Annotated in this window: 51 protein-coding genes (2 of these 51 cut by a window edge); 15 read left to right on the top strand and 36 right to left on the bottom strand. The window is 71.0% G+C overall.

Features of this window, described 5'->3' with window-relative positions:
- A protein-coding gene (locus SALPAC3_RS0116355; protein WP_018222288.1) for a putative quinol monooxygenase crosses the window boundary here: on the top strand, window positions 1-158 show its 3' portion. It extends 133 nt beyond the left edge of the window; the window shows 158 of its 291 coding nt (coding positions 134-291); the start codon falls outside the window, past its left edge; its stop codon occupies window positions 156-158.
- 199 nt (window positions 159-357) lie between these two features.
- Here the strand turns inward: SALPAC3_RS0116355 and glnII are convergent, their stop codons facing one another.
- Entirely contained in the window at window positions 358-1377 is a 1020-nt protein-coding gene (gene glnII, locus SALPAC3_RS0116350; protein ID WP_018222287.1) for a glutamine synthetase, read from the bottom strand.
- Window positions 1378-1473: 96 nt separating this feature from the next.
- Window positions 1474-3114, bottom strand: coding sequence for a glutaminase A (gene glsA, locus SALPAC3_RS0116345; RefSeq protein WP_018222286.1), 1641 nt, complete (start codon window positions 3112-3114; stop codon window positions 1474-1476).
- A gap of 181 nt (window positions 3115-3295) precedes the next feature.
- On the opposite strand from glsA, the gene SALPAC3_RS0116340 reads away from it, so the two are divergent.
- Entirely contained in the window at window positions 3296-3916 is a 621-nt protein-coding gene (locus SALPAC3_RS0116340; RefSeq protein ID WP_196233435.1) for a TetR/AcrR family transcriptional regulator, read from the top strand.
- 453 nt (window positions 3917-4369) lie between these two features.
- Here the strand turns inward: SALPAC3_RS0116340 and SALPAC3_RS0116335 are convergent, their stop codons facing one another.
- The 6 genes from SALPAC3_RS0116335 to SALPAC3_RS0116310 all read right to left on the bottom strand — a co-directional run bounded on the left by SALPAC3_RS0116335 (window position 4370) and on the right by SALPAC3_RS0116310 (window position 15210).
- Window positions 4370-5737: a CAP domain-containing protein gene (locus SALPAC3_RS0116335; RefSeq protein WP_026185635.1), complete on the bottom strand. Its 1368-nt coding sequence runs from the start codon at window positions 5735-5737 to the stop codon at window positions 4370-4372.
- Between the two features lie 553 nt (window positions 5738-6290).
- Entirely contained in the window at window positions 6291-7691 is a 1401-nt protein-coding gene (locus SALPAC3_RS0116330; protein WP_018222282.1) for a class II fumarate hydratase, read from the bottom strand.
- 53 nt (window positions 7692-7744) lie between these two features.
- The gene (locus tag SALPAC3_RS0116325) at window positions 7745-10717 is read right to left on the bottom strand and encodes an AfsR/SARP family transcriptional regulator (protein WP_018222281.1); all 2973 of its coding nucleotides are present in this window, start codon (window positions 10715-10717) and stop codon (window positions 7745-7747) included.
- 189 nt (window positions 10718-10906) lie between these two features.
- Window positions 10907-12574, bottom strand: a complete 1668-nt coding sequence (locus SALPAC3_RS0116320) for a fumarate hydratase (RefSeq protein WP_018222280.1) — start codon at window positions 12572-12574, stop codon at window positions 10907-10909.
- Window positions 12575-12641: 67 nt separating this feature from the next.
- Complete coding sequence (locus tag SALPAC3_RS0116315; RefSeq protein WP_033775028.1) at window positions 12642-14015, bottom strand: PQQ-binding-like beta-propeller repeat protein; 1374 nt, start codon at window positions 14013-14015, stop codon at window positions 12642-12644.
- Window positions 13939-15210 carry an MFS transporter gene (locus tag SALPAC3_RS0116310; RefSeq protein ID WP_018222278.1) on the bottom strand — a complete coding sequence of 424 codons (1272 nt, stop codon included), beginning with the start codon at window positions 15208-15210 and terminating at the stop codon, window positions 13939-13941. Before SALPAC3_RS0116310 ends, SALPAC3_RS0116315 begins: the two co-directional genes overlap by 77 nt.
- Before the next feature lie 64 nt (window positions 15211-15274).
- Between SALPAC3_RS0116310 and SALPAC3_RS0116305 the strand changes: the two genes are divergently transcribed.
- Window positions 15275-16264 (top strand): ArsR/SmtB family transcription factor, encoded by a 990-nt coding sequence (locus SALPAC3_RS0116305; protein WP_018222277.1) that lies wholly within the window; start codon window positions 15275-15277, stop codon window positions 16262-16264.
- Here SALPAC3_RS0116305 and SALPAC3_RS0116300 read toward each other — a convergent pair.
- Window positions 16219-16785: an Lrp/AsnC family transcriptional regulator gene (locus SALPAC3_RS0116300; protein ID WP_018222276.1), complete on the bottom strand. Its 567-nt coding sequence runs from the start codon at window positions 16783-16785 to the stop codon at window positions 16219-16221. The two genes, SALPAC3_RS0116305 and SALPAC3_RS0116300, sit on opposite strands and share 46 nt — an antisense overlap.
- 154 nt (window positions 16786-16939) lie before the next feature.
- On the opposite strand from SALPAC3_RS0116300, the gene hppD reads away from it, so the two are divergent.
- The 3 genes from hppD to hisC all read left to right on the top strand — a co-directional run bounded on the left by hppD (window position 16940) and on the right by hisC (window position 20272).
- The gene (hppD, locus tag SALPAC3_RS0116295) at window positions 16940-18145 is read left to right on the top strand and encodes a 4-hydroxyphenylpyruvate dioxygenase (protein ID WP_018222275.1); all 1206 of its coding nucleotides are present in this window, start codon (window positions 16940-16942) and stop codon (window positions 18143-18145) included.
- A gap of 94 nt (window positions 18146-18239) precedes the next feature.
- Window positions 18240-19172 carry an RDD family protein gene (locus SALPAC3_RS0116290; protein ID WP_018222274.1) on the top strand — a complete coding sequence of 311 codons (933 nt, stop codon included), beginning with the start codon at window positions 18240-18242 and terminating at the stop codon, window positions 19170-19172.
- Entirely contained in the window at window positions 19169-20272 is a 1104-nt protein-coding gene (gene hisC, locus SALPAC3_RS0116285; RefSeq protein WP_018222273.1) for a histidinol-phosphate transaminase, read from the top strand. The genes SALPAC3_RS0116290 and hisC overlap by 4 nt, the downstream gene beginning before the upstream one ends.
- Before the next feature lie 39 nt (window positions 20273-20311).
- On the opposite strand, the gene SALPAC3_RS0116280 is transcribed toward hisC, so the two are convergent.
- From SALPAC3_RS0116280 to SALPAC3_RS0116260, 5 genes are all read right to left on the bottom strand, one after another.
- The gene (locus tag SALPAC3_RS0116280) at window positions 20312-21565 is read right to left on the bottom strand and encodes an outer membrane protein assembly factor BamB family protein (RefSeq protein WP_018222272.1); all 1254 of its coding nucleotides are present in this window, start codon (window positions 21563-21565) and stop codon (window positions 20312-20314) included.
- A 20-nt stretch (window positions 21566-21585) separates the two neighbouring features.
- Window positions 21586-22083: an SRPBCC family protein gene (locus SALPAC3_RS0116275; protein ID WP_018222271.1), complete on the bottom strand. Its 498-nt coding sequence runs from the start codon at window positions 22081-22083 to the stop codon at window positions 21586-21588.
- A gap of 99 nt (window positions 22084-22182) precedes the next feature.
- Complete coding sequence (locus SALPAC3_RS0116270; protein ID WP_018222270.1) at window positions 22183-22392, bottom strand: DUF397 domain-containing protein; 210 nt, start codon at window positions 22390-22392, stop codon at window positions 22183-22185.
- A 251-nt stretch (window positions 22393-22643) separates the two neighbouring features.
- Window positions 22644-23840 carry a fumarylacetoacetase gene (gene fahA / locus SALPAC3_RS0116265; RefSeq protein ID WP_018222269.1) on the bottom strand — a complete coding sequence of 399 codons (1197 nt, stop codon included), beginning with the start codon at window positions 23838-23840 and terminating at the stop codon, window positions 22644-22646.
- On the bottom strand, window positions 23837-24700 hold the full coding sequence (locus tag SALPAC3_RS0116260; protein ID WP_018222268.1) for a hypothetical protein: 864 nt from the start codon (window positions 24698-24700) through the stop codon (window positions 23837-23839). Before SALPAC3_RS0116260 ends, fahA begins: the two co-directional genes overlap by 4 nt.
- A gap of 86 nt (window positions 24701-24786) precedes the next feature.
- Between SALPAC3_RS0116260 and SALPAC3_RS0116255 the strand changes: the two genes are divergently transcribed.
- A complete protein-coding gene (locus tag SALPAC3_RS0116255) occupies window positions 24787-25953 on the top strand; it encodes a homogentisate 1,2-dioxygenase (RefSeq protein ID WP_018222267.1) in 1167 nt (388 codons plus the stop codon).
- A 3-nt stretch (window positions 25954-25956) separates the two neighbouring features.
- On the opposite strand, the gene SALPAC3_RS0116250 is transcribed toward SALPAC3_RS0116255, so the two are convergent.
- The 4 genes from SALPAC3_RS0116250 to SALPAC3_RS0116235 are packed head-to-tail and all read right to left on the bottom strand — an operon-like array spanning window position 25957 to window position 28729.
- Entirely contained in the window at window positions 25957-26982 is a 1026-nt protein-coding gene (locus tag SALPAC3_RS0116250; RefSeq protein WP_018222266.1) for a tetratricopeptide repeat protein, read from the bottom strand.
- A 10-nt stretch (window positions 26983-26992) separates the two neighbouring features.
- Window positions 26993-27478 (bottom strand): 2-C-methyl-D-erythritol 2,4-cyclodiphosphate synthase, encoded by a 486-nt coding sequence (gene ispF, locus SALPAC3_RS0116245; RefSeq protein ID WP_018222265.1) that lies wholly within the window; start codon window positions 27476-27478, stop codon window positions 26993-26995.
- Window positions 27479-27491: 13 nt separating this feature from the next.
- Window positions 27492-28187, bottom strand: a complete 696-nt coding sequence (ispD, locus tag SALPAC3_RS0116240; protein WP_018222264.1) for a 2-C-methyl-D-erythritol 4-phosphate cytidylyltransferase — start codon at window positions 28185-28187, stop codon at window positions 27492-27494.
- A 56-nt stretch (window positions 28188-28243) separates the two neighbouring features.
- Complete coding sequence (locus SALPAC3_RS0116235; RefSeq protein ID WP_012015454.1) at window positions 28244-28729, bottom strand: CarD family transcriptional regulator; 486 nt, start codon at window positions 28727-28729, stop codon at window positions 28244-28246.
- Between the two features lie 320 nt (window positions 28730-29049).
- Between SALPAC3_RS0116235 and SALPAC3_RS0116230 the strand changes: the two genes are divergently transcribed.
- Complete coding sequence (locus tag SALPAC3_RS0116230; protein WP_018222263.1) at window positions 29050-29712, top strand: hypothetical protein; 663 nt, start codon at window positions 29050-29052, stop codon at window positions 29710-29712.
- On the opposite strand, the gene SALPAC3_RS0116225 is transcribed toward SALPAC3_RS0116230, so the two are convergent.
- From SALPAC3_RS0116225 to SALPAC3_RS0116215, 3 genes are read right to left on the bottom strand one after another with little or no spacing between them, the layout of a single operon-like run.
- On the bottom strand, window positions 29692-30753 hold the full coding sequence (locus tag SALPAC3_RS0116225) for a type III polyketide synthase (RefSeq protein WP_033660422.1): 1062 nt from the start codon (window positions 30751-30753) through the stop codon (window positions 29692-29694). The two genes, SALPAC3_RS0116230 and SALPAC3_RS0116225, sit on opposite strands and share 21 nt — an antisense overlap.
- 34 nt (window positions 30754-30787) lie before the next feature.
- Window positions 30788-31951, bottom strand: coding sequence for an acyl-CoA dehydrogenase family protein (locus SALPAC3_RS0116220; RefSeq protein WP_018222261.1), 1164 nt, complete (start codon window positions 31949-31951; stop codon window positions 30788-30790).
- Window positions 31948-32718 carry a methyltransferase domain-containing protein gene (locus SALPAC3_RS0116215; RefSeq protein ID WP_018222260.1) on the bottom strand — a complete coding sequence of 257 codons (771 nt, stop codon included), beginning with the start codon at window positions 32716-32718 and terminating at the stop codon, window positions 31948-31950. The genes SALPAC3_RS0116220 and SALPAC3_RS0116215 overlap by 4 nt, the downstream gene beginning before the upstream one ends.
- A gap of 45 nt (window positions 32719-32763) precedes the next feature.
- On the opposite strand from SALPAC3_RS0116215, the gene SALPAC3_RS0116210 reads away from it, so the two are divergent.
- The 4 genes from SALPAC3_RS0116210 to disA all read left to right on the top strand — a co-directional run bounded on the left by SALPAC3_RS0116210 (window position 32764) and on the right by disA (window position 37258).
- Entirely contained in the window at window positions 32764-33690 is a 927-nt protein-coding gene (locus SALPAC3_RS0116210; RefSeq protein ID WP_018222259.1) for a UbiA family prenyltransferase, read from the top strand.
- 137 nt (window positions 33691-33827) lie between these two features.
- On the top strand, window positions 33828-34481 hold the full coding sequence (locus SALPAC3_RS0116205) for a hypothetical protein (RefSeq protein ID WP_018222258.1): 654 nt from the start codon (window positions 33828-33830) through the stop codon (window positions 34479-34481).
- A 28-nt stretch (window positions 34482-34509) separates the two neighbouring features.
- Window positions 34510-35949 carry a DNA repair protein RadA gene (gene radA / locus SALPAC3_RS0116200; RefSeq protein WP_018222257.1) on the top strand — a complete coding sequence of 480 codons (1440 nt, stop codon included), beginning with the start codon at window positions 34510-34512 and terminating at the stop codon, window positions 35947-35949.
- A 133-nt stretch (window positions 35950-36082) separates the two neighbouring features.
- A complete protein-coding gene (disA, locus tag SALPAC3_RS0116195; RefSeq protein ID WP_018222256.1) occupies window positions 36083-37258 on the top strand; it encodes a DNA integrity scanning diadenylate cyclase DisA in 1176 nt (391 codons plus the stop codon).
- Window positions 37259-37284: 26 nt separating this feature from the next.
- Here the strand turns inward: disA and SALPAC3_RS0116190 are convergent, their stop codons facing one another.
- The 3 genes from SALPAC3_RS0116190 to SALPAC3_RS0116180 all read right to left on the bottom strand — a co-directional run bounded on the left by SALPAC3_RS0116190 (window position 37285) and on the right by SALPAC3_RS0116180 (window position 39199).
- A complete protein-coding gene (locus SALPAC3_RS0116190; protein ID WP_018222255.1) occupies window positions 37285-37995 on the bottom strand; it encodes a hypothetical protein in 711 nt (236 codons plus the stop codon).
- Between the two features lie 131 nt (window positions 37996-38126).
- Window positions 38127-38690 (bottom strand): peptide deformylase, encoded by a 564-nt coding sequence (locus tag SALPAC3_RS0116185; protein WP_018222254.1) that lies wholly within the window; start codon window positions 38688-38690, stop codon window positions 38127-38129.
- Complete coding sequence (locus SALPAC3_RS0116180; protein WP_018222253.1) at window positions 38687-39199, bottom strand: glycine cleavage system transcriptional repressor; 513 nt, start codon at window positions 39197-39199, stop codon at window positions 38687-38689. The genes SALPAC3_RS0116185 and SALPAC3_RS0116180 overlap by 4 nt, the downstream gene beginning before the upstream one ends.
- Window positions 39200-39328: 129 nt before the next feature.
- Here SALPAC3_RS0116180 and SALPAC3_RS0116175 point away from each other — a divergent pair, with 129 nt between their 5' ends.
- On the top strand, window positions 39329-40228 hold the full coding sequence (locus SALPAC3_RS0116175) for an HhH-GPD family protein (RefSeq protein ID WP_018222252.1): 900 nt from the start codon (window positions 39329-39331) through the stop codon (window positions 40226-40228).
- A gap of 61 nt (window positions 40229-40289) precedes the next feature.
- On the opposite strand, the gene SALPAC3_RS0116170 is transcribed toward SALPAC3_RS0116175, so the two are convergent.
- The 10 genes from SALPAC3_RS0116170 to SALPAC3_RS0116120 form a co-directional block, all read right to left on the bottom strand.
- The gene (locus tag SALPAC3_RS0116170; protein ID WP_018222251.1) at window positions 40290-42824 is read right to left on the bottom strand and encodes an ATP-dependent Clp protease ATP-binding subunit; all 2535 of its coding nucleotides are present in this window, start codon (window positions 42822-42824) and stop codon (window positions 40290-40292) included.
- Between the two features lie 419 nt (window positions 42825-43243).
- Window positions 43244-43594 (bottom strand): histone-like nucleoid-structuring protein Lsr2, encoded by a 351-nt coding sequence (locus SALPAC3_RS0116165; protein WP_033660423.1) that lies wholly within the window; start codon window positions 43592-43594, stop codon window positions 43244-43246.
- A gap of 117 nt (window positions 43595-43711) precedes the next feature.
- Window positions 43712-45220, bottom strand: a complete 1509-nt coding sequence (gene lysS / locus SALPAC3_RS0116160; protein WP_018222249.1) for a lysine--tRNA ligase — start codon at window positions 45218-45220, stop codon at window positions 43712-43714.
- Window positions 45221-45423: 203 nt separating this feature from the next.
- On the bottom strand, window positions 45424-46182 hold the full coding sequence (locus SALPAC3_RS0116150) for a type III pantothenate kinase (protein ID WP_018217457.1): 759 nt from the start codon (window positions 46180-46182) through the stop codon (window positions 45424-45426).
- Window positions 46183-46217: 35 nt separating this feature from the next.
- On the bottom strand, window positions 46218-47114 hold the full coding sequence (gene nadC, locus SALPAC3_RS0116145; protein WP_018222248.1) for a carboxylating nicotinate-nucleotide diphosphorylase: 897 nt from the start codon (window positions 47112-47114) through the stop codon (window positions 46218-46220).
- Entirely contained in the window at window positions 47111-48829 is a 1719-nt protein-coding gene (locus tag SALPAC3_RS0116140; RefSeq protein ID WP_018222247.1) for an L-aspartate oxidase, read from the bottom strand. Before SALPAC3_RS0116140 ends, nadC begins: the two co-directional genes overlap by 4 nt.
- 129 nt (window positions 48830-48958) lie before the next feature.
- A complete protein-coding gene (locus SALPAC3_RS0116135) occupies window positions 48959-49876 on the bottom strand; it encodes a septum formation family protein (protein ID WP_018222246.1) in 918 nt (305 codons plus the stop codon).
- A gap of 116 nt (window positions 49877-49992) precedes the next feature.
- Window positions 49993-50421: an aspartate 1-decarboxylase gene (gene panD / locus SALPAC3_RS0116130; protein WP_018222245.1), complete on the bottom strand. Its 429-nt coding sequence runs from the start codon at window positions 50419-50421 to the stop codon at window positions 49993-49995.
- A gap of 22 nt (window positions 50422-50443) precedes the next feature.
- Complete coding sequence (gene panC / locus SALPAC3_RS0116125; RefSeq protein ID WP_018222244.1) at window positions 50444-51292, bottom strand: pantoate--beta-alanine ligase; 849 nt, start codon at window positions 51290-51292, stop codon at window positions 50444-50446.
- Window positions 51289-52230, bottom strand: coding sequence for a Rossmann-like and DUF2520 domain-containing protein (locus SALPAC3_RS0116120; protein WP_018222243.1), 942 nt, complete (start codon window positions 52228-52230; stop codon window positions 51289-51291). Before SALPAC3_RS0116120 ends, panC begins: the two co-directional genes overlap by 4 nt.
- Before the next feature lie 179 nt (window positions 52231-52409).
- Here SALPAC3_RS0116120 and SALPAC3_RS0116115 point away from each other — a divergent pair, with 179 nt between their 5' ends.
- Window positions 52410-53426: an SAM-dependent methyltransferase gene (locus tag SALPAC3_RS0116115; RefSeq protein ID WP_018222242.1), complete on the top strand. Its 1017-nt coding sequence runs from the start codon at window positions 52410-52412 to the stop codon at window positions 53424-53426.
- Window positions 53423-54589, top strand: coding sequence for an NADH-quinone oxidoreductase subunit D (locus SALPAC3_RS0116110; RefSeq protein WP_196233436.1), 1167 nt, complete (start codon window positions 53423-53425; stop codon window positions 54587-54589). The genes SALPAC3_RS0116115 and SALPAC3_RS0116110 overlap by 4 nt, the downstream gene beginning before the upstream one ends.
- 37 nt (window positions 54590-54626) lie before the next feature.
- On the opposite strand, the gene SALPAC3_RS0116105 is transcribed toward SALPAC3_RS0116110, so the two are convergent.
- Both SALPAC3_RS0116105 and SALPAC3_RS0116100 read right to left on the bottom strand, forming a co-directional pair.
- Window positions 54627-56204: a hypothetical protein gene (locus SALPAC3_RS0116105; RefSeq protein ID WP_018222240.1), complete on the bottom strand. Its 1578-nt coding sequence runs from the start codon at window positions 56202-56204 to the stop codon at window positions 54627-54629.
- 69 nt (window positions 56205-56273) lie between these two features.
- Window positions 56274-57016, bottom strand: the 3' portion of a protein-coding gene (locus tag SALPAC3_RS0116100; protein WP_018222239.1) for a glycine betaine ABC transporter substrate-binding protein. 262 nt of this gene lie beyond the right edge of the window; only the last 743 of its 1005 coding nucleotides appear in the window; its start codon lies beyond the right edge, outside the window — the gene reads right to left on this strand; the stop codon is at window positions 56274-56276.

Below are 57016 nucleotides of genomic sequence, written 5' to 3'. Positions count from 1 at the left end.
ACAACAGCGACCCCACCCGTTTTCTCGTTTACGAGAACTGGGAGTCCCATGAACTCTGGCAGGTGCACATGAACCGCTCACATGTGCAAGATCATGGGAAAGCCACCGCCGACAAGATCGCTGAATGCACGCGGTACGAGATGACTCACATTGATTGAGTCCGGCGCCGCGGGCTTGGTCGCCAAGACGATCCCTTGCAGGGTCTTGTCCCCGGCCTCGGGCTGCTTGACGAGCGTGGACCACCGGTGAAAGCTAGCCTCACGCGACAATGTCACCACGTCGTCGGGATCCTGCCGATAGCAGTCCAGGTCGACGGACTTGCCTAGCGCCTCGTCATAGTGCACCCGCTCGTCGCGCTCAGCCGAGGTTGGCCTTCTCGAGCGCGGCGCAGCAGGTGTCGACCATGAGAGCGGTGACGACATACGGGTCGACGTTGGCGTTGGGTCGCCGGTCCTCGATGTAGCCCTTCTTGTCGACCTCGACCTGCCATGGGATACGCACGGAGGCGCCGCGGTTGGAGACGCCGTAGCTGTACTCGTTCCACGGGGCGGTCTCGTGCGCGCCGGTCAGGCGGGACTCGACACCGGCGCCGTAGTTGCGGATGTGCTCCAGCGGCTTGTCGTCACGACCGAGGGACTCGCAGGCCTCGATGATCGCGTCGTAACCCTCGCGCATCGCCCGGGTCGAGAAGTTGGTGTGCGCGCCAGCGCCGTTCCAGTCGCCCTTGGCCGGCTTTGCATCCAGCGTGACGGTGATGCCCGCGTCCTCGGCGGTACGGTGCAGCAGCCAGCGCGCGACCCAGAGCTGGTCGGCGACTTCCAGCGGGGACAGCGGGCCGACCTGGAACTCCCACTGGCCGGGCATGACCTCCGCGTTGATACCGGAGATCGACAAACCGGCAGCCAGGCAGTTGTCCAGGTGCTCCTCGACCACGGCACGGCCATGGATGTCACCGGCGCCGACGCCGCAGTAGTAGCTGCCCTGCGGGGCCGGGTATCCGCTGTCGGGGAAGCCCAGGGGGCGGTCGCCCTGGAAGAACGTGTACTCCTGCTCGATGCCGAACAGCGGCTCCTGGGCCGCGAACCGCTCGGCGATCGGGCGCAGCAGGGCACGGGTGTTGGACCTGTGCGGCGTACCGTCGATATTGAGGACCTCACACAGGACCAGCAGGTTGTCGCCGCCGCGGATCGGGTCGGGATAGCTAGCGACCGGCTGGAGCACGCAGTCGGAGCTGTGTCCCTCAGCCTGGCTGGTGCTGGAACCGTCGAAGCCCCAGAGGCCCGGCTCGACACCATCGGCGATGATCTTCGTCTTCGACCGTAGCTTCGCGACCGGCTCGATGCCGTCGATCCAGATGTACTCAGCCTTGTAGACCATGTCTCTCTCTTCCTGTGAATGGGCGCTGGTTGGCCCGTGAAATGTGGACGAAAGCCGCAGGCCGCGGATCCGCCGGAACGAGGTGGCTGGCGTCGCCTAGCGCACGGGTGCCGGCGCCGAGGTGAGCAGCGCTACGACGCTGTCGTGTGCTCCCCGCTCGGCGTCGGAGAGCGGAGTACCTCCCCAGCGGTCCTGCACCTCCGGGGAGGCCCCCCGGTCCAGGAGGTACCGGACCACCTCGACGTGCCCCTCGGAAGCAGCCAGGTGAAGCGCCGTCCGCTTGTCGTAGTCCATGGAGTTCGGGTCCTTGCCCGTGGCCAACGAGATCCGGACGAGGTCCAGGTCTCCCTGGGTGGCCGCCCACAGCAACCGCAAGGTCGAGGCGACCTCTTCCTCGTTCTTCCCGCGCCGAGGATCACGCTTGCCGGAGACCTCGCCTGGGGCGAAGGAGTCGTACACGTGGAAGTTGAAGCGGCTCACCAACTCCTTGCAGAAGGCGACACCACGTACGGAGTTGCCCAACGCGTCGAGGCGCGGGGACCAGACGCAGATGCCCATCACGCCGGGAACCACGATCATGAGGCCGCCGGCGACGCCGCTCTTCGTGGGCAGGCCGATGACGAAGGCGAACTCGCCGGAGTAGTCGTACATCCCGCAGGAGGACATCAGCGACAGGCACTTGCGTACCGTGTCGGCCGAGAAGATCCTCTCGCCGGTCAGCGGGTTCACTCCCCCATTGGCCAGCGAGGCGGCCACGACCGAGAGCGACCGGGCGTCGATCTCGATCGAGCAGCACTGGAAGTAGAACTCCAGCGTCTCCATCAGGTCGGTGTTGGCAGGGAACGACTGGTGTTCGCGCATGAAGTAGCCGAGAGCGAAGTTGCGGTCAGCCGTCCGGCGCTCCGAGAGGTAGACGGCGTTGTTGAAGCCGATCGCCCCACCCCCGGCCAGCCGGCGCCAGGTCTCGGCAACGTGGTCGAAGCGGTCGGCCGTTTCCCAAGCGGGACGCACCAGGGAACAGCACATGATCGCCCCAGAGTTGATCATTGGGTTGTGCGGCAGCCCGTCGCTGTTGAGCGTCAACTCGTTGAACCCGCGGCCGCTCGGCTCCCGACCGACGTGCTGGTGCACGAGGTCGGCGCCGTGCTCCTCCAGCGTGAGGCAGTAGTTGATCGGCTTGCACATCGACTGGACGCAGAACATGTCGTCCGCGTCCCCGACCGCGAAACGCTGCCCGTCCACGGTGCAGAGAGCGACCGCGAACTTCTCCGGATCGACACGGCCCAGCTGCGGGATGTAGTCGGCGACATGCCCGCCGTCGACGCTCTTGAGGCCCTCGAAGACCGTCGTGATCTCGGCCTGGAGCGCGGCGAAGTCCGGGATGACGAAGTCCCCCAGGATCGCCCGCTCGACGACACCACCACCCTTCTTGCACAGGGCGATGAAATTGTCGAGGTCGATCCGGGAGTCTCCCCCGCCCTCCGCGGCCTGCCGCAGCTCGGCCCACACCTCGGAGACGCGAGGATCCGAGTCCGAAATGCCGGACTCCCGGAGGCGCGCGCTGAGCTCCGCCGTGGAGATCCTGCCCTCCGCGTCGAGGCTGAAGGACTTGTGGAGCTTGCCGTAGTGCCTGACCGCGAACTCGTCGGCCCTCGCCGTTCCACCGCCCACGATTCCGGCCGCCGGCTGGCCGGAATCGTGCAGCCGGGTACCGGACTTCTTCTTGGTCGCAGCCATGATGGGGTTCCTACTTCTCTCTGACCGGGGACGACAGACATATCGACGCGCCCGACCGCCAGCCGTTCGAGGCGGCGTGTCGTGTGGGTGCTTCGGACGAGGCGTGCTCCGGAAACGTCCTGACGGAGCGGTCTCGGAGACCATCTAAACATAGCACAGCTATGTTATGTATCCTGGAGGTGTGGCCAGGAGGAAAGATCCAGCGGTCCGTACCCAACTCATCGAGCGGGCAGCGCAGATGCTCCGCACCCGGGAGCCCATCACCCTCCGCTCGCTGGTGGCCGGCACGAGCGTGTCGACCATGGCCGTCTACACCCACTTCGGCGGGATGGACGGCATGTGGAAGGCCCTCCGGCAGGAGGGCTTCACCCGCCTCGCCACCCGCCTCGCCCAGGTAACCCCCTCGGCGGACCCGGTCCGGGACCTGACCGCCCTCATCGCCGCCTACCTGGGCAACGCCCTCGACCACCCCGACCTGTACCGGGTCATGTTCGACGCCAACTTCGACCTGGAAGACGCCCAGGCGGCGGATGACACCCTGGAATACCTGGTCCAAGCCGCCGAACGAGGCCGCCGAGCCGGCCGCTACCGCGCCGACACCAACCCACTCGAACTGGCCACCCAGAGCTGGGCCGTCGCCCACGGGCTGGTCTCCCTGGTCGCCACCGGCCCCCTACCCCGGCCGACCCTCGCCCACGGCCCCCTCCTGCTGACCGCACTCTTCACCGCCACCGGAGACGACCCCGACCGGTGTGCCCGGTCGGTGGAGAGCGGCTGGCAGCCGCGCCTGGCCGGCGAATGACCGATCAGGCGCACGCCCGCTTCAGGGGGTACGCCGTCCGCAGCGGGCCAGGGAGACGCGTAAGTATCACCGGCGAGGAGCCACGCTCCGGAGGGTTCTCGGCCGCAAAACAGCGCTGGGCGGGGGTTGACGGCTCCGCGGACCCTCCCGCTGGCCTTCTCGAGAAGCGCGGCAAAGCCGGCCGCGGTGAACGCGACCGGCTGGCGAGCGAGGTTCTGTTTCCCCGGGTGGAGACCCAGCCCGTTCGACGAAGACGCCGGCGAGCAAGGGTGGGCGCGAGCGGGCGGTGACAGTGGGTTTGGGATGGCAATCCCCGGTCCGGGTGCCCGACACGTCGTAACGCTGTCGGGCACCCGGGCGACGTCAGGTCTGCGTCAACACGCACACAGCCGAGCGGCCATGGGCAAAACCAGGGTTCGTTGTGGACGACTCGGCAAACGATACCGATCGCGGTCAGCGAGGCGCGGCGAAGACCTGTGTCCAGTACGGTCCGTTGCTACTCGCGACGCCAACCCCGATCTCGGTGAAGGAGCAGTTCAGGATATTCGCCCGGTGGCCGGGGCTGTTCATCCACGCGGTCATCACGGCTTCGGGGGACTGCTGGTTCCAGGCGACGTTTTCCCCGTAGGTGCGCCACTGGTAGCCGACAGCGTTGATCCGGTCGCCGGGGCTACTGCCGTCGCTGCCCGTGTGCGACATCTTCTGGTGGTCGGCCTGGTCCTGGCTGTGCCGCTGGGCGGCGGTCATCAGCTTCTCGTCGATACTCAGTGCCGCACAGCCGGCCTTCGCGCGCTCGGCGTTGGCTAGCCGGACCACCTCGCTGGCCTCGGTGCTCACCCCGCCGTTGGAGGGTGGGGTGGTGGGTACCTGAGTGGGGCTGGGTGCGGTGGTGGGCACCCGAGTGGGGCTGGGTGCGGTGGTGGGTACCCGAGTGGGGCTGGGTGCGGTGGTGGGCACCCGAGTGGGGCTGGGCGCGGTGGTGGTATGTGGCGGCTTGGAGCGGTGACTGCCCCTGTGGCGTTCCCGGTCGAAGCGGGACCTGGCGGAATGACGCGACGCCGAGGCTGACTTCCGGCGCGCGTCTTCCGACCGCGACTGTGAGGCGTTGCTCCACGCGGTGCTGGGACTGGTCGAGGACGACGTCACGCCCCCCTCATCCGACGTCGGATTCGTGGCCACAATGTCCTTGTGTGCCGAGGTGGGGACGGTGTTGCCACCGTCGGACAGTGCGGCGGCACCGGCTCCGAGGCTCACGACCAGCGTGGCAGCCGCCGCGGCCCCGATGAGCACGGGCCGCCGGTTCCGGTGGCCGGCCCGAGGGCCCTCGCTGGCGGATCTAGCGTCGGCCGGAGCGGCGCCAGCGACCGGCCGCGTGCTGGTCACTTCGTCTGCGTACCCAGCGGTCCGCCTGATGGCCGTCTCCTCAGGCCGCCAACCGCCGGTGACCTCGGGTCCTCCGGTGGCACCAGCCGCGTGACGCCCACCTCCGGAGGGCTCGTCTCGCCAGCCCGTGGGGGGCCGGCGCCAGCCGCCCGCTGATTCCTGCTGCCAGCCGCCGGTGTGCTGCCAGGTGGGGGCGGCTTGCCCACCCCGCGAGGGCTGGTCATGGTACGAGCTACCCGCGGCTGCCCAGCCTTGTGGGGTCTCGGACTCCGCCCGCCAGTGCGCGGTCTGTTGCCGCCGGTCCCACTCGTCGGCAGGGCGGTCCCATTCGTCGACAGGGCGGTCCCATTCGTCGACAGGCTGGTCCCAGCCATCGGCCGCCGGTTCGGATCGCCGGCGATTATCATCCGGTTCCATCGATTCGCTCCAGCCGTACACGCCGGTAGCCTCCTCGGTTTAAACTGCGGGGTCGAGGCGACGCTACGGGCCAGATATTTCCTGCGGCAACGTGCCTAAGAAATGACTAAGAAGGAGTTAAAGGAAGCGGTTCCCCGAGACGCGGGCACTGATGTGGGCCACTAACGTTTACCGCGTCGTGGCAAGGTTCCGGCGACGGTGGCCTGCTGACCGCACCAGGCCCGGCGTGGGCAGCGGCCATGACACGTACCCTCCCGCATTCGTCAACAGACAGCGGGCGACGCTACTTGCCGAACGCGCCAACGACACCGCCTAACAGTCGACTGAGACCAGACATCAAGCACAGTTGGGCACGCGTAGCTCCCGTTTCCGGCCCGATCCAGTTACACAGTAATAACTAAACGCTACCTACCGGCGCCGATATCCCCGCCTTACTGATCACGAACCGCACGCGCCAACCGACCAACACCCATTGGATGCGGCCCTCCGTGGTCAGGCGGGGGGACGGGCCACGATGACGTACTGGAACCAGGTCCTGGCGAGCTGACCGAAGTGCCGCGGCACCCCACACCGGTCAGGGGTGCGTCATCCGGAGCAGGTCGAGCGCCTCGTCGAGCTGCTCCCCGGTGAGCTTGCCGGACTCCAGGTGCCCCCGGGAGACCACCACCTCCCGGATCGGAACCTGCTTCGCGAGGGCCTCCTTCGCGATCGAAGCGGCCTCGTCGTACCCGAGATGCCGGTTCAGCGGGGTGACGATGGACGGCGAGCCCTCCGCGTACGCCAAACAGACCTCGACGTCCGCGACCAGGCCGACCACGCACCGGTCCGCCAACAGCCGCCCCGACGCGGCCAGCAATTTGATCGACTCCAGCAGGTTGCGGGCCATCACCGGGAGCATGACGTTCAACTCGAAGTCGCCCTGGGAACCGGCGAAGGCGACCGCCGCGTCGTTACCGATCACCTGCGCACAGACCTGGCGGACCGCCTCGCAGACCACCGGGTTCACCTTGCCGGGCATGATCGACGAACCGGGCTGGAGATCCGGGATACGCAACTCCCGCAGCCCGGCGCGGGGGCCGGAGCCCATCCAACGGATGTCGTTGGCCATCTTGTAGAGACCAACCGCGATCGTCCGCAGCTGCCCGGAGGTCTCCACCAGCGCGTCCCGCGCGCCCTGCGCCTCGAAGTGGTTCCGCGCCTCGGTCAACGGCAGCCCCGTCGAGTCGCGCAGCCGCTCGACCACCCGCGCCGCGAAGCCCAGCGGAGTGTTGATGCCGGTGCCGACGGCGGTCCCACCCAACGGCAGCTCAGCCAGGCGGGGCAGGGCCGACTCCAGCCGCTCGATGCCGTAGCGGACCTGCGCGGCGTACCCGCCGAACTCCTGGCCGAGCGTGACCGGCGTGGCGTCCATCAGGTGGGTACGCCCCGCCTTGACCACATCCCCGAACTCGGTGGCCTTGCCCTCCAACGCCTCCGCCAGATGCACCAGGGAGGGCAACAGGTCCCGGGTCACGAACTCGGTGGCGGCCAGGTGGATCGAGGACGGGAAGACGTCGTTACTCGACTGGGACGCGTTCACGTCGTCGTTGGGGTGCACGTCGGCACCGAGCTCGCGACCGGCCAGGGTGGCGATCACCTCGTTGGTGTTCATGTTCGACGACGTGCCAGAACCGGTCTGGAAGACATCGACGGGGAACTGGTCGTCGTACCCGCCGTCGGCAACGTGCGCCGCGGCGGCGACGATCGCGGCGGCCACGTTCGCGTCGATCACCCCCAGCTCACCGTTGACCTCGGCCGCGGCTCCCTTGATCTGGGCCAGCGCCCGGATCTGGGCCGGCTCCATCCCCCGCCCGGAGATCGGGAAGTTCTGCACCGCGCGCTGGGTCTGCGCCCGCCACAGCGCCGCGGCCGGCACCTCCACCTCGCCCATCGAGTCGCGTTCGATCCGGTAGCCCGTCACCTCAGGTTTCGTCACCCCACCATCCTGCCGCGCACGACCGCCCCGCGCCGATATTCACCCCGAGCCGCTCAACCAAGCTCGGTCAACAGCCGCCGCACCTCGTGCCGCTCCGGCACATCGACCTGGTCGAGCAGGGCAAGCGCCTGGACCCAGTACGCTCGCGCCGCACGCACGTCCGTCGACCGCAGGCAGCGGGCCATGCCGTCCAGGGCCCGCGCCTGCTCGTACCGATGGTTGATCTTCTGGGCGTCCTGCAGCACCCGGCGGAAGAGATCCAACGCGCTTGGCCGGTCCCCCTGCTCGGCGATCGCCCGAGCCAGCAGGTTGCGGGAGCCACACGCACCAACCCGGTCGCCGGACTTGTTGATCGCGATCAGCGCCTCCCGGTGCAGTCGCGCGGCTTCCCCGGGCCGCCCAGCCTCCCGCGCCAACACGCCAAACTCGTTGAGGACCTCGCCCTCGCCGTAGCTGTTGCCGACCCGCCGGGTGAGCCGTAGTGCCGCCTGGAGCAGCCGCCGGGCGGGCTCGATGTCCCCCATCCGGTGCCGGATCATGCCGGTGTGCGCGAACGCCCGGCCCAGTTCCCAAAGATCATCGAGCTCTCGGGCCAGCACCATGTGCATCCGGATCGTGCGCAAGGCTTCCTCGTACCGGCCCCAGTAAGCGAGCGCGCAGCCCCTGTTGCTCGTCAGCTCAACAAGCGCACCCCGCCCGGTTCCAGCATCGGCGGACCTGATCGCCTCGTCGAAAAACTCCAAGCCGCGCCGGTAGTCGCCATAGTTGGAGTAGGCGATTCCGAGGTTCATCAGTGCGCTCACCACCTGTCGGCGCAGCCCGAGCCGGCGGCACACCTGGAGGCACCGCGACGTCAGGGTGATCGCCTCGGGGAACTGCGCCAGCCGATAGTGCGCCGAGGCCAGGTAGTTCAGGGTCAGCGCCACCGCAGCCTGATCGTCGAGGCGCTCCGCCGCGCGGAGCCCCACGGTGTGCATTTCGATCAGCTCGCTGAAGTGGCCGCCTTGGTAGCTCGCCCACCAGCAGGCGCGGGCAAGCCGCCAACAGTGCTGGAGCAATCCCTCCGCCTCGGCGATTCGGGGCAGCACGGTCAACACCACGCGGTTGTTTTCGAACCAGGTCGTCCCCTGCGGTAGGCATGCCTCGACCAGGTCGGCCCGTGGCGGATCCGGCAGTACGAAGGCGGCCCGACTGGATGCTTCGAGCGAACGGGCGATCGCCGCCGCCACGTACAGGTGATGATCGAGGAGCCGTTCCAGGGCCGCGGAGCGCTCGGCCCTCCGGCCGGGCTCGGCCAACAGGCGGCGAGCGTACTCCTGGACCAGGTCGTGTAGGCGGAACCGGCCCGGCCTCGGCTCCTCGACCAGGTTCGCGTCGATCAACTCGTCGAGCAGGTCCCGGGTGTCGGGTAGGGCCAGCTCAGCCAACGCGGCGGCGACCGCGTTGTCGAAGTCGCAGGCCGGATGCACGCCGAGCAGCCGAAAGAGCCGCCGCGCGGGCAGTGAGACCTGCGCGTACGACAGGGCGAAGGCGCCGCCAACCGAACGCGGCCCGGCCGTGAACTCGGCCAACGGGTCACGGGCTCCGGCCAGCCGCTCGACAAGGTCAGCAATCTGCCAGCTCGGCCGGTGCGCCAACCGGGCACCCGCGAGTCGGATCGCCAACGGCAGGAAGCCGCAGCGACGAATCACCTCCGCCGCCGCCTCCGGTTCGGCGGCGACCCGCTCCGGACCGGCCACCCGCCCCAACATCGTGACGGCCTCGTCCAGATCGAGAACGGGCAGCGACACGGGGTGGCCCGCGTCCAGCCCGGCCAACCGCCATCGACTGGTCACCAGGGTGAGGCAGGAACGCCCGGTCGGCAGCAGGGGTGCGACCTGATCGACGCTCGCCGCGTTGTCCAGCAACACCAGCGCCCGCCGGTCGGAGAGTTCGGTGCGCCACCGGGCGAGACGATCCTCCAGGTCCACCGGAACCTGCTCCGCCGGTATCCCGAGCTGCCGCAGCAATGTCGCCACCGCGGCGGCCGGGGTCAACGGGGTGCGGTCGCTGTGGCCATGCAGGTCGATGAAGAGCTGCGCGTCCGGGTAGCGGTCGGCGAGGCGGGTGGCGAGGTGCACCGCGAGGGTGGTCTTGCCGCTACCCGCCATCCCGTCGATCAGTTGAACCTGGGTGTCTCCCTCGTGGAACTGCTGGAACAGGTTCGCGACGATCTCCTGTCGGCCGGTGAAGTCGCTGATCGCCCTCGGTAGGCCCCGGACCGGGGCGGTGCTGCGCCGCGATCCAGTGGTGACCAGGTCCCCGGCCAGCACCCGCTGGTGCAGCTCCTGCAGCTCCACGCCGGGCTCGATGCCCAACTCGTCGGCGTAGTGCCGGCGCCCGTCCCGGTAGACGGCGAGGGCATCGGCCTGGCGACCGATGGCGGAGAGAGCCAGCATCAGTTGGCCCCGCAGGCGATCCCGCAGCGGGTGTCGCGCGACCGCCTCGGTCAGTTCGTCGATCAGGTCGACGGCGTTGCCGAGCCGCAGCTCGACGTCGACGCACTCCTCCAGCGCCGTCACCCGTTGCTCGTCGAGCGTCTGCGCCCGGCCGCGTATGCTCCGCCCGGCGACGCCGCCCAGCGCCGGCCCCCGCCAGAGCGCGAGCGCGGTACGGAACCGCCGGCGGGCGTCAGCCAGTTGGTCAGCGGCGACCGCCGCCCGCGCGGCAACAACCTCGTCGCCGAACACCTCGGCGTCGAGGTCACCGGGCGCGGTACGGACGCCGTAGCCAACCGGGTCGGTGACGATGAGCTCCGGGGGTAACCCGAGGGTGACGAACCGACGCCGCAGCCGGGACACACAGGTCTGCAGCTGGGCTCGGGCAGTAGCCGGTGGCTGCTCCTCCCAGACCGCGTCGACCAACTCCTCCGCTGGCACGATCCGACCAGCCTGCAGTAGCAGCATCGCGAGGATGGTCCGATCCCGACCCGCGGTAACGGTGGCCTCGCCACCGACCCGTAGCGGGCCCAGGATCCCAAACCGCATACTTCCGCCTCTGCCGTTCTTGCAACTTCCAGCAGGGTAGCTGTCGGCCTAAAACTGTTTTGGCTACAGCGATAGCGCGGTGAGAGTGGATCAAGAGAGGGGCGTCCGACAATCCAGGACGCGCAGTTGATGAAACATGTGACGGGGGCGGTGCGCCCGTTCCGCTGCAGCCGAGCGGGCGCACCGATGTCAGCGGCGGCCCACGGTGAGGACCGGCTTGGTCACCTCGGCGAAGAAGTCGTTGCCCTTGTCGTCGACCACGATGAAGGCCGGGAAGTCCTCCACCTCGATCCGCCAGACCGCCTCCATGCCGAGCTCGGCGTACTCAAGCACCTCGACGTGCTTGATGCAGTCCTGGGCCAACCGGGCCGCCGGGCCGCCGATCGAGCCGAGGTAGAAGCCGCCGTGCTCCTGGCAGGAGCGGGTGACCTGGGTGGAACGGTTGCCCTTGGCCAGCATCACCATCGAGCCGCCGGCGGCCTGGAACTTCTCCACGTACGCGTCCATCCGACCCGCCGTGGTCGGGCCGAACGAGCCGGAGGCATAGCCCTCGGGGGTCTTCGCCGGCCCGGCGTAGTAGACCGCGTGGTCCCGCAGGTAGGCCGGCATCGACTCGCCGGCATCCAGCCGCTCGGCGATCTTGGCATGGGCGATGTCCCGGGCGACGACCAGCGGACCACTCAGCGACAGCCGGGTCTTGACCGGGTACCTGCTCAACTCGGCGCGGATCTCGGCCATCGGCCGGTTGAGGTCGACCCGGACCACCTCCGACGACTCCAACTGGGACTCGGTCACGTCGGGCAGGTAGCGGGCCGGGTCCGTCTCCAGTCGCTCCAGCCACACCCCCGAGGGGGTGATCTTCGCGACCGCCTGCCGGTCCGCCGAGCAGGACACGGCGATCGCGACCGGGCACGACGCGCCGTGCCGGGGCAGCCGGACCACCCGCACGTCGTGACAGAAGTACCGGCCACCGAACTGCGCGCCGATGCCAAAGTCCCGGGTCAGCTCCAGCACCTCGGCCTCCAGCTCCAGGTCGCGGAAGCCGTGCGCGGTCAGCGAACCCGCGGTCGGCAGCCCGTCGAGGTACTTCGCCGAGGCCAGCTTGGCGGTCTTCAGCGCGTATTCGGCGCTGGTGCCGCCGATGACGACGGCCAGATGGTACGGCGGGCAGGCCGCCGTGCCGATCAACCGCAGCTTCTCCTCCAGGAACTGCATCATCCGAGTCGGATTCAGCAACGCCTTGGTCTCCTGGTACAGGTACGACTTGTTGGCCGAGCCGCCGCCCTTGGCCATGAAGAGGAACTTGTACGCGTCCGGCTGCCCGTCCGGGTCCTCGGCGTAGAGCTCCACCTGCGCGGGCAGGTTGCTGCCGGTGTTGCGCTCCTCCCACATGGTCAGTGGGGCGAGTTGCGAGTAACGCAGGTTCAGCCGGGTGTACGCCTGCCAGACCCCCCGGGAGATCGACTTTGCGTCCGCCCCGTCGGTGAGTACGTGCCGGCCCCGCTTGCCCAGCACGATCGCCGTACCGGTGTCCTGGCACATCGGGAGCACCCCACCGGCGGCGATGTTGGCGTTGCGCAGCAGGTCCAGCGCGACGAAGCGGTCGTTCGGCGAGGCCGCCGGGTCATCGATGATCGACCGTAGCTGCGCCAGGTGCGCGGGGCGCAGAAAATGCGCGATGTCGTGCATCGCCTCGGCGGTCAGCGCGGTGAGCACGGCCGGCTCCACAGTAAGGAAGCGGCGACCACCGGGGCCGTTGACGACGTCAACGCCCTCGTCGGTGATCAGGCGGTACTCCGTCTGGTCCGAACCGGTCGGCAGCAGGGGTGCGTACGAGAAGGAGGCGGCACTGCTCATGAGCGGAAAGCCTAGGGCAGAAGAGCCGTCCGGTCCCACCCGGCGGGTAGGTCCTGGGACAGCGCTCTCACCCCGCCGGGTCGGTCGACTGGAAGGAGACGTACCCGATCTGCCGGCCCTCGCCGATGACCATGCCGTTCGCTCCGACCGCGAGCGCGTTCGCCGCCGTCCGGAGGTTCGCCAGCTCAGCGCCGGTACCCGGATCGAGCGCGACGAGCCGGGACGGCTCCCGTTCGGCGAAGATCGCCGCGGCCGGGGTGAGCGACGCCCTCGGCTCCTCCTCAGTGGGACGGGTCCACCGGGTTTCGCCACCGCCCAGTTCGCGGACCGAGACCGAGCGCTGGTCGGCCGCGCGGACCAGGGCATGCCGATCGTCAACGGCGACGATCTTCGTGCCCACGTCGGTGACCAGCAGCAGCCGGCCGTCGTAGGCGTCGAGGACCGCCTGCTTGCCGTCCGGCGACACCCCGACCAGCACGCTGCGGGCGCCCAGCGGATCCCGGCGCTGGGCACAGCCGATGGCGTCGGCGGTGCCGAAGTTGACGCCCGCCCGCTGCCAGATCTCCTGCCCGGACAACGGGTCCCATCCAGAGACGGCGTAGCGACAGTTGCCCTCCTCGGATCGGGCGGTGAGCCGCAGCATCCGGCCACCGACCACCGACAGCCGCTCGTCCCGGCCGGGCTCGATGTCGACCAGCACCCGCCCGGTCGCGGTGTCCAACACGTGCACGCGACCGTCGACCGGAAACCCGAGCAGCCCGGGTACCGGCTCCGGGCCGGAGACCCCGTTGTCGATCCGGACGGCCTCGATTCGACGGGTGTCGAGCAGCCCCGGGTTGTCGCCGAGCAGGCCACTTTGGACGCCCGGCAGATAGGCCGTCCACAGCGGCGTGTCCCCGCGCGGGTCCCAGGCGTGCAACGTGCAGTCGGTGGGGGCCGGGCAGCGCGCGTCGATCAGCAGGTTTTGCCAGGTCCAGACCGCGACCGCGGCATCGTCCCGGCGCCGGGTCGCACCGGTGACCGGGTCGAGCACCTCGTAGCCCCGGGTGAGGAGCTTGCCCACCACGACGACAGCGTCCTGCCCCGCACCGGCGACCGCCGACCAGTCGGCCTTGCGCTTCCAGAGCGGGGTGCCGTCACCGAGCCGTACCGCCTCCACCCGGGTGCGCTGCTCGACCACGACGGCCTCGCCGGCGATGGTGACGCTGCGCGGGGTGCCACCGACGCGTTGCTGCCAGACCACGCCCGGCCCGCCGATCGGGGCACTGCGGTTGGCCCAGTCCCACACGCCGGGGAACGGGTTCCAGACACCGCTCACCGAGAGCACGACGACCGTCACGAGCCCGAGCAGCAACCAACCAGGCTTACCAAGGCCGCGCCCCTTCACCACCGGGACACGGTAGCCGCCTGCCCGGACCGCCGCATCCCGCCGCGCCCGCACCCGGCGGGGCCAGCGTCCGCCAGAGCACCACCGTCGCGGTGATCGACGCCACCCCGGCCAGCGCCATCACGGTGCCGGGGGCGACCACCTCGCTCAACGCCCCGCCGGCCGCGGCGGCCAATCCCTGCCCCGCCATCATGCCGGTGCCCAGCAGCCCGAACGCCTGCCCCCGGCGGGCTTCCGGCACCGCGTCGAGAAACCGCCGGGCCAGCCCGAGGTGGTAGGCGAAACCGGCGGTCGCGACCGTGAGCAGCACCACCGCCGGCCACTGGCTCGGCTCGGCCACGAAAGCCAGCATCGGCACGCCGAGCAGCAGCGCCAGCCACGGAGTCAACGCCTCCCGGAGGGCGGGCCCGACGAACCGTCCTACCAGCAGGTCACCGAGGAGCATCCCGAAGGCGCCGGCCATCAGCAGCAGGCCGGCACTGGCCGCCGGGTCGAGCTGGGCCGCGTACGGCACGAGCACGCCATCGGCCCCGACCAGCAGCGAGCCGGGAATCCACTGTGCCAGGAGCAGGCTGCGTACCCGCCGGTCGGCGAGGAGTGTCCGGTTGACCCGCCAGGTCTCCCCGACGGCGTTTCCGGCGTCCGCCACCCGGGGCGCTCGGGACGTCAGCCCGACCCGGGCCAGCAGGGCGGCGAGGAGGCAGGTGGCCGCCGTGAGCCAGAGCGCCCCGTACGGGCCGACCAGCCCGAGCAGCAGGCCACCGAGGGCGAACCCGGCCACCTGGGTACCCCCGGCCGCCACGGTGAGCACCGACCGCCCCAACACGTACGCGTCGCCGTGCAGTATCTCCGGCAGCAGCGCGCTGCGGGCGGCGCTGCTGACCGGGGCGAGGAGTCCGACGACCGCGACCAGGCCGAGCATGGCCGCCGGGGAGAGCACGCCGAGCGCGAGCACCACGACCATGGCGAGCCGGAACAGGTCGTAGCCGACGATGAGCCGCCGCGGCGGCCACCGGTCGGCGAGGGCGAGCAGGAACACCCCGCCCACCGCGTGCGGCAGGAACCCGGTCACGTACGCCAACGCGGCGAGCAGCCCGGAGCCGGTGCGCTCGTAGATCAGCATGGACAGGGCGAGCATCTTCACCGTCTCGCCGATCATGAACACGCTGTAGCCGCCGAAGAGCGCCCGGAACTCGGCGACGGCGAAGACGTCCCGGAAGGTGACGGGACGGGAGTCGGTAACGATCACCGAGCAAGTGTGGGGAGTGAACCGCCGACGACCTATCCTTTCGTTCACCAGCGAAAGGAGCAGCATGTGGATCGAGGTGACCTCGGCGGATGTGGCGGTGAGCCGCTACGCCATCTCGCCGCTCGGGGAGGCGGTGTCGGCGCTGCGGCTCTGCGCCGGGCAGAGCGAGGCCACCGGGCTGACCCCGTGGGTGACCCGGGCCCGCCCCGTCTTCGAGCAGCTGCGGCGAAGCGTGCCGGCGATCGACGCGCTGTTGGCGTTGCAGCGCCGGGACGCGTACAACGCGGACTTCTTCCAACCGCCGCCGGACGGCACGGCACGGGAGTTCGCCGACGAACTCGCCCTGGTCCGGGCTACTCCACTGGCGCGGGCCCGCGCCGAGCTGGCCCGCAACCTCGCCGGCCACCGCACCCCACCGACGAACGCCCGTCGGATCTACGAGTCGCCGACGGTGGTGGACCAACTCGCCGACGGGATCGAAGCGGCCTGGGTCACGCTGGTCGAGCCGGACTGGCCGCGACTGCGGGCCGTCCTGGAGCGGGACCTGCTGCACCGGGCGGGGCGGCTGCTCGCGTACGGCTGGGGCGCGGCGGTCGCGGACCTGGACCCCCGGCTGCGCTGGGTGCCCGGCCCGGGCGTCGGCTATCTCGACATCGACGACCGGGACCCGCGGACGTACCCGCTGAGCGGGCGCGGAATGCTCTTCGTGCCCACCGTCTTCGGCACCCTGATGTACTACGTCGAGCAGCCCGGGCCGTACGCGATCGTCTACCGGGCCGCCGGGGTCGCCGAACTACTCGGACCCCCGGACCCGGCGCGGCCGGTGGACGCGCTGGACCGGCTGGTCGGTCGGGGCCGCGCCACGGTGCTGCGCGCCCTGACGGCCCCCGCGACGACCAGTCAGCTCGTCGCCCAACTCGGTCTGAGCCTGGGCGGCGTCGGCGACCATCTGGCGGTGCTGCGCGAGGCGGGCCTGGTGACCCGCGCCCGCGTCGGCCGGACGGTCCGCTACCGCCGCACCTCGCTGGGGGACGCGCTCGCCGAGAACGGCTGACCGACCCCAGCGCCCTCCGTGGCCGGCGGTGACGTTGCCCGCAGCGCGGAGCGGAGCAGGGGCAGGACCCGGTGCGGGATCTGCTCGGCCAGGGCGATGATCGTCGAGGTACGTCGGATGCTCTCGTGGGACACGATCTGGTCGATCACCCGTTGCAGGTCGGCGTTGGAACGGGCCACGATTCGGCAGAGCAGGTCACCGGAGCCGGTGATGGTGTGCGCCTCGAGCACCTCCGGGATCGCCGCCAGGTGGGCGACGACCGGATCGCGCCCGTGTCGTTGGCTGATCTCCAGGGTGACGAAGCTGGTCACCCCGAACCCGACGGCGGCCGGGGACACCGCGGGGCCGAACCCCTCGATCACCCCGCGGGCGACCAGCTTGTCCAGCCGCGCCTGCACGGTGCCCCGGGCCACCCCGAGGCGACGGGAGCACTCCAGCACTCCGATCCGCGGCTCCTCGGCGAAGAGCTCGATCAGGCCAACGTCGAGGCTGTCCAGCTGGACAGCATGACCAGGGTTCACAGGTAAGGACCCTACTGCTTGTACAAGCTGACCAGCCAGTTCAACAACAGTTGCCCAGTGACCGGAAGCACAGCGATATTCACGGGAAGAACCGGCACTGACGGAACCACGGCCGCGGCCCACCAGGCCGGCCGGTACGCGAGGGAGGGCCACCATGACCCAGGCGATCGACCGACCCCAGTCGAACGACGAGGTCAACGCCGACCTGCTGGTCGGCGCCGTTGACCACGACATCAGCCGCGACCCGTTCCCGGTCCGGGGCCTGGACCACGTGCAATTCCTGGTCGGCAACGCCAAACAGGCCGCGCACTACTACTCCACCGCGTTCGGCATGACCTGCGTGGCCTACCGGGGGCCGGAGCAGGGCTACCGGGATCACGCCCAGTACGTGCTGACCAGCGGTTCGGCCCGGTTCGTCCTCACCGGCGCGGTCCGACCGGACGCGCCCGGCGCCGAGCAGGTCGCCCGGCACAGCGACGGGGTCTGCGACATCGCGCTGGAGGTCCCCGACGTGGACGCGGCGTATGCGCACGCCGTGGCCCAGGGAGCGACCAGCCTGGCCGAGCCGCACGAGGTCAGCGACGAACACGGCTCGGTCCGGCTCGCCGCCATCGCCACCTACGGCGACACCCGCCACACCCTGCTGGACCGCTCCCGCTACCACGGTCCGTTCCTGCCCGGCTACGTCGCCCGCCGACCGATCGTCGACCGCCAGCCGATGATCGACGCCGGCGTCCAGCCGAAGCGCTTCTTCCAGGCGATCGACCACGTCGTCGGCAACGTCGAGCTGGGCCGGATGGACGAGTGGGTCGAGTTCTACCAGCGGGTGATGGGCTTCACCAACATGGCGGAGTTCGTCGGCGACGACATCGCCACCGACTACTCGGCGCTGATGAGCAAGGTGGTCGCCAACGGCACCCGGAAGGTGAAGTTCCCGCTCAACGAGCCGGCAGTCGCCCGGAAGAAGTCGCAGATCGACGAGTACCTGGACTTCTACCAGGGCCCCGGGGCCCAGCACATCGCGGTGGCCACCAACGACATCCTGGCCAGCGTGGACGCGATGCGTGCGGCGGGCGTGGACTTCCTGGAGACCCCGGATTCGTACTACGACGACCCGGAGCTGCGGGCCCGGATCGGCGAGGTCCGGGTGCCGATCGAGGAGCTGAAGGCGCGCCGGATCCTGGTCGACCGGGACGAGGACGGCTACCTGCTCCAAATCTTCACCAACCCGGTGCAGGACCGCCCGACCGTCTTCTTCGAGCTGATCGAGCGACACGGCTCGCTCGGCTTCGGCAAGGGCAACTTCAAGGCGCTCTTCGAGGCCATCGAGCGGGAACAGGAGAAGCGCGGCAACCTGTGACGGTCGGAGTTGGCGGCCCGGTGGCCGCCAACCCCCGAACCGCCAACCGCCGTCGTTAAGGTGTCCAGGTGAGCGAGCAGAACGAGGTGGCGCGGTGAGCGTCGCACCCGGTTGGTACCTGGACCCCGCTGACCCGGGCACCCGGCGGTACTGGGACGGCGAGGGTTGGCTCGGTGCACCCATCCCGGCCGAGGCCACACCCCCGGCGGGCCCGCCGCCGCCCGAGCCCGAGCCCAAGCCCGAGCCGAAACCGGCAACCCGGCCCGACGAGCCCGGCCCACCCGCCGGCCAGCCGGGCGCCGTGGCGGGCCAGCCCGCCACGTCCGGGTCCGGCACCCCACCACCGGGCTACGGGCCCCCACCGGGCGCGCCATACCCGGGGACACCCGGCGGGCCACCACCGGGCGCGCCGTACCCGGCCTGGCCCGGCCAGCAGCCCGAGCCTCGTCCGCACGGGCTGCCGCTGGCCGGGTTGGGGGCCCGGCTGGTAGCCCGCCTCATCGACATCGCGGTCGTCCTCGCGCTGAACGTGGTGGTGAACTTCTGGTTCGTGTGGCAGTACATCCAGCAGATGTCCCCGCCCATCGCCGAGGCCTGGCGCCGGGTCGTTGACCAGGACACCACCACCGAGCAGCTGCCGGCGGCGGGTGACCAGGCCGGCGGCCTCCAGATCGCGATTCTGTTGATCGCCACGGCGCTCTGGATGGCCTACGAGGTACCGTCGATGGCCAACCGCGGGCAGACCTTCGGCAAACGGGTGATGGGCCTGCAGGTGCTACCGGTGAGCGCCGTCGCCCCGCTGGGCTTCGGGCGGGCGCTGCGCCGCTGGAACACGCTCGGCCTGCCCACCCTGCTCTGGTTCTGCTGCGTCGGCTTCCTGCTACAGCTCATCGACTCCCTCTCCCCACTGTTCGACCGTCCGCTCCGGCAGGCCCTGCACGACAAGCGGGCGCAGACCGTGGTGGTTCAGCTACCCCGCACCCCCGTCCCGAACGACCGCCCCGCACCCCCGGGAGACACCGCATGACCGACACCGGACAACGCCGGCCAGCGCCCCGGCTCACCCGCGCCGACCTGGACGTCCTGCCCAGCTACGTGCCGGGGCGCAGCCCGGCCGACCTGGCCCGCGAGTTGGGCCTGCCCGAGGCGATCAAACTGGCCAGCAACGAGGTGCCGTACGGACCGCTGCCCGGGGTGGTGGCGGCGGTCACCGAGGCCGCCGCCGGCGCCCACCGGTACCCGGACATGGGCGTGGTGGCGCTGCGCGCGGCCCTCGCCGAGCAGTACGGGGTGGACGCCGAGCGGATCGCCACCGGCTGTGGCTCGGTGGCGCTCGCCGATCACCTGGTCCGGGCCACCTGCATGCCCGGTGACGAGTTGCTCTACTCCTGGCGCTCGTTCGAGGCGTACCCGATCATCGCGGCGACCAACGGGGCGACCAGCGTACGGGTCAGCAACGACGCCGGGCACGGGCACGACCTGACCGCGATGGCCGCCGCGATAACCGACCGCACCCGAATGGTCCTGGTCTGTAACCCGAACAATCCCACCGGCACCGCGGTACGCCGAGCCGAGTTGGAGCACTTCCTCGACCAGGTCCCGGACGACGTGCTGGTGGTCATCGACGAGGCCTACCGGGAGTTCGTCACCGACCCGGAGGTGCCGGACGGCCTCAGCTATCTGGACCGACCGAACGTGGCGGTGCTGCGGACCCTGTCGAAGGCCTGGGGCCTGGCCGGGCTGCGGATCGGCTTCCTGGTCGCCCAGCCGGAGGTGGCCGCGGCCATCCGAAAGGTGGTCACGCCCTTCTCCGCCAGCGCGGCCGCCCAGGCCGGCGCGCTGGCGGCCCTCGCCCAGGCCGACGAGGTGCGGCGGCGCTGCGCCCTGGTCGTGGCCGAGCGGGGCCGGGTCACCGAGGCGGTACGGAAGCTGGTCCCGGACGTACCGACCAGCCAGGCCAACTTCGTCTGGCTACCCCTGGGCGACCAGGCGGTGGAGTTCGGCCGGGCCTGCGAGTCGCGCGGCGTGATCGTCCGACCCTTCCCCGGCGACGGAGTCCGGGTCACCATCGGCACCCCGGCCGAGAACGACGCCTTCCTGGCCGCGGCCGAGGCCGCGCTCGGCTGAGCCACGGCGGTTTCTGCTCGCCGCGAGCTGACGGCCCGCTCAGGTCGCGGCGAGCAGAACCGGTCGCGAGGTGAGGAAGTAACGCTGATCGTCCGCCGCCGCGTCGACCGGGAGGCGGAGGCACTCCACCGCCAGGTAGCCATCGACCGCGTACGCGGTGCCGGGGGCCCACGAGGTGCTGTCGGTGCCGAGCGAAAGCTGGAACCGGGACCGCTGGACCCCACTGCCCGCATCAAACGTGATCAGGTTGTTGCTGTCAGTGACCAGATGTACGCGGTCCGGCTCCACCGCGAGTACCCGAGCCCCGCCCATGTCCTCGTGCCGCCACTGCTCGCTCCCGGTCCGCGGCTCGCGGGCCACCAAAGCACCGTCTCGTACGCCGACGGCGACGTCACCGGCGAGCCGGGTGTCGGGCGCGTCCAGCACCGGGGCCGCCACCGGCTCTCCCGAGCCGAACAGCCAGCCCCGAGCCGCGTCGTCACCCGGTCCGACAGCCGTACGGAGGCCGGCGCAGCCGGATCGACCCGAGTGGCAGCCGAGCGGGGTGACGACCAGCGTCTCCCCGCCGCCCGGCGGGCTCCAGCGGGTAACGGCGCCGGTGACCGCGTCCCGGAAGTCGATGGTCGCCGCCGAGCCGCAGGAGTCGACGCTCACCAGACCACCCGCCGTGGTGGTGCCGATCGCCTGCTGACACCCCGGCCGGACGTCGGACTGCCAGAGTCGCTGCCCATCGGCCAGGTTCCAGCCGGCCAACGCATCCCCGCCGGCAGCGAGTACCACCGAGGTGTCGGCAGCCGAAGCCAGGAAGAGCCCCGACGGGTTCCACACGGTCTCCGCACCGGTTCGCCGGGACTCGGTGTCGTGCTCCGGCACCGGCCCCTCCGCCCGCCAGGCGACCTGGCCGGTACGCCCGTCCAACGCCACCACCTGGCCGTCCGACCACTGGGTCACCACGGTGTGGCCGCTCGCCACCACGCCCTCCAGCTGGGCGGGCCAGCGACGGAAGGACCAGTACGGGGTACTTCGATGCTTGAACTCGACCGGCTCGTCGGCGTAAACCTGGCGCTCGGCCGCGTACACCCGGATTCGGCCGTCCACCACCAGTGGCGCCACCGGCAGCCGCGCGACGAGGCCGGGGGACGGAGTCGCCGCCGTCGGGTATGCGCCGGCCGCCGCGGTGCTGACCTCGGCCGGGGCCAGCACCCGGTAAACCGTGGCCGCCACCGCCATCAGCACCACTACCACGACCACCGCCGCCACTGCGAACAGCCGGCGGCCTGTCGGGAAAACCATGCGCACCTCCGCCCGGAACCCTACCCAGCACGCGGCGCCCGGCTGCGGCGTGGTTGCCGGGCCGGCGCGGCCCGACCGGCGGCGGCGAGCTCGGCGAGATCGCGGCGCAGCGCACCGGCGACCGCCCGAGCGGCCAGCCCGCCGAGGAAGAACGCGACGATCCGGCCGCGGGTACCGGCGGGGATCGCCTCCTGGGTGACCGTGACCACCGTGTTGCGTTCGCCTCGGCACCGGGCCGGACGCAGCGCCCAGGTGGTCCGATAGTCCACCCCCCGGCCGGGTGAGGCGAGTACCAGCCGGTGTGGCGGCACGGCCTCGACCACGACGAACTCCTCAACCAGCGCCGCCCCGTCCGGCTGGGAGCGGACCTCCCGCCACGCGGTGCCCGGGCCGAACTCGCCGTGGGTCAGGACCACCCGACCCGGGGCGGCGTGGGTGCGCATGGTCAGGTCGGTGAGCAGGCGCCACACGTCGTTCGGCTGCGCCTGGATAGACCGCATGACCGTCACCCGCGACATACCACCTCCCGTGGCGTCGACGGTACGCGCCGTGACCGCCGCGCGGGGTCCCGCCGCCGGCTATTGCTTGACAGCTGCCCTGCACGGCCCCCGCACCACTCAGCTACCGAGCTCTCCGGCCCGGACCGCTCGGATGAACCTCGCCCATCCCGGAGCCCCCACCGCGAGGGCCGGACCAGATTTGTCCTTCGAGTCACGTACGGCCACCACGCCGAGCGCCTGGACCAGGTTGTCGGCCACCTCCACACAGAGCCCCTGGTCGTTGGAGCGGCTGCTGGATCGCCAGACCGCACCTGGGAAGTCGTTCATCCTTCACCCTCCTGTCGCCGTGCCGCCAACCGGCCGCGAGCCCGACCCGGGGAACAGGCCCGTACCGCGTGGCGACGGATCCGGTCGATCAACGTGACAGGACGGGAGCCTGATCGGACGACCTGTGCGATCCGCCCGTACCGGTGGAGGTTTCTCGCTCGGTACGGGCGGACGTGGGCGCACCGGTGGTATCGCTTCGGCCGCGCGGCGCAACCGGGGTGGCGCCGACCGGACGGAAGGGGCTTCGCTGGTCAGCGGGGAGCGACGATGGTGCCGGTGACCTCGCCGAGGCCGACAGCCGTGCCGTCCGGGCCGGGCGCGGTGCCGGTGATGGTGATGGTGTCGCCGTCGGCCAGGAAAGTACGTTCGCTGCCACCGACCCGAACCGGCTCCGCCCCGCCCCAGGTCAGCTCCAGGAACGAACCGACCTGACCGCGCTCGGCGCCGGAGACGGTGCCGGAGGCGTAGAGGTCGCCGGTGCGCAGCGCGGCTCCGTTGACGGTCAGATGGGCCAGCTGCTGCGCCGGGGTCCAGTACATGGTGGCGAACGGCGGCTCACTCACCCGCTCACCGTTCCACTCCACCGACAGGCGCAGATCAAGCCCGAGATGGGGCTCGTCGCGCAGGTAGTCAGCGACCGGTGGATCCTGCTCCGGAGCCGGCACGAACGCCGCGCCGAGCGCCTCCAGCGGCGTCACCCAGGCCGCGACCGAGGTGGCGAAGGACTTACCGAGGAACGGTCCCAGGGGTTGGTACTCCCAGGCCTGGATGTCCCGGGCCGACCAGTCGTTGACCAGGACCACACCGAACACGTGGTCGGCGAAGTCACCGACCGGGACGCGGCTGCCCAGCGGACTGGGCACACCCACCACAAAGCCCACCTCCGCCTCGATGTCGAGGCGAACCGAGGGGCCGGTGACCGGACCCTGCGGGGTGGCCCGCTGCCCGCACGGCCGGACAATCGGGGTGCCGGAGACCACCACGGTGCCGGCCCGACCGTGGTAGCCGATCGGCAGGTGCTTCCAGTTGGGCAGCAACGGCGGCTGGCCCGGCCGGAAGATCTGACCGACGTTGCTGGCGTGCTGCTCTGAGGAGTAGAAGTCGACGTAGTCCGCCACGTCGAAGGGGAGCAGGAGCTCTACGCTCGACAGCGGCCGGAGCAGCGGCTCGACCGCCGTCCGGTGGGAGCTGTCGGTGAGCAGCTCGACTATCCGCTGCCGCACTACCGTCCACTGCGGACGACCGAGGGCCATGAAGTCGTTCAGCCGCGGACGGCTCAGCGTACCGGCGGCCAGCACCAGGCCGGCCTGCTCGGCGCCGCCGAGGTCCAGCAGGTGGGTGCCGACGCGTACGCCCACCCGCGGCTCACCGTCGGCGGTGCGGAACACCCCGTACGGCAGGTTGTGCAGCCCGTACGGCGAGCCCTCCAGGCCGGTCACCCAGGTCATGCGTCGGTACCCCCGTTCACCAGCCCCAGCTGGATCAGATCGGTCAGTGGTTCCAGGATGCTGCACGAGCCGTAGCCGACCCAGAGCGGACGCGCCGCGTCCAGCCGCTGCTCGATCGGAGCGAGCAACGGCCGCGGGTCGGTGGCGCGGAGCAGCTCGGTGACCCGCTCCACCTCGGCGCCCCCGGCCGCGACGAGCGCGGCGGCGAGTACGTTCGCGAAGCCGTGGTGGGTGAAGCCGGTCTCCCGGTCCAGGTGTCGCACCGCGTGGTGCAGCCCGGCGGTCAGCTTGAACGGCAGCCCCCGCTGCTGACATCCGTGGATCACCGCGGCCAGCTCGGTGGGGGTGGGAAAGAGCTCGGCGGCGAGCCCGCCGGTCCGGAACTTCGCGGCCACTGACAGCCCGGCGGCGCGGGCCTCAACGAGCCGGTCCAGCGCCTCCATCAAGCCGAAGGTCAGCGGAATCTCGGCGTAGACGGTGCGGCCGGCGAGCTGCTCCGCCACCGGGAGAAGCCTGGCCAGGCCCGGCTGCGGGTCCGCGCCGCGGGCGGCGACGGCGACCTCGACCTGCTGGATCGTGACGCCGGTGGGCACTGCGGCGAGGGCAGCCGGGAGGCTGGCTGTTCCGGTGTCTCCGATCAGCCCGACCACGAGCTCCTCGGCTGGATCGACCAGGGCATGCAGCTCCCGATTAAGCACTGTGGAGGCGGGGACCAGGAGCGGGCCGACGAGCTCGGCATACCAGGACGAGCGGTGCTGCCGGTGCGCCGGAACGGCGTCGGGCAGCGACGCACTGCCGGGCGGGAAGATGGCGGCGTCGTCGACGAGGCCGGCGAGGAGTCGGGGCAGCTTCGTTGACACGAGACAACAATCTACGGGACGCTAAAGGAGCGGACAATAGCGTCCGATTTTCGGACACCCTGGATGATCTGCTCGGGGAGGGCGAGATGCCGTTCTACCGCCGCGTCGGCGAGGTGCCGCGCAAGCGCCACACCCAGTTCCGTCAGCCCGACGGCCGCCTCTACGCCGAGGAGTTGGTGGGCCAGGAAGGCTTCTCCGACGACTCCTCGCTGCTCTACCACCGGCACGCGCCGACCGCGATCGTGGCCGCTGAGGAGTTCACCCCACCAGCGGTCACCTGCCTGCCGAACCTCCCACTCAAGCCCCGCCACCTGCGCACCCACCAACTCGACCGGCCCGGCGCCGACCCGGTGCTCGGCCGGCGCCACCTGCTCGGCAACGACGACGTCCGGATCGCGTACGTGCTGGCCGACCAGCCTTCCCCGCTGTTCCGCGACGCCACCGGTGACCACTGCCTCTACGTCGAATCCGGCACCCTGCGGGTCGAGTCCCCCTTCGGCCCCCTCGACGTCGTCGCCGGCGACTACGTGATCATCCCGACCTCGACCATCCACCGGCTCGTACCCACCGGCACCGAGCCCGTCCGGCTGCTGGCGGTCGAGGCGGCCGGCCACATCGGCCCACCCAAGCGCTACCTGTCGGTGCGCGGTCAGTTCCTGGAACACTCGCCGTACTGCGAGCGGGACGTCCGCGGACCGGACACACCGCTGCTCGTTGCCGGCGAGAACGTCGAGGTTCTGGTCCGGCACCGACGCGGCTGGACCCGGCACGTCTACGCCAATCACCCGTTCGACGTGGTCGGCTGGGACGGGCACCTCTACCCGTGGGCCTTCTCCATCCACGACTTTGAGCCGATCACCGGCCGGGTCCACCAGCCCCCGCCGGTGCACCAGACATTCCAGGGCCCGAACTTCGTGATCTGCTCGTTCGTCCCCCGCAAGGTGGACTACCACCCCGACGCGATCCCGGTGCCGTACAACCACCACAACGTCGACTCCGACGAGGTGCTCTTCTACACCGGGGGCAACTACGAGGCGCGGCGCGGCTCCGGCATCGGCCAGGGGTCGATCTCCCTACACCCGTCGGGCTTCACCCACGGGCCGCAGCCCGGCGCCGCCGAACGGTCGATCGGCGTTGACTACTTCGACGAGCTCGCCGTCATGGTCGACACCTTCCGCCCACTGGAGCTCTGCGACGCCGCCGCCGCCTGCGAAGACGACGCGTACGCCTGGACCTGGGCGCGGCGCGGGTAGCCCTCAGCGCACCGAACGGGCGAGCGCGGTAACGACGGCGAAGGCCGCCACCGCGATCGCCAGGACCAGCGGCCAGACCGTGCCGACGAGGGTGTAGAGCAGGAGCAGCACCGGCGCCGCGGCAGTCGCGTATCCGGCCAGCGCCAACGGCCGGTCGGAGCGCAGCAGCTCCGGCAGGATCGTGCGGGCCACCCCGGGCAGCTTCGCCGCGTACCGCCACACCAGCAGCCCGGCACCGAGGGCGGCCGCCGCCGCGACAGCCCGGGACAGCCCCGGGCTGCCCACCGCGAAGCAGGCGATCACCACCGCGGCGACCATGGACCAACCGGCGCCAAACACTACGAGCTGACGAAGGCCGACCGAGATCGTCCGCACCGAATTGATCCGACCAGGGCTGATCGCCGCCGCCTCGGCGAGGTGCTCCAGCGCCTCACTCCACCGGCGCTGCTCCAGCCGCAGCACCCCGATGTCGTGCCGCGCCTCGGCGAGCTGCGGGTCGAGCCGCAGCGCCTCGGTGTACGCCCGCTCGGCCAGGTCGTACAGCTGCAGGTTCGCCGCGACCAACCCGAGCGCCAGGTGCCCCGCCGGCTCCTGTGGGGCCAACTCCACCCCCCGCCACGCCGCGTTCAACGCGGGCTGACCATTACGGGACCCAGCCAGGATCGCCGCGCCGTTGCGCTGGGCGTACGCGTCCGCCGGCCCCAGCGCGAGAATCCGATCCGCGGTCCGGGCCGCCTCCCCGTGGTCGGCCAGGTCGGCCAGGGCCATCCCCCGGGCGACCAGGGCGGAGACCGAGTCCGGCGCGACCGCCAACGCGTTGTCGGCGGCGGTGAGCGCGTCGGCGGGCCGCCCCGCCGCGAGCTGCACCCGGGAGAGCTCGGTCGACACCGCCGCGTGGGCGGGATCAAGGGCTAGGGCGAACCCCAACTCGGTGATGGCCTCGTCGTAGCGGCCGAGCTCGGCGAGGAGCTGGGCCCGCTGCAGGTACCCGTCGGCGGCGGAGCGGTCAGAGGTGGGTTCGCTGGACATCGCTGCGAGCCTAAGCGGCCGGGGCTGCGTAAACCAAGGCCACCGCGATGCCGGTCAGACCCTCGTCCCGGCCGGGAAAGCCGAGCCCGTCGGTGGTGGCGGCGGAGACACTCACCGGGGCGCCAACCGCCGCCGAGAGCACCTGCTGCGCCTCGGCCCGACGCGGCCCGATCTTGGGGCGGTTCCCGATCACCTGCACCGAAACGTTGCCGATCGTGTAGCCGGCCGCGCGCACCCGGCGGGCGCTCTCGCCGAGCAGGGCCGCACCGGAGGCACCGGACCACTCCGGCTGCCCCACCCCGAAGTTGGCGCCGAGATCGCCCAGGTCGGCGGCGGAGAGCAACGCGTTGCACGCGGCGTGGGCGGCGACATCCGCATCCGAATGCCCGGCCAGGCCGTCCTGCCCGGGCCAGTGCAGGCCGGCGACCCAACAAGGCCGGCCGGATTCGAAAGCGTGCATGTCAACGCCGATGGCAACCCGCGGAACGATCACCATCCGAGGGTACGTGTCAGCGGTCAGTCGCCAGCAGGTGCTCGGCCAACGCCAGGTCGAACGGGCGGGTGACCTTCAGGGCGTATTCGGAGCCGGGTACGCAGACCACCGGCACCCCGAGCTTCTCGACCAGGCCGGCATCGTCGGTGAGCGGGTCGGTGGCGGCGGCGTGCGCGGTGGTCAGCACCGCCCGCCGGAACCCCTGCGGCGTCTGCACCGCCCGCAGCGCGGAGCGATCGACCGTGCCGAGGACCTCCTCGCTGACGCCGACCTCTTTGATGGTGTCGACCACCGGCAGCACCGGGATCACCGCGTCGTGACCGGAGCGGACCGCCGCGGCGACCGACTCGACCAGCCCGGGCGGGGTGAGCGCTCGGGCCGCGTCGTGCACCAGCACGATCTCCGGGCCGGCAGGGACCGCGGCGAGCGCGGCAGCGACCGAGGCCTGCCGTTGCGCTCCGCCCGACACCACGGTGACCGGCGCCACCGGGGCCAACAGTTCGCGGACCGCGACGAGATCCGGCGCCGGAGCGGCCACCACCACGGTGTGCACCGATGCGGCGGCGGCGAGCCGGCGGACCGCGTGCACCAGTAGCGGCTCCCCACCGAGCAGCCGAAGCGCCTTCGGCCGGCCAGGGCCCAGTCGTACGCCGGCACCGGCCGCAGGCACGAGGACCGCGACGTCACCGCGCGGATCGAGCTGCGCGGTCACGTCGCGGTCCTCGGTGATTTACTCATGGCAGATCGGGTACGACGATCAGGTGCGGATCAGGCTTCGGTCAGCACCTTGTCGAGCAGCGTCTCCGCCTCGTCCTTGGTGCTCTTTTCGGCCAGTGCGACCTCGCCGACGAGAATGTCGCGGGCCTTGGCGAGCATGCGCTTCTCGCCTGCGGACAGCCCCCGCTCCCGCTCCCGCCGCCACAGGTCGCGAACGACCTCGGCCACCTTCAGCGGATTACCGGAGGCCAACTTCTCAAGATTTGCCTTGTAACGCCGTGACCAGTTGGTCGGCTCCTCGGTGTGCGGAGCCCGGAGAACGTCGAAGACCTTGCCGAGGCCCTCTTCGCCGACCACCTCGCGCACACCCACGATCTCGGCATTCTCCGCGGGAACCCGGACCGTGAGGTCACCCTGCGCGACCCTGAGAACGAGGTACTGCTTCTCCTCGCCCTTAATGACCCGAGTCTCGATTGCCTCGATGAGTGCGGCCCCGTGGTGGGGGTAAACAACGGTCTCGCCGACACTGAAAACCATAGGTTCGAAACCCCTTTCGCTGTGTCTAGGGTAACACGCTCAGACACCGGTGTCTCACCGCTGCCCTGACCGTTGGCGCAGCTCAGGGGCCCTGTGAGAGGGATTTCTTCAGCTTGACAGGCCGTCAGACCGAAGTATTGAACACGCTCCGTGACGGCACTATGCCACCACGGCTGAGTGGCGGAACCCGGATCCAAGGCGATGCGCTCGACTCATGGTAGCCCGCACCCGGGCGCTCGCCCATGCCTGGCGGGAGCGGTCCCGGTACGGCAGGCTGAACAAGAGCCCGCCTCAGGCTCGCCAAAAATCCAGGGGGTTCGATGGGCAGGCCCGCCGCGGACGACGACTCCGGACTGCCGGACCTGCCACCCGAATGGGGCCGGGTGGTCGTACCGGACAACGCCGCAGAGCTCTCGGCCGAGGCCGAACAGCTCCGCCGGGAACTGAACCGGCCGGCCCGATCTCGTTCGATACTGCCGGCGCTGCTGACACTTTTAATCGCCATGGTCACCGTGTTGGCCGGGCTGAACGCGACCCTCTGGGCCCAACCCGCCCCCACCCCACCGGCGTCAACCCCGGCCACCCCCGCGGACCTGATCGGGCGAACCCTGCCCGCGTTCGACCTGGTGGACAACGGTAAACCGGTGCCGCTGCGGGGCCTGCTGCCCGCCGTGATCGTCCTCACCGACGCGTGCGCCTGCCCGGCCGAGGTGGCCAACACCGTCGCCGTCGCGCCACCCCGGGTCACCGTGATCATCGTCAACCCCGCCCCCGCCGTACGCGAGTCGCCCCCCGCTCCGGAGACCGCCCTGCACGCGCTCGACGACCCGGCCGACGGGTTACGCGCTTTCCTTCGCCTGCCGCCCCGGGCCGGCGTGGCCAGCGCGCTGCTCGTGGACCGCTCCGGGACGGTACGGAAGGTGCTCCCCGAGCTCCGCTCCACCGCCGACTACGAACCCGAGCTAGCCCGCCTCGCCAGCTGACCGTTCGAGGAGGCCCGCGTACAGGGTCAGGCCCGGGCCGAAGGCCAACATCACCACCCGTCGCGCCGGCACGACCGATCGGTGTAGTCGGTCCAGCACCAACAGCACCGTCGGCGACGAACAGTTGCCCCGCTCGGCCAACGTCTCCCGGGACGCCGCCAGGGCGGACGACGGCAGGGCGAGTTCCCGCTCCACCACGTTGAGGATGCGGGGGCCGCCCGGGTGCACCGCCCAGCCGTCCACCTCCGACCGCCGCAGGTCATGCTGGGCGAGCAAGCCGTCCACCAGCGCCCGTACCTGCGTCGAGAGCACCTGCGGCACCTTCGGCGACAACCCCATCCGGAACCCGGTGTCGGTGACATCCCAGGTCATGTGATCGGCGGTGGAGGTGTCGGTCACCGAGGTGACCGCCCGCACCGCGTACCCGGGACCACCGGGCACGACCACGGCGGCCACCGCGGCGTCGGAGAAGAGCGCGTGCGAGACGATCTGCTGGGTGTCCACCCGGGCGGTGGCGGGCTGAATGTGCAGGCTGGTCAGCTCCGCGCAGAGCAGCATGGCGGGTTGGTCTCGGGCGGTCACGAAGTCGCTCGCCACGCCCAGCCCCGGCAACGCGGCATAACAGCCCATGTGACCGACGAAGACCCGCTGCGTGCCCGGTGCCATGCCGAGATCCCGGGCGAGGAGAATGTCCAGCCCCGGGGTTGCGTATCCGGTGCAGGAACAGACCACGAAGAGCCCGACGTCACCGGCGGCCAGACCGGCGGCGGTGAGCGCCCGCCCAACCGCCTCCTTGCCCAGTGGCAGCGCCTCCACCTGATAGCGCCGCATCCGCCGCTCGGTCGACCAGTCGGAGACATCCTCCAGCACCGGATTGACCGCGGCCTGCCGGCGATTCACCCCCGAGTTGGCGAAGATGCGTTCGGCCAGCGCCCGGGTGGTTCCGGAGTAGTGCCGGGCGAAGAAGCCCTCCCACAACTCACCCTGCTCGGCCGACGGCGGATGCGCCGTACCGATCCCCGCGATCACCGGCACGGCCATGATGCCCACCCTTCGTTCTGATCTCCCAGCACCTTCACCAACGAGGAGCCGACCCGTCGCGGTCCGGGTCGCCACCGAGCACGGCGATGCCGAGCCAGTCCGCGCAGACGTCGGAGGTGGCCGGGTGCAGCGAACCGCAACGCGCATCCCGGTAGAGCCGCTCCAACGGATGCCCCCGCCGAGTGGCCCCGGTGCCGGCCGCCTCCAGCACCGAGGCCGCCACGTCGGCCGCGGTGGCGCCCGCCAGCAACTTCGCCCGCCAGACCCAACGGTTCGTCTCGGCGTCACCCGGCGCCTCGTCCACCCGCCGGGCCGCCTCCGCCACCACCAGGTCCGCCGCGGCCACCGCCGCGTCGGCGCGACCGAGCCGGGCCCGGACCGCCGGCAGACCGCCGAGCTCACGGGCGTTCAGGTGCTCGGCCGCGGCGTCGATCGCGGCCCGCGCGACCCCGACGTACACCGCGGCGTAACTCGCGACCAGCCAGTGCGGCATCAACTGCGCCACCACCAGAGCCAGCCCCTCGACCCCGCCAAGCAGCCGGTCTGCCGGCACCGTCACCTCCAGGTGCAGGTCGTGGGAGGAGGTGGACCGCATGCCTAGCGAGTCCCAGGTCTCCTCGACGGCCAGCCCGTCCCCGGCCGGCACGAGAAACTGGGAGACCACCGACGGGTCAGCCGCGCTACGGGCGGCCACCAGATAGCCGTCGGCGTGGCCGGCACCGGAGCAGAAGGTCTTGCTCCCCTTGATCCGCCAGCCGCCGGCGACCGGCTCGTACACCGTGCTGAGCTGCGAGAGCCGGGCCCCCGCCCCGCGTTCGCTCATCGCCACCGCGTACCAGGAGCCATCCGCCGCCGCCCGCAGCAGCCGGTCCCGCGCCGCCAACGCCTCGTCTGGCAGGCCGAGCGTCTCGGCCAACTCCTCGGTCACCGCGCCCAGCGCGCCGGTGACCGAGGCATGCATGTTGAACACCAGCGCGGTCGCGCCGTTTCCCCGGGCCAACTCGGTCGCGACTGCCGCGTACTCCCCGAAGGCGGCGCCGAGGCCGCCAAGCTCCCGCGGCACCAGCAGACCGAACAGGCCCGCCTCCCGGAGGTCTCGGAAATCGTCGACCGGGAAGGTGCCGTCCCGGTCGTGGTCGGCCGCCCGAGCGGCGAATCGCGGCGCCAACCGGCGGGCCACCTGCACAGCCTGCGTCATGCGACCGTTCCCTCCTCAGATCCGTCCATCCGCTTCTGATCGCGCTCGCGCCGGCCCCAGCCCTGGTAGAGCACCGCAGTTGACCAGGTCGGCACGATGCGTGGGGGCACCCCGCCCGCCCCCCGTGCCCGCCGCGCCAGCCAGCCGAGCACCCGAATCAGCTGCGGTCGAATCCCGCGCAGCCGCAGGTCGACGCCGTACCGGGCACATTCGGCGACCAGTGCGCGGGCGTCCACGAACAACCGTGGGTCGTGGATCCCGCGCGGGACCGTGGGCAGCCGCTCGCCGATGTGGACGGCGAGCAGGCGGCTCAGCGCGGTGTCGTTGAGCGTGTCGAGGACGAGTAGCCCGCCCGGTCGGAGTAGCCGGCAGGCCTCGGCCACCACCGTTCGCCAGTCGGGAACGTGCTCCAACAGCTCGCCCGCGGCCACCACGTCGGCGCAGCCGGAGGTGAGCGGCACGGCGGTCGCGTCGGCGTTGAGCACCGCCACGCCGTGCCCGGCGGCCTGGCGCAGCGCCGAACCGGTGAGGTCGACCCCGACGTGTCGATAGCCCTTGCCGGCGAGGTGTGGGGCGAGCAGCCCGGCACCACAGCCGAGGTCGACCAGGAGGGCGCCGGGACGCGACGCCGCCGGCACCAACGCCGCCCGGGACTCGGCCAGCCAGTGCAACATGGCGAACGCGCCGTCCGGCCGCCACCACTCCCCGGCCAGGTCGTCGTACTGGCGCGGATCATTGCGCGGCAGGGTGCGGCCAGCCTCTGGCATGGACCGAGCGTGGCACGACTGCCCGGTAACGACCAGACTTCCCTCATGACCTCCTCAGTGCTACGGCGTGTCGCGCGGGTGCTGACCCGGCCGGACCGAGCCGGGCGCACAGCCGGTGGCTCGGGAGCGACCCGCAACCGGTCGGTGGCGGCCCTGCTCCGGGCGAGTCATCCCGAGCCAGCAGCCGCGGTCACCACCGTGGCCGGCCTGCTCGCCTGGGGTGTCGGGCACCGGCTGACGGGGGTGGTCGTCGTGGTGCTCACCGTGGCTGCCAGTCAACTCGCCGTCGGGTGGACCAACGACGCGCTCGACGCGAAGCGGGACACCGTGGTCGGGCGGCCCGACAAGCCGGTCGCCGCCGGTCTGGTCAGCCGACGCACGACCGCCGTTGCCGCCGCCGCGGCCACGCTCGCCACCCCGGTGCTCGCGCTGACGACGAACCGGGCCGCCGCGGCCGTAGCCACCGCCGGGCTGATCTCCGCGCTGCTCTACAACTGGCCGCTGAAGTCCTCGCCGCTGTCGGTCCTGCCCTACACGGCCTCCTTCGGGTCGTTGCCGGCCTTCATCGTGCTGGCGCTGCCGGGCGCTGGAACGCCACCGGTCTGGCTGGTCGTCGCCGCGGCCCTACTCGGCGCCGGCGCGCACTTCGCGAACGTGCTGCCCGACCTCGACGACGACGCCCGCACCGGCGTCCGCGGGCTGCCCCACCGGCTCGGCCCGGGCGGCAGCCGGACCGCCGCCATCGGGCTCCTGCTCGCGGCGACCGCCACCCTGGTCTTCGGGCCGCCCGGACCACCGTCGCCGGTCGGGCTCGCCACGGCGGCCGCCGCCGTCCTGATACCACCGCTACTCTGGTACGGCGAGCGCGTCACCAATCGCGCCACGACCCGATCGACGGCCGCCTTCCGAGCAGTCTTAGCAATCGCCATCATCGATGTAATTCTGCTTTTGACCAGCGGACCATTGATTTGAGCGCCCTCACAGCGGTGGCATCCCCGGGTCGGCGTGCGGAACTGGATCAGTCCCAACTACCCTGGAGCCCGGTCTGCACGGGCATGGCCACCGTGTCCGGCGTACGACCGGGCCCGATCATGACGAGGAGGACCGACGTGACGCGCTCGATCAGGGGTTCCCGCCGGTCGGCCCTGCTACTGGCCGGGTTGGCGACGAGCGGGCTACTGCTCTCTGGATGCAGCGCCGGTCAGGTCGCCGAGACCGCCGAAACCGTACCGTCGATTCAGGGTGTCAACGTCGCGAGTGAGAGCGGCGACTTCGCTGTTCGTAGCCTGCTGATCGCCTACCCGGGGGTAGACGGCTACCAGGCCGGTGACGACGCGAACCTGGACGTGGTCCTCTACAACGACTCACCGAACCAGGTCACGGTGACCGTCACCACCGAGGGCGCCCAGAACGTCGTCCGCAGCGACCCCAACGCCCCGCTCGGGGAAAGCCCGGCAACGACGGCCACCGAGACTGCGTCACCCGCTGGCATGCCGGCCCAGATCGTGGTGCCGCCGCTGAGTTTTGCACAGCTCAACTCGGAGGCGGCAACGGTGCTGCGGCTGATCGGGCTGGACAAGCCGCTGCGCGTCGGCGAGGCCATCTTCGTGACCTTCGACTTCGGTGGCACCACGATCCGGGCTGCGGCGCCGGTCGCCGTGCCGCTCACCCCGGCCGCTCCCCCGGAGCCGATCATCGAGCGCCACACCGGCTTCGAGGAGTTGGAGGACGGGCACGGCGGTCCGGGTGGCGCCGGGCACTGATCGTCGACGCGACGGTTAACGTCCTGGGATGACCACCTCCCGCTCCGGCCGCGCCGGCACGACCGGCGCCCGCGCCGCCCGCGCACCCCGCCCCGCCTACGAGTGCGACGCCTGCGGCCACCAACCGCCGAAGTGGGTCGGCCGCTGCCCGGAGTGCGGCGAGTGGGGCTCGGTCGTCGAGTGCACGCTGACCGGCCCGACGGTCTCCGGCCGGGTGGTCAGTTCCCGGCTGCCGGCCGAGCCGGCGCGGCCGATCGCCACCATCAGCGCCGCGCCGGCGCGCGCCCGCCCAACCGGTGTCAGCGAGCTTGATCGGGTACTCGGCGGCGGCCTGGTTCCGGGCGCGGTCGTGTTGCTCGCCGGCGAGCCGGGGGTCGGCAAGTCGACCCTGCTCCTCGACGTGGCGCAGCAGTGGGCCGCCGGCGGCGCCAACCCATCGCTCGTGGTCAGTGGTGAGGAGTCGGTCAGCCAGGTCCGATTGCGCGCCGAACGGATGGGCACCCTGCACGAGCAGCTCTATCTGGCGGCCGAGAGCGACCTCGCCGCGGTGCTCGGGCACCTGGACGCGGTCAAGCCGGGGCTGCTGGTGCTGGACTCGGTGCAGACGATCTCGACCACCGGCAGCGAAGGGGTACCCGGCGGGGTGACCCAGGTCCGCGCGGTCACCGCGGCCCTGGTGGCGGTGGCCAAGGAGCGGGGCATCGCGACGCTGCTGGTGGGGCACGTCACCAAGGAGGGCCAGGTGGCCGGTCCACGGGTGCTGGAGCACCTGGTTGACGTGGTCCTGCACTTCGAAGGGGACAAACACTCGTCCCTGCGGTTGGTGCGGGGGGTGAAGAACCGGTTCGGCGCGGCCGACGAGGTCGGCTGCTTCGAGATGCACGAGGGCGGCATCAGCAGCCTGGCCGACCCGTCCGGGCTCTTTCGCACCCGCTACTCGGAGCCGGTCCCCGGCACCTGTGTCACGGTGGCGATGGAGGGGCGACGTGCGCTGGTCACCGAGGTGCAGGCGCTGATCGGGGCGACGGTGGCCGGGTCGCCCCGACGAACGGTCTCCGGGCTCGACTCAGCCCGACTCGCGATGGTCCTGGCGGTGCTCCAACGCCGCACCGAGCGGCTGACCCTGCACGATCGGGAGGTCTTCGCGGCCACTGTTGGCGGCATCCGGGTCGTCGAGCCCGCCGCCGACCTGGCGGTCGCCCTGGCGGTCGCCTCCGGCGGGCTCAACCTCGCGATCACCCCGCACCTGGTGGCGATCGGGGAGGTCGGGCTCACCGGTGAGGTACGCCGGGTGGGGGCGGTGCCGCGCCGACTGGCCGAGGCGGCCCGACTCGGCTTCCGGCTCGCGCTCGTCCCACCGGGCTGCGGTCCGGAGAGCACCGGTGTCCGCGCCGAACAGCTACAGGTGATCGAGGTCAGTGATGTCCGGGCCGCGCTCCAAGCCGTCGCGCGGGCATCTGCCGAATAACCTTCAGCCCGTTTTATACTGAAAGTTTCCCAATAAAAAACCATTAAACGGTTGAATCGGTTATTTCAGGCAGCACGACACATCACAGTAACCGCGACAGCACCCACCGCAGAGTAGTCCGTAGACTGTCCCCGTGCCGACCGACCGCGACACCACCAAGCCTGCCGGCGCGACACCGCACGCCCGCACCGGTGCCGTGGGTTCGACCGCCCGTCCGATCAGCGTGCACGTGACCGGAGGCGCGGCCAGTGACCCACTGCGCGCCAACCTGGCCCTGATGGCACCGGGCACCGCCCTCCGGGATGGGCTGGAGCGAATCCTCCGTGGACGCACCGGCGCCCTGATCGTCCTGGGCTGTGACCGGGTCGTCGAGAGCCTCTGCACCGGCGGCTTCCCGCTCGACGTGGAGTTCTCCGCCACCCGCGTCCGCGAGCTGTGCAAAATGGATGGCGCCGTGGTGCTCTCCAGCGACGGTAGCCGGATCGTCCGGGCGGCGGTGCATCTGATGCCCGATCCCGCGATCCCGACCGAGGAGTCCGGCACCCGGCACCGCACTGCCGAGCGGGTTGCCCGTCAGACCGGCTACCCGGTCATCTCGGTGAGCCAGTCCATGCGGATCATCAGCCTCTACGTCAACGGCCAGCGACACGTGCTGGACGACTCGGCCGCCATCCTCTCCCGGGCCAACCAGGCACTCGCCACGCTCGAACGGTATAAGCTGCGCCTGGACGAGGTCTCCGGCACCCTCTCCGCCCTGGAGATAGAGGACCTGGTCACCGTCCGGGACGCGGTCGCCGTCGTCCAACGACTCGAGATGGTCCGTCGGATCGCCGACGAGATCGCCGGATACGTGGTGGAGCTGGGCACCGACGGCCGGCTCCTCGCGCTGCAACTCGACGAGCTGATGGCCGGTGTGGACGCCGACCGCACCCTGGTCATCCGGGACTACCTGCCCACCGGCCGCAAGTCCCGCACCCTCGACGAAGCCCTGGTCGAGCTGGACCTGCTGACCGCGACCGAGTTGATCGACCTGGTCGCGGTCAGCCGAGCGATCGGCTACCCGGCCGCCGCCGACGCACTCGACGCCGCGCTCAGCCCTCGCGGGTTCCGGCTACTGGCCAAGGTACCGCGGCTGCCGGTGGCGATCGTCGACCGCCTGGTAGGGCACTTCGGCAGCCTTCAGCGGCTGCTCGGCGCAACTGTGGAGGACCTGCAGGCCGTCGAGGGCGTCGGCGACGCCCGGGCCAGGGGCGTCCGAGAAGGACTCTCCCGGCTCGCCGAGGCCTCGATCCTGGAACGCTACGTCTGACCACCCCGCCGGCGATACGGCTTGCGTCAGCCGGTGACCTTGAGCTCCACGGGCTCGCTGTGCTTCGTGCCGACCCGGGCGAACACCTGGTAGGTGCCGGGCGGCGCTTCCGGGCCGGTGGCGACCCCACCCTGACAGCGGCTGTCGTCGTTGCCGTTCCAGGTGATCCGATAGGACCGCTCAAAATTTGGGGTGAACGACTGGACGTCCGAGCCCTCACCGGTGCCACAGCTGTCGGAGGACCAGATCGTCGCCGCCCCCGACTTGAGGAACAGCTCCTGTTTGTCCGCGCCGACATCCCGGCTACAGGTCCGGTCCGAAATATTTTTGATCTTCAATTGCAGGTCAACGGCATCGCCCTTGCCCACCGACGCCGGCTGGGCGACAGCGGTCACGCTGATATCGGCATCGGTGCAGGCGCCGTCATCGATACTCGGGGGTGCCGGAGGGGGGTCCGCCGCCTCGGACGGCTCGGACGACTCGGAGTTGGGCGGCTCCTCCCCACCGGCGTCGCCCGAGTCGTCCGGGGGGTCCGCCGGCCCGACCGGGGGTTCGGAGGCGGCTGGGGAGTCACCGGAGGACTGCCCCTGCCCGCTGGCATTCTTGTTGGCTGACTCGTCCGAGTTACCCCACGAGGAGTAGAAAATCACAACCAAGAAGAGAAACACCGCTCCGAGCACAACGGCGCGACGCCGCCAGTAAACGGCGGGGGGCAAGGGGCCGACCGTCAGACGCATGATGCTCTACCGTAGCGGTGCCACGCGCGGCAACCGACAGCGACGCGCCGAGCCCGCCCAGCCGATGAAAGCTTTTCTCCACTTACGACGATCCAGGCAGCCGAGGGTGCGGGCGGGAAAACCGAACGTGGTCACAGATACACCTTGCGCTGGTACACAGCATGGGCACCGGCAACCCGGTCCAGGAACAGCAGACCCGCACAGTGGTCGATCTCGTGTTGCAGGGCCCGCGCCTCGAACGCGTTGGTGACCAACCGAACCGTCGCTCCGGACCCGGGCAGAGCCCCCTCGACCACCAGGTGACCGGCGCGTTTGACATCACCGGTCAGATCCGGCACGGACATGCACCCCTCCCGTCCAGCCTTCCATCGGCTGGCCTCCACCACGACCGCGTTGCACAGCACAAACGCACCGTGCCCGATGCCGGCCTTCGGATGGCCGGTGACATCCACCGCGAAGACCCGGGCACCGACCCCGATCTGCGGGGCGGCCAGACCGACGCAGCCCGGAGCGACGCGCATCGTGGCGACCAGATCGGCGGCGAGGCGTACCGTCTGCTCCGCCGTCGGATCCACCTCGCCGCCGGCCCGGCTGAGCACCGCCGCCGGGGCGGACACCACCGGTCGCACCTGGCCCGGGGGGCCCAGCACGTCCAGCGTCCAGTCGCCGAGGCCGGCGCGCTCCTCGCGGTTCACAACAGGTCCGGGTCGGCCGGCCGGAGGGTTACCTCCACCCCGAGGTCGGCGGCGGTCGCCGCCAACCGGGCCGTCACCTGCGCGGCCACGTCCGGCGGCAGGTCGACCTCGGCGAGGACGACGTAGAGCGCGCCAGCGAGGCGGGTACTCAGGTCCGTGACGTTGCCGCCCGCCTCCGCGAGCACCCGGGTCATGGCGGCGACGATGCCCATCCGATCAGCGCCATGCACCGCCAGCACATACGGCGCGCCGCTCGACGTCTGCTCCGCGTCGGGCACCACCGCGCGTACCGTCGCCAGGAGTTGACCGTCGGCGGCGAGCGGCGCCAGCGCGGCCTCGGCCTCGGCGGCGGCCGGGCCCACGCAGATCAACGTCATCGCGAAATGCCCCCGGAGCCGGGTCATCGTGCTGTCGGTGAGGTTCGCACCGAGGCGGGCGAGTACTTCGGCGACATCGGCCACGATGCCGGGTCGATCCCGGCCGATGACGGTGATGGCAAGCTCACTCATCCCCGGATTCTCCCCGACCAGGCCCAGAGCGCCACCCAGATACTGCCCGGTTGCCCACTCGTCGGGACTGGTCAGCGGGGCTGGCCACCGCGGGCACGCGCGTCCCGCGCGTGAAATGATCGACCGACGATGACTGAAGCGACCTTCACCACCCGGGTCAGCCGGTGGTACACGCAGCATGCCCGGGATCTGCCCTGGCGGCGTCCCGAGGTTGGCGCCTGGGCCATCCTCGTCAGTGAGGTGATGCTCCAGCAGACCCCGGTCGCCCGAGTGCTGCCCGCGTGGACAGACTGGATGGCACGCTGGCCCGCCCCGGCCGACCTGGCGGCGGAGCCGCCAGCGGAGGCGATCCGGATGTGGGGGCGGCTCGGCTATCCACGACGGGCGGTCCGACTGCGTGAGGCCGCGGTGGCGATCGTGGAGCGGCACGACGGACAGGTGCCGAACCGGCTGGAGCAGTTGCTGGCTCTACCAGGAGTTGGCACGTACACGGCGCGGGCCGTGGCCGCGTTCGCGTACGGGCAGCGGCACCCGGTCGTGGACACCAACGTACGGCGGGTGATCTCTCGGGCGGTCGCGGGTGAACCGGACGCCGGCCCCGCCACCCGCCCGGCCGACCTGGTCGCCGCCGAGGAGCTACTGCCGGCGGAGCCGGATGCCGCCGCGCTGGCCAGTGCGGCCTTCATGGAGCTGGGGGCGGTGGTCTGCACGGCCCGGTCGCCGCGGTGCGGGAGCTGCCCGGTCGCCTCGATCTGCGCCTGGCGGGCCTCCGGGGAGCCGGCGCCGACCGGCCCCACCCGACGTCCGCAACGGTATGCGGGCACCGACCGCCAGGTCCGTGGGCTGCTGCTCGGCGTGCTCCGGGAGGCAACCGCCCCGGTGCCCCGGCAGCGCCTGGACCAGGTGTGGGCCGACGAAGCCCAGCGGTTTCGGGCGTTGGCCGGCCTGGTCAACGACGGCCTCGTGGAGCAGGTCAACGAGGTCTCCTTCCGGCTGGCCGGGGACGGACCGCCGGTCCTCGTCCACTGAGCACGAGATCGGCCCGATGGCGATCGCCATCGGGCCGATCTCGTCGGTTGGACCTGCCGGCCTACGCCGCGTCGTCCGCCCCCGTGGCGGCACCACCGAGGTCGGCTGGGACCGCGTCCGGCAGTTCGGCCGGTTTGTCGGTGCCGCGGAAGGTGAGGGTGGAGGAATCGATATCGGTCGGATCACCTTCGCAGTCAACGATGACGATCTGGCCGGGGTTGAGCTCGTTGAACAGGATCCGCTCGGAGAGGTTGTCCTCGATGTCGCGCTGGATCGTACGGCGTAGCGGCCGGGCACCGAGAACGGGGTCGAAGCCCTTCGTAGCGAGGTACTGCTTGGCGTTGTCGGTGAGCTCCAGCCCCATGTCCTTGTTGCGCAGCTGGGTCTCGATCCGACCGATCATGATATCGACGATCGAGAGGATCTCCCGGTGGCGTAGCTGGTGGAAGACGATGGTGTCGTCGATCCGGTTGAGGAACTCCGGCCGGAAGTGCTGCTTGAGCTCGTCGTTGACCTTCTGCTTCATCCGGTCGTAGTTCGAGTCGGAGTCGTCAGAGGCCTGGAAGCCCAGCGAGACCGCCTTGGCGACATCGCGGGTACCAAGGTTGGTCGTCAGGATGATGACCGTGTTCTTGAAGTCCACGATCCGGCCCTGACCGTCGGTGAGCCGCCCGTCCTCGAGGATCTGCAGCAGCGTGTTGAACACATCCGGGTGGGCCTTCTCGATCTCGTCGAAGAGGACCACGCTGAACGGCCGCCGACGGACCTTCTCGGTCAGCTGCCCGCCCTCGTCGTAGCCAACGTAGCCGGGAGGCGCACCAACGAGCCGGGACACCGTGTACCGGTCGTGGAACTCGGACATGTCCAGCTGGATCAACGCGTCCTCGCTGCCGAAGAGGAACTCCGCGAGTGCCTTGGACAGCTCGGTCTTACCGACCCCGGACGGGCCGGCGAAGATGAACGAGCCGGACGGACGCTTCGGGTCCTTCAGACCGGCCCGGGTGCGGCGGATCGCCTTCGACACCGCCTTGACCGCGTCCTCCTGGCCGATGACCCGCTTGTGCAGCTCGTCTTCCATCCGCAGCAGCCGGGAGGTCTCCTCCTCGGTCAGCTTGTAGACCGGGATACCCGTCCAGTTACCGAGCACCTCGGCGATCTGCTCGTCGTCGACCTCGGTGACGACATCCAGGTCGCCGGCCTTCCACTCCTTCTCCCGCTGCGCCTTCTGACCCAGCAGCTGCTTCTCGGTGTCCCGCAGCTGCGCGGCCCGTTCGAAGTCCTGCGCGTCGATCGCGGACTCCTTGTCCCGACGCACCTGCGCGATCCGCTCATCGAAGTCCCGCAGGTCTGGCGGCGCGGTCATCCGCCGGATCCGCATCCGCGCGCCCGCCTCATCAATCAGATCGATCGCCTTGTCCGGCAGGAATCGATCCGAGATGTACCGGTCGGCGAGGGTCGCCGCCGCCACCAGGGCCGCGTCCGTGATCGACACCCGGTGGTGCGCCTCGTAGCGGTCCCGCAGCCCCTTCAGGATCTCAATGGTGTGCGGCAACGACGGCTCACCAACCTGGATGGGCTGGAACCGGCGCTCCAGCGCGGCATCCTTCTCCAGGTGTTTGCGGTACTCATCCAGCGTCGTCGCGCCGATGGTCTGCAACTCACCCCGCGCCAGCATCGGCTTCAGAATGCTCGCCGCGTCGATCGCGCCCTCGGCGGCACCCGCACCCACCAGCGTGTGAATCTCGTCAATGAACAGGATGATGTCACCACGGGTGCGGATCTCCTTGAGGACCTTCTTCAACCGCTCCTCGAAGTCACCCCGGTACCGTGAACCCGCCACCAGAGCACCCAGGTCAAGGGTGTACAGCTGCTTGTCCTTCAGCGTCTCGGGCACCTCGCCCTTGACGATCCGCTGCGACAGGCCCTCCACCACGGCGGTCTTACCCACACCCGGCTCACCGATGAGCACCGGATTGTTCTTCGTCCGCCGGGACAGCACCTGCATGACCCGCTCGATCTCTTTTTCCCGACCGATCACCGGGTCGAGCTTGCCCTCCCGGGCCGCCTGCGTCAGATTGCGACCGAACTGGTCCAACACCAGGCTCGTCGAGGGAGCGGCCTCACCCGGCGCCGTCCCCGCCGCTGCCGGCTCCTTGCCCTGATAGCCCGACAACAGCTGGATCACCTGCTGACGGACCCGGTTCAGGTCCGCCCCCAACTTCACCAGCACCTGCGCCGCCACGCCCTCACCCTCACGGATCAGGCCCAGCAGAATGTGCTCGGTGCCGATGTAGTTGTGCCCGAGCTGCAGCGCCTCCCGCAGCGAGAGCTCCAGCACCTTCTTGGCCCGCGGGGTGAACGGAATATGACCACTCGGCGCCTGCTGGCCCTGCCCGATGATCTCCTCGACCTGCTGACGCACGCCCTCCAGAGAGATCCCCAGGCTCTCCAGCGCCTTGGCGGCCACGCCCTCACCCTCATGGATCAGGCCCAGCAGAATGTGCTCAGTACCAATGTAATTGTGGTTGAGCATCCGGGCCTCTTCCTGGGCCAGGACAACAACCCGACGCGCTCGGTCGGTGAACCGCTCGAACATGCCCTCGTGCTCCTCACATACCGTGCGCCTCGATGATCTAGATCGTGGCGGGGCCGCTGCGTGAACGCCCGGGACGGGCGTCCGTGCCTTTTAACTCTATCGCCGCGCGCCGACTCCGCTGGGGTCCTGCCTCCCCCGGCGGCGCCGGATACGCGCTGTTTTGCCCAACCGTCCGCGCTCAGCAGGTGTTCCGGTAGCAGCGCTGCTACGCGCAGAGCGAAATTCGGCCGCCGCCGGATCGCCCCCACGACACGTCGGAAACCGCCACCGACCCAGAAACAGCCCATCCGGCGCACCGCCACGACGACACCGCCGGCGCCACCAGCGGTAGCGTCACCCCGCCCCGGCGGCCACCGGGCCGAGACACAGCAACGCCGGCCCGGAGTCTGTGCTCCGGGCCGGCGTCCGCCAGATACCGGTCAGTGGCCGGCGCGAGCGTGGTACTCGTCCACGATCTCCTGCGGGATGCGACCCCGGTCGGAAATCTCCTTGCCGGCCTTCTTGGCCCAGGCCCGGATCGCCTTGTTCTGCTCACGATCGGCGGTGGCACCGCCCCGGCCTCGGGCAGCCCGGCCACCCACGACCACGCCACCCCGGCCCACCTTCGTGCCGTTGGCGACGTACGCGGCGAATACCTCCCGCAATTTCTCGGCGTTGACGCTCGACAGGTCGATCTCGTACTGAACGCCGTCGAGGGCGAACTTGACGGTCTCGTCAGCGTCCCCGCCATCCAGGTCATCGACCAGCTTATGAATGATCTGCTTGGCCACGTCCCACATTCCTTTCCAGCAGGGTGCAGCGGTTCTGCGAATCCCGCAAGAGCACAATAACCCGGACGACGCTCCGCGCGTCAATAGGATCCGGTTACGAGTCGGGTGACCCGCCCGTCACTCCGGTCGGACCAGCGGGAAGAGGATGGTTTCCCGAATTCCCAGGCCGGTCAGCGCCATGAGGAGCCGGTCGATTCCCATTCCCATACCACCAGACGGTGGCATTCCGTACTCCAGGGCCCGGAGAAAGTCCTCGTCGAGCTGCATCGCCTCGTCGTCGCCCCGCGCCGCGAGCCGCGCCTGGGCCACCAAGCGTTCCCGCTGAACCACCGGATCCACCAACTCCGAGTAGCCCGTACCCAGTTCGAAGCCGAGCACGTAGAGGTCCCACTTTTCGGTCAGGCCCGGCTCGCTACGGTGTGCCCGCACCAACGGGCTGGTCTCCTCGGGATAGTCCCGCACGAAGGTGGGTGCCAGCAGACCCGGGACGACCAACTCCTCGAACAGTTCCTCGGCCAGCTTGCCCGGACCCCACTTCGGGTCGACCGCCAAGTCCACCTTGTCGGCGTACTCGACCAGGCGGGCCCGCTCCGTGCGTACCGTGACCTCCTCTCCGAGCGCTTCGGAAAGGGAACCGAACAACGTCACGGAACGCCACTCACCGCCGAGGTCGAACTCGCGACCGTCCGCGTGGGTCACCACCGTCGATCCGCCGACCGCGAGCGCCGCCCGCTGGATCAGATGACGGGTCAACTCACCGATCGTGTCGTAGTCGCCATACGCCTGGTAAGCCTCGAGCATCGCGAACTCCGGCGAGTGCGACGAGTCAACGCCCTCATTGCGGAAGTTACGGTTGATCTCAAAGACGTGATCTACGCCACCAACGAGCGCGCGCTTGAGAAATAGTTCCGGAGCGATTCGTAGATAGAGGTCAGTGTTGAGAGCATTGCTGTGGGTCACGAATGGGCGAGCGGCCGCACCGCCGTGCAGCAGCTGGAGCATCGGGGTCTCCACCTCAAGGAAACCGCGCTCGTGCAGGGACTCCCGCAGGCTTCGCACCGCGGTCGCCCGGGTACGAACCATCTGCCGGGCCTGCGGGCGAACGATGAGGTCGACGTAGCGCTGCCGGACCCGGGCCTCCTCGCTGAGCGGCTTGTGCGCCACCGGCAGCGGACGAAGAGCCTTCGCGGTGACCGCCCACCCCTGTGCCAGCACCGACAACTCACCCCGCCGGCTGGTGATCACCTCACCGGTCACCCCGACGAGGTCACCGAGGTCCACCAGTTGCTTCCAGTCCGCGAGCCGCTGCGCGCCGACCCGGTCCAGGGAGAGCATGGCCTGCAGCTCGGTCCCGTCGCCGTCGCGGAGCGTGGCGAAACAGAGCTTGCCGGTGTTCCGCACAAAGATCACCCGACCGGTGACCGACACCTGGTCCCCGGTGGCCGTGTCGGTGGGCAGGTCGGCGTAGCTCTGGCGGATCTCGGCGAGCGTGCTGGTCCGTGGATAGCCGAGCGGATACGGCTCGATCCCCTCGGCGAGCATCCGATCCCGCTTCTCCCGGCGGACCTTCATCTGCTCCGGAAGATCGTCGGCGGGGTCAACTGGTACGGCGTTCTGCTCGATCACGGCGCGCTTCCTCAGGCAGGGAATTCGGGCGGGGTCAGCCCCCGAGCGTACTCAAGGGCTCTCGCGGGGGACATCGGATAGCCGGCCGCCATGACCGAACCCACGCCCGCTCCCGCGACAGAGGGGCGATGACGACCGATTACGACCGTAGTACCCGGAATTACTCGGGTTGACGACCGGCCGTACCGCTCGGAGGTACCGGCTCAAACGTTGCGGTCGTAGACCATCCGGAGCCCGATCAGGGTGATCATCGGCTCGTGGTGGGTGATCGTCCGGCACTCCTGCATCACCAACGGGGCCAGCCCTCCGGTGGCGATCACCGCCTTGACCGTACCCAGCTCCTCCACCATCCGCTCAACGATCCGATCCACCTGCCCGGCGAAGCCGAAGTAGAGGCCGGCCTGCAGACATTCGACCGTGTTCTTGCCGATCACCGAACGCGGCCGGGCGGCCTCGACCTTGCGCAGCTGCGCGGCGCGGGCCGCGAGCGCGTCAAACGAAATCTCGATACCGGGGGCGAACGCCCCACCCAGGAACTCGCCCCGCCCGCTGATCACGTCGAAGTTGGTGGTGGTGCCGAAGTCGACGACGATCGACGGGCCGCCGTAGAGGTTGTACGTCGCGAGCGTGTTGACCACCCGGTCGGCGCCGACCTCCTTTGGGTTGTCGATGGCGAGCTGCACCCCGGTCCGCACCCCGGGCTCGACGATCATGTGCGGCACGTGGGCGTAGTAGCGGTCCAGCATCGTACGCACCGACCGGAGCGCAGCGGGCACCGTCGAGCAGGCGGCCACTCCACTGATCTCCACATCGGCGCCGGAGAGCAGACCCCGGAACATCAACCCCAACTCGTCCGCGGTAGACCGCGGATCAGTGTTGATCCGCCAGGAGTGCACCAGTTTGTCGCCATCGAAGGTCGCCAGCACGGTGTTGGTGTTTCCGATGTCGATGCAGAGCAGCACACCGACAGCCTAGACAACAGCCAACGCGGGCCCCCTCACCCCGTCCGTAGGTCCAGCGCGACGTCCAGAATCGACGACGAGTGGGTGAGCGCGCCGACCGACAGGAAGTCCACCCCGGTCGCCGCCACCTCGGCCGCCACCGCCAGCGTCAGCCCCCCGGTCGCCTCCAACTCGGCCCGCTCCCCGACCGCCCGCACCACCTCGCGCAGCAGCTCCACCCCCATGTTGTCGACCAGCAGGAAGTCGGCGCCCGCCGCCACCGCCTCCACCGCCTCGGCCAGGGTGTCCACCTCCACCTGCACCCCCACGTTCGGGAAGGCCGCCCGGACCCGCCGGTACGCCGCGGCCACCCCACCGGCCGCCAGCTTGTGGTTGTCCTTCACCATCGCCACGTCGTGCAGGCCCATCCGCTTGTTAGTGCCGCCGCCGGCGCGGACCGCGTACTTCTCCAGCGCCCGCAGGCCCGGGGTGGTCTTCCGGGTGTCCAACACCATCGCCTTCGTGCCGGCCAACGCGTCGGCCCAGGCCCGGGTGTGGGTGGCGACGCCGGACATCCGGGAAAGCAGGTTCAGCGCGGTGCGCTCGGCGGTGAGCAGCAGCCGGGTCGGTCCGGTCACCGTGGCCAGCACATCGCCACGGACCACCCGCTGCCCGTCCTGGGCGACGAGCGACACCGCCACCGTACGGCCAGCTCCGGTCACCTCGCCCACCAGCTCGAACACCGCCGCGGCCACCGACAACCCAGCGACCACCCCGTCGGCACGCGCGACCAGGTCCGCCGTGTCAACCTGGCTGTCGGGGATTGTGGCGACACTGGTCACGTCGAGAAACTCCGGCCCCAGGTCCTCCAGGAGCGCGTCGATGATCACCCGCCGTACGCGCTCCGGGTCCAGCCCGGCCACCCGCAGCAAGCCCTCGGTCTCTCCAGTCACCTGTCCTCCCCACGCTCGGTGGCCCCGAACCCCTGCCACCTTCGCAGCAGCCGGCCCTGTGGATCAATGGTGCCGACCAGGTGGCCCCGCCACCGCTCGTCGGCCATCGGAAAGTCCTCCCGCCAGTGGCAACCCCGGGTCTCCTGCCGCGCGGTGGCGGCCGCCACCAGCACGGTCGCCACCGTCAGCAGATTCGTCGCCTCCCAGTCCGCGGTGCGGGGAACTCCCGCGGCGTCGCTTAGCGTAGCCAGGGCAGCCGCCGTGTCGGCCAGGGTCGCCGCCGACCGCAGCACGCCCGCGCCCCGCGTCATCGCCCGTTGCAGGTCGGGAACGCCGGCGACGGGAAGCACCCGACCCGCACCCCCCACCCAGGCACCGGTCGAGGCCGGGCGCAGCTGCTCCGGCAGGCCGGTCGCCAGTTCCTCGGCGATCCGGCGGGAGAAGACCAACCCCTCCAGCAGCGAGTTGCTGGCCAGCCGGTTCGCGCCGTGCACACCGGTGCAGGCGACCTCACCGCAGGCGTACAGGCCGGGGATGGAGGTACGGCCGTGCAGGTCGGTACGGACGCCGCCGGAGGCGTAGTGTGCCGCCGGGGCCACCGGAATCAGGTCGGTCGCCGGATCGACGCCGATGGCCAGGCAGGACGCCACAATGGTGGGAAAACGGCGGGCAAGAAAGTCACCGCCGAGGTGTCGGGCGTCGAGGAAGACATGGTCCGAGCCGGTGGCCAGCAGCACCCGGTGGATGCCCTTCGCGACCACGTCCCGGGGGGCCAACTCCGCCAATTCGTGCTGCCCGACCATGAACCGCCTGCCATCGGAGTCCACCAACTGGGCGCCCTCGCCCCGCAGCGCCTCGGAGACCAACGGCTGCTGGGCGTGCCGGGCCCCGTCCACCCGGGCGGACGATGGGACGATCAGCGCGGTCGGATGAAACTGGACGAACTCCACATCGGTGACGGCGGCCCCGGCCCGCAGCGCGAGGGCCACCCCGTCGCCGGTGGAGACCGCGGGATTGGTGGTAACCCCGAAGACCTGCCCCATCCCCCCGGTCGCGAGCACCACCGCGCGCCCCAGGATCGCCCCGACGCCGTCCTCGCTGCCCTCACCCAACACATGCAGGGTCACCCCACAGGCGGGGCCGAGCCCGTCCGGACCGTCGCCGGCGGCCCGGAGCAGGTCCAGCACCAGGGCGTGCTCGACGAGCCGGATCCAAGGATCCCGGCGTACGGCGGCGTGTAGCGCCCGCTGTACCTCCGCACCGGTGGCGTCGCCACCCGCGTGCACGATCCGGTCCGCACGGTGCCCGCCCTCCCGGGTGAGCATGAGCGAGCCGTCCGGGTGGCGATCGAACTCCGCGCCGATCCGCATCAACTCCCGCAGCCGGGTCGGCCCCTCCTCGACGAGGACCCGGACCGCCGCCGGATCGCTGAGGCCAACCCCGGCGATCTCGGTGTCCGAGGCGTGGGCCGCGGGGGTGTCGTGCGGATCGAGCACCGCGGCGATGCCGCCCTGCGCCCAGCGCGTCGAGCCCTCCTCGATGTCAACCTTGGAGACCACCGTGACGTGCAGGCCCGCCTCCCGCAGGTGGAGCGCGGCGGTCAGCCCGGCGACACCAGAGCCGACGACGATCACGTCAGTCGTCTCCACCCACCCGGGCGCGGGCGCCGCCAGCAGACGGGGCAGGGCCGGCCAGTCACCGGTCGGTAGGTCCATCCCCACAGTCAACCCGAACAACGCACGTGGGAGGCGGCGGGGGCGAGACGAGTGGTTTGGGCAACGCCGTACCCGACCGGGCCGATCCGCACGCCGACGAGGCCGAAGGAGAGTGCCGCAAGCTCCTCGTCACCGGTTCCGGACCGGCAACCCCGCCGGACCGGCGCTCCGCAGCGACCCGGTCACCCGGCGGTCGCTGAGCCACAGGTAGCAGCGGACTCCTCGATCGCCGACCTCCCACCGGCCGGCGCTGGGTGGACGGACCACCACATCGACCCGCAGCCGTAGCGTCGGGTCGTCGGGCACCTCGGTGAAGCGTGCGATCTCGCTGCGGCAGCCGGCGTAGAGCGGCGCCCAGTCCGCGTCCGCGGTGGGGTACGGGCGCTTCGGCGCCCGCCACACCCCGACGAACTCCGCGTCGTGTCGGCTGCGGCAGTCCACGGGGCGCAGCGCCTCCACCCCACCGCCCCGATCCGGACCGCTCTGCTGGCAACCGAGCCGCAACGGTGACCCGGCGGCGAGCCCGCCGCGCAGACTGCCGGTGCGGAGCACCACCCCGGCGTCCACCTCTGCGGTGGTCACCTCGGTGAGGTCGCAGCGGTACCAACGGGAACCAGCGGCCCAGCCCGAAGGGGACGGGACAGCCACCCAGAGCCGCAGCCGCCCGGTCCGCCAGTCGGCCCCCACGTACGTGCTGGTGCGGGTGTCACAGTCGACGAACGCGACCCACAGGTCAGCCGAGCCGGCGGCCGGTGGGCCAGACTGCCCCGTCGGGAAGGTGCCCACGTGCACGGTCTCGACCCGGTGCGGGACCGAGCACTCCACTGGTTGGTACGCCGCCAGGGTCACCTGGGTGGTGGCGTCGGCCACCTGGCACACCCCCGTTTCGGGAGTGAACGGACCGGCCGCGGGCAGCGCCCCCCAGTCGTCGGTCAGGTCGCCGTCGGTCGGCCCGGCACAACCCGCCAGCAGCGCCACCACCGTCGCCGCGCACCACGCCCGCACACCGCCGACCGCCCGCGCACCCTTCCCGACCCGATGCCCCACGCCGCCTCCCAGAGTCGACGCCCCGCCTGCTGACGAGTCCACCCAGGGTAGCCAAAGATGCCCGGCGAGTAACAGAGCCTCGTGGCGTGGCTCCGGTGGGCGGGCGCGCCACTCGGTCAGGCCAGCGAGTCCGCCAACGGGTTGGGGACCGGCGCCCCCGCCGTCCCGGGCGCCGCCGTGGCCGCGTCCGCGGTGAGGTCCACAATCCGGTTGCTCGAATCGACGTGCACGATCCGCGGCTGGTAGGTACGCGCCTGCGCGTCCTCCAGCTGTCCGTAGGCGATGAGGATGACCAGGTCACCCGGGTGGACCAGGTGGGCGGCGGCGCCGTTGATACCGATCACGCCGCTGCCTCGCTGCCCCGGGATCACATAGGTCTCCAACCGGGCGCCGTTGGTGACGTCCACGATCGCCACCTGCTCGCCCGGGAGCAGGTCGGCGGCGTCCAGCAGATCCTGGTCCACCGTGACCGAGCCGACGTAGTGCAGGTCGGCCTGGGTGACCGTGGCCCGGTGAATCTTCGACTTGAGCATGGTGCGCAGCATCGGGCGCCTTTCGGGAGATGGGTCAGAAACGTGGGTCGAGCTGGACCGATACGTTGTCGATCAGGCGGGTGGCGCCGACCCAGGCGGCGGCGAGCAGCCGCGCCGGACCCGCAATCGGCCCCGGCTCCAGCTCCGGGTCGGTGAGTACCAGGTAATCCAGTTCGACACCGGGCGGACCGGAGTCGAACGCGGCGTGCGCGGCGGCCAGCACCCCGCCCGCGTCCGCACCGCCGGCAGCGGCTGCCACCCCCGCCCGCAACGCCCCCGGCAGGCTCAGCGCAGCCGTCCGCCCCTCGGGTGACAGGTAGCGGTTCCGGCTGGACAGGGCCAACCCGTCCGGCTCCCGGACCGTCGACACGCCGATGATCTCCACCGGCACCTCCAGGTCGCGCACCATCCGGCGGATCAGGGTCAGCTGTTGGTAGTCCTTCTCACCGAAGAACGCCCGGTCCGGCCGGGTGAGCTGAAGCAGCTTCAGCACCACGGTCAGCACCCCGTGGAAGAAGCCCGGCCGGCTCTGCCCCTCCAACTCCTCGCCGAGCTGGCCCGGGTTGACCCAGACCCGGGGTTGGCCCTGCGGGTATAGCTCCGGCACAAACGGCGCGAAGACGACCGCGGCGCCAGCCCGGCGGCAGATCTCCAGATCCGCGTCGAGGGTGCGGGGATACCGGTCGAAGTCCTCGTCCGGCCCGAACTGGAGCGGATTCACAAAAATCGTGACCACGACGTTGTCGGCCTGCTCCTGGGCCACCCGCAACAGGGTCTCGTGCCCGGCGTGCAGGGCGCCCATGGTCATGACGACACCCACGGTGCCGGTCAGCGCCTCCCGCGCTGCCGCCAGGTCGGCACGGGTGTGTACCAGCTTGGTCACGCAGCCACCTCCCGATCCCGCCCACTCAACACCTCCAGCACCGGCTGCGCCACCGTGGGACGCAGCCGGCCGGCCGCGATCACGCGGTCCGCCGTCCGTCGAGCCAACGCCAGGTAGGGGCCCACCGATTCCGGCGCGGTCGCCGCGAGCTGGGTCAGGTGCCGCTCGACGGTGCCGGCGTCGCCCCGGGCGACGGGTCCGGTCAGCGCATCGTCCCCGAGCCGCAACGCGTTGTCCAAGGCGGCCCGCAACAGCGGAGCGAGCACCCGCTCCGGCTCGGTCACCCCGCCGTCCCGCAGCCGGTCGGCCGCCTCGTTGACGAGGGTGATCAGGTGATTGGCGCCGTGCACGAGGGCGGCGTGGTAGAGCGCTCGGTCCGACTCGGCGACCCACTCCGGTACGCCGTCGAGGTCGGCGACGAGCCGGGTGGCGAACGGACGCAGCTGCGCCGGTGCGGTCAACCCGTACGAGATGCCGGGCAGTCGGGTGAGATCGTCCGGCGTACCGGTGAAGGTCATCGCGGGGTGCAGGGCCAGCGGGCTGGCACCGGCCCCGACGACCGGCGCCAGTACCGCCAGGCCGTGCGCGCCGGAGGTGTGTGCGACCACCTGCCCCGGACGCAACGCCCCGGTCTCGGCGAGGCCGGCGACGACCTCCGCGAGCGCGTCATCCGGCACCGCCACCAGCAGGAGGTCGGTGGCAGCGCGGGCTACCGAGTCGGCCGGCCGCCGCGGCACGTCGGCCAGGAGCAGCGCCATCCGGGCACGCGAGGCGGCAGAGCCGCCGGTCGCGGCCACCACCCGGTGGCCGGCAGCGGCGAGAGCGGCGGCCAGGACGGCACCGACCCGGCCGACACCGATCACGCCGACGGTCAGGGAACGGGGGGTGGGAGCATCAACCGACTGATCGACGGGACGCGGAGACAGCGCAGCACTCATAACGATGATCCAGTCCTCGGAGGGGTACCGGTCGCTGGCAAGTATGCGTCGCGGCGCCGCAGCCGGGACAGGGAGGTGTGAAAACGTTCACCACCGGTGGCCCGGGCAGACCCGCTCGCCACCGAAGGCTACGAGCGGGGCCGCTCCACCACCGGGCGGCTGGACCGAAGGAGGAGCTGATGTCGATCCGCTGGCGGGACGCGATGGAGCAGGCGCTGTACGGGCCGGACGGCTTCTTCGTCTCCGGTGCCGGCCCGGCCGACCACTTCCGTACCAGCGTGCACGCCTCCCCGGCGTTCGCGGCGGCCCTGCACCGGCTGATCGCCACCGTTGACGCCGCCCTGGACCACCCAGACCCACTCGCGGTGGTCGATGTCGGAGCGGGGCGGGGCGAGCTACTGCGCACCCTCCACGCCAGCATCGCCGGGTCCAACGACACGTCCCTCGCGCACCGGCTACGCCTCACCGCCGTCGAACGGGCCCCGCGCCCCACAGACCTACCCACGGAGATCACCTGGACCCACGAGATCCCCGCCGGTGTCACCGGCCTCCTCCTGGCCACCGAATGGCTCGACAACGTCCCGCTGGACCTGGCCGTGGCCACCCCGGCAGGCTGGCGGTACCTCCTGGTCGACCCCGCCACCGGCGAGGAGACGGACGGCAGCTTAGTCAGCCCGGAAGACGCCGACTGGTTGGCCCGGTGGTGGTCGCCGCCCGCCGCCGACGACCCGGGCATCCGCGCCGAGATCGGCCGAACCCGCGACGACGCCTGGACGGACGCCGTCGGGCGGCTCGACCGAGGGCTGGCGGTCACCGTGGACTACGGGCACCTCCGGCGAACCCGACCGGCCGCCGGCACCCTGACCGGCTACCGGAACGGGCGGCAGGTCCGACCGGTACCCGACGGATCGTGCGATGTCACCGCGCACCTCGCGGTGGACTCGGTCGCCGCCGCCGGTGCGCGGGTCGCGCAGCTCCCGTACACCCTGGTGGCACAGCGGACGGCCCTGCGGGCGCTCGGTGCCGACGGGCGCCGTCCACCGCTGGCGCGGGCCAGCACCGACCCCGCGGGATACCTCCGGGCCCTCTCCGCGGCGTCGGCGGTGGCCGAGCTGATCGACCCGGCGGGCCTCGGCGGGCACTGGTGGCTCCTCCAGCCGGCCGGCGTCGCCCTCGACCCGCTCGTGGCACCATGACAGGCATGACCACGGACGCCGATCTCCGCGAACTGACCGTCGGCACCGGCGCCGGTGGGGAACAACTCGGCACCGACATGGTGCTCAACATCGGTCCGCAGCACCCCTCGACGCACGGCGTACTCCGGCTGCGGCTGGTACTCGACGGCGAACGGGTGGTGAGCGCCGAACCAATCGTCGGCTACATGCACCGGGGCGCGGAGAAGCTGTTCGAGGTCCGCGACTACCGGCAGATCATCGTGCTGGCCAACCGGCACGACTGGCTCTCCGCGTTCGCCAACGAACTCGGCGTGGTGCTCGCCGTGGAGCGGTTGCTGGGGATGGAGGTTCCGGAGCGGGCCACCTGGCTCCGGATGGCGCTCGCCGAGCTGAACCGGATCCTCAACCACCTGATGTTCCTCGGCTCGTACCCGCTGGAGATCGGGGCGATCACCCCGATGTTCTACGCCTTTCGGGAACGGGAGACCCTCCAGGCGGTGCTCGAGGAGGTCTCCGGCGGGCGGATCCACTACATGTTCAACCGGGTCGGTGGGCTCAAGGAGGAGGTGCCGGCCGGCTGGACCGGGCGGGCCCGGGCGGCCATCGGCGAGGTCCGGCGGAGCCTGCCCGACCTGGACAACCTGATCCGGCGCAACGAGATCTTCCTGGCCCGTACCGTCGGCGTGGGGGTGCTCCCGGCAGCCCAGGCCGCCGCGTTCGGCGCCTCCGGACCGGTCGCCCGCGCCTCCGGCCTCGACCTCGACCTACGCCGGGACGAGCCCTACCTCGCGTACGACCAGCTCGACGTGCCGGTGGTGACCCGCACCGCCGGTGACTGCCACTCCCGCTTCGAGGTGCTGCTCGACCAGGTGTACGTCTCGCTCGACCTCGCCGAGCAGTGCCTGGACCGGGTGGACCGGCTCACCGGCCCGATCAACACCCGGCTACCGAAGGTGCTCAAAGCGCCCGAGGGGCACACCTACGCCTGGACCGAGAACCCGCTCGGCATCAACGGGTACTACCTGGTGTCCCGGGGTGAGAAGACGCCGTGGCGGCTCAAGCTGCGCACCGCGTCGTACGCCAACGTGCAGGCGCTGGCCACCCTCCTACCCGGTTGCCTGGTGCCGGACCTGGTCGCCATCCTCGGCTCGATGTTCTTCGTGGTCGGCGACATCGACAAGTGAGTGGGCCGGCTGCGCTCGTTCGGCGTTGCCGCAGCTGTCAACGCCACCGGTTGTCCCCGCGGCCGTACTGACCCGGCTCGGGCTGGCGCTGCGGCCCGGGCTGCCACCGAGGCTCGGGCTGGTGCTGCGGCTCCGGCTGCCACCGGGGCTCGGGCTGGCGCTGCGGCTCCGGCTGGTGCTGTGGCTCAGGCTGCCGTTGCCGGGGTGGCCCCCACTCGGCGGACGGCGGGGGCAACGCGGATCGTCCCGCCGGTTCGGACCACCCGCCCCGCCCGGCGTCGGCCCGGTCGCGGCCGGGCTCGTCCCGACGGACCGCGGCCCACCGCTGGTCCACCCGGTATTCGGCACCGCCCCGATCCGTGCGCACCTGCGCCCGCTGCTCGCCCAGCCGCAGCTCGCGCCCCCGCTCGTCCTCGCGGACGGCCGCCCAGCGGTTTCCGGCCCGCAACTGCGACCAGTACTCGCCCTCCGCGTCGCCGCCCGCCACAAGCTCCCCGCCATGCTGGTCAACGCCGCCGCGGTCAGACCGCTCGCCGTCCCAGCCCCGGCCGTCGGGCTGGTTGGCCCAGCCTTGGTCATCCCACTGCGCTCCAGCCCGGGCAGCCTCCGGTGGCTCGCCCTGCCCCCGAGCGTCACGCGCCCAACCGCCCCGCTCCGACCACGACCGGTCAGCGGAGCCGTCGACGCCAGCCATCCGGACCTCATCCTGGGCGGCCGGCCAGGGGCGGCGCTCCCGGTCCCGGGTCCCGGCCTCGCCCCCAGGCCAGGGGCGGCGCTCCCGGTCTTCGGCCCACGACGGTGCGTCCGGACCGGACGGCCATCCTCGGTCGTAGTCGCCGGCGGGGTCCCGGGCGCCATCGACCACGGTGTGCCGGGTGACGTGCACCGTCTCGGTATGTCGCACCACGCCGCGCAGGGGGGCGGCGTGCCGGCCCTCCGGCTCCGGTGACTCGGCGCCACCGGCGGTGTCGCCATAGGTGCCGGCGGCCCGCTCGGTGCCGGGCTGACCAGCGAAGCGGTCGTCGGCCCCATGCTCTCCGGTCGACGGCCGGAAGGCCGCGTAGGCCCCGGCCGCCCCGGCCGCGGAGTGGCCGCCGCCCGGGAAGTGACCCGGAGGCTGGGACTCACCGGCGCGGTTCCGGTCGCCCTCGTGCTCATCCCAGCGATCGGCGACCGGAACGGCTGCCCGCCCGGCCGGCGCGTCAACCGGGGCCCGTACCCGCTGCGCACCGCCGGGCCCGGCCGGCGCGGCGGCACCAGCGTCAAGCCGGCGGCCCAGCGCCACAACCGCCTCCTGGGTGCGCTGGGTCTGGTCGAGTGCCTGATTGCCCCGTTGGGCCGCAGCCACGATCTCACCGTGCAGCTCATGGCGAAGCCGCTCGATCTCGCCCCGCAACTCCCCGACCCGGGCACCGCCGTCGGGGCGCAGCGCGATCGAGAGGCCGATCAGCACCACCGCCAGGAGGGCCAGTACGGCGGCGATCCGTAGCGGGCCGTTGCTGTCGGCGACGAGCACCAGCAGCGCCGCCACCGGAGCGCACGCCACACCGGCCCGGAACAGTGCCGTCGACAACCGGGGGTTACGCGGGTCATCGGTCACGGCCGGGACTGGCATGGCTGTGCAGCCTACCGAGAGTTGTCCCGCGTGGGAACGGCAGCGCAACTCGCCCTGCCCACTCCGGGGCTAGCCGGCGGTGAGGGCTCCGTCGGAGGAGAACACCAGACCGACGCTGACCTCGCCGGTCCGCAGCGCGTTCTTCGTCTGCGGTCCGCCGGCATCGAGCGAGCTGAACGACCCGGCCCGGAAGTCGTAGACCTCGACCAGCCCGACCTGGCACTTCGGCCGTTGCGGGCACTCCGGCGGACCGGCCAGAACGGTCTCCTGGCCAGAGCACTTCTCGGCCAGCTCGGAGAGCGTCCGCACACCGTGCTGGTCGGCGAAGGCACGCGTGACGGCGAAGGCGTTCTGGTTCTGGGCTGCGGCCGGCGCACCGAGGGCCAGGTTGGCCTCCGCGCTGAGCGCCTTCAGCGCGGCGACCGTCTCGTCCAGGTTCGGCGAGGAGACCGGCTCGGCGCCCTCGCCGTTCGCCTTGGTGTTGAGAAACTCCGCCATGGTGGCCGCGTACTCGGGGAAGACCTGGATCTCGCCCTTCTCCAGGGCGGGCTCGTAGAGTTCCCGGCTGCCGATCTGCTGCACCTCGACCTGGTAGCCGGCGGCGACCAGCACGATCTTGTACAGCTCGGCGAGGGTCTCGCTCTCGCTGAAGTTGGCGGCTCCGACCCTGATCGTGCCGCCGGGCCCCGCCGCGATGCCGGTGGTGAGGTCATGGGCGTCGGCGAACTCGGCCGCCGCGACTGCGGGCGTCTTGCGGTCCTCGTTCACGGCCTTGTTGAGCTGGATCAGCTTCGGCGTGTCCAGTGCGGCGG

The organism is Salinispora pacifica DSM 45544, assembly GCF_000378845.1.
Classification (GTDB): Bacteria; Actinomycetota; Actinomycetes; order Mycobacteriales; family Micromonosporaceae; genus Micromonospora; species Micromonospora pacifica.
The sequence above is the reverse complement of the archived record's forward strand: the minus strand, read 5'-3'. Positions and strand labels throughout refer to the sequence as shown.

Coding starts and splice junctions, on each gene's coding strand:
- glnII (WP_018222287.1), bottom strand. CDS start 1,377: ATGGTCTACAAGGCTGAGTACATCTGGATCGACGGCATCGAGCCGGTC.
- glsA (WP_018222286.1), bottom strand. CDS start 3,114: ATGGCTGCGACCAAGAAGAAGTCCGGTACCCGGCTGCACGATTCCGGC.
- SALPAC3_RS0116325 (WP_018222281.1), bottom strand. CDS start 10,717: ATGCGGTTTGGGATCCTGGGCCCGCTACGGGTCGGTGGCGAGGCCACC.
- SALPAC3_RS0116320 (WP_018222280.1), bottom strand. CDS start 12,574: ATGAGCAGTGCCGCCTCCTTCTCGTACGCACCCCTGCTGCCGACCGGT.
- SALPAC3_RS0116305 (WP_018222277.1), top strand. CDS start 15,275: ATGTGGATCGAGGTGACCTCGGCGGATGTGGCGGTGAGCCGCTACGCC.
- hppD (WP_018222275.1), top strand. CDS start 16,940: ATGACCCAGGCGATCGACCGACCCCAGTCGAACGACGAGGTCAACGCC.
- hisC (WP_018222273.1), top strand. CDS start 19,169: ATGACCGACACCGGACAACGCCGGCCAGCGCCCCGGCTCACCCGCGCC.
- SALPAC3_RS0116280 (WP_018222272.1), bottom strand. CDS start 21,565: ATGGTTTTCCCGACAGGCCGCCGGCTGTTCGCAGTGGCGGCGGTGGTC.
- SALPAC3_RS0116275 (WP_018222271.1), bottom strand. CDS start 22,083: ATGTCGCGGGTGACGGTCATGCGGTCTATCCAGGCGCAGCCGAACGAC.
- SALPAC3_RS0116270 (WP_018222270.1), bottom strand. CDS start 22,392: ATGAACGACTTCCCAGGTGCGGTCTGGCGATCCAGCAGCCGCTCCAAC.
- fahA (WP_018222269.1), bottom strand. CDS start 23,840: ATGACCTGGGTGACCGGCCTGGAGGGCTCGCCGTACGGGCTGCACAAC.
- SALPAC3_RS0116255 (WP_018222267.1), top strand. CDS start 24,787: ATGCCGTTCTACCGCCGCGTCGGCGAGGTGCCGCGCAAGCGCCACACC.
- SALPAC3_RS0116250 (WP_018222266.1), bottom strand. CDS start 26,982: ATGTCCAGCGAACCCACCTCTGACCGCTCCGCCGCCGACGGGTACCTG.
- ispF (WP_018222265.1), bottom strand. CDS start 27,478: ATGGTGATCGTTCCGCGGGTTGCCATCGGCGTTGACATGCACGCTTTC.
- SALPAC3_RS0116235 (WP_012015454.1), bottom strand. CDS start 28,729: ATGGTTTTCAGTGTCGGCGAGACCGTTGTTTACCCCCACCACGGGGCC.
- SALPAC3_RS0116230 (WP_018222263.1), top strand. CDS start 29,050: ATGGGCAGGCCCGCCGCGGACGACGACTCCGGACTGCCGGACCTGCCA.
- SALPAC3_RS0116225 (WP_033660422.1), bottom strand. CDS start 30,753: ATGGCCGTGCCGGTGATCGCGGGGATCGGTACGGCGCATCCGCCGTCG.
- SALPAC3_RS0116220 (WP_018222261.1), bottom strand. CDS start 31,951: ATGACGCAGGCTGTGCAGGTGGCCCGCCGGTTGGCGCCGCGATTCGCC.
- SALPAC3_RS0116215 (WP_018222260.1), bottom strand. CDS start 32,718: ATGCCAGAGGCTGGCCGCACCCTGCCGCGCAATGATCCGCGCCAGTAC.
- SALPAC3_RS0116210 (WP_018222259.1), top strand. CDS start 32,764: ATGACCTCCTCAGTGCTACGGCGTGTCGCGCGGGTGCTGACCCGGCCG.
- radA (WP_018222257.1), top strand. CDS start 34,510: ATGACCACCTCCCGCTCCGGCCGCGCCGGCACGACCGGCGCCCGCGCC.
- SALPAC3_RS0116190 (WP_018222255.1), bottom strand. CDS start 37,995: ATGCGTCTGACGGTCGGCCCCTTGCCCCCCGCCGTTTACTGGCGGCGT.
- SALPAC3_RS0116180 (WP_018222253.1), bottom strand. CDS start 39,199: ATGAGTGAGCTTGCCATCACCGTCATCGGCCGGGATCGACCCGGCATC.
- SALPAC3_RS0116175 (WP_018222252.1), top strand. CDS start 39,329: ATGACTGAAGCGACCTTCACCACCCGGGTCAGCCGGTGGTACACGCAG.
- SALPAC3_RS0116170 (WP_018222251.1), bottom strand. CDS start 42,824: ATGTTCGAGCGGTTCACCGACCGAGCGCGTCGGGTTGTTGTCCTGGCC.
- SALPAC3_RS0116140 (WP_018222247.1), bottom strand. CDS start 48,829: ATGGACCTACCGACCGGTGACTGGCCGGCCCTGCCCCGTCTGCTGGCG.
- panD (WP_018222245.1), bottom strand. CDS start 50,421: ATGCTGCGCACCATGCTCAAGTCGAAGATTCACCGGGCCACGGTCACC.
- SALPAC3_RS0116120 (WP_018222243.1), bottom strand. CDS start 52,230: ATGAGTGCTGCGCTGTCTCCGCGTCCCGTCGATCAGTCGGTTGATGCT.
- SALPAC3_RS0116115 (WP_018222242.1), top strand. CDS start 52,410: ATGTCGATCCGCTGGCGGGACGCGATGGAGCAGGCGCTGTACGGGCCG.
- SALPAC3_RS0116110 (WP_196233436.1), top strand. CDS start 53,423: ATGACAGGCATGACCACGGACGCCGATCTCCGCGAACTGACCGTCGGC.
- SALPAC3_RS0116105 (WP_018222240.1), bottom strand. CDS start 56,204: ATGCCAGTCCCGGCCGTGACCGATGACCCGCGTAACCCCCGGTTGTCG.